Genomic DNA, 42,427 nt, shown 5'->3' with positions numbered 1-42,427 from the left:
CACGGTGCTGGACCCGAAGCCGATCGCCGCGACCGGCAACTACCTCGGCTTCCGCTGGAACTTCACCAGCGAGCAGGAGCGCGAGGCCTGGACCACCGCCCGCAAGGCGACCGCCACCGCCTACGGGAACCCGGTGACCAACACGGTCGCGATCGCCACCAAGGGCGTCTTCGCCGAGGCTGTCCTGGGCCGGGCCAACTCGGCCGAGAAGATCGACCTGACCCGGTTCTGGAACTGGAAGGACTCACCCATCCAGATCACCCCGGCCGACATCGCCCCCGTCTCCACCGCCTCGCGCGCGCAGAACCTGGACACCAAGGTCGTCCCGCTGGGCGCCTCCGAGGCCAGGTTCACGCCGATGGTGGCGATGCCCGACCCGGCCGCCCTGCAGACGGCGCAGGCCATCGCCACCGCGAACCTGTTCCGCGACATGAGCGGCATCAACACCGTCACCCAGGTGCTCACCAAGGGCATCGAAGCCGCCGCGAGCAACGACAAGGCCGCCGGCGAACGCGGCCAGGAGGCCCTGAAGACCGCCACCGAACACATGCAGAAGATGGCCCAGATGACGCTCGACGCCGCCGCCAAGGGGGCCGCGTCCGTGGCCACCGGCGGCGCCAGCAACCTCAGCGCCCTCGGCGGCATGATGAACCAGGGCGGCAAGGACGGCGCGGACAAGAAGTAGTCCAGCCGCACCACCCGGCCGCGGGGGCCGCGGCGACCCCCCGGCCGCGGCCCCCAGCACCCGAGGAACTGCACCCGCGGCCCGCCCCGACCGATTCGGGCGCGGGCCGCGGGCCGCGGGCCGTGGGTGCGGGGCAGGGGCGGTCGGCGGTCAGCGGTCGGCGGTCGGCGGTCGGCGTCGTGCGCGAGGCCGCAGACTGCCGGACGCGGTCAGCCGCGTAGTCGCACGTGAGAAACCCGGCGACGTCGGCGAACATCCCCGGGATACTGATCGCCCATGGATGAGATCGAAGTCGTCGTCGCCCATTCCGAGCGTGCGACTCTGCGCGTCGGCGATGTGTTCCTGAAGGTGGACGCCGATCAGGCGCGCATCGACGTCGAGGTCGAGGCGATGTCCCTGGCGCCGGTCCCGACCCCGGAGGTCCTGTGGCGCAAGCCGCCCGTGCTCGCGATCGCCGCACTTCCGGGGAGGACGCTTGGGCGCCTCGGTGGGCCGTCGACCGGGTCGCCGGCGGCGTGGGCCGCGGCGGGCGCCGCCATCCGGAGGCTGCACGACGCGCCGCTGCCGCCTCGGCCGGGCCGGGCCGGCCGGAGCGTCGTCGCGCTGGCGGCGGAACTCGACGACGAGTGCGGGTTGCTCGTGACGAACGGCGTCCTGCCCGCCGACCTGGTCGCCCGCAACCGCCGGGTCGCCGAGGCGGCACTCCGACCGTGGACTCCGGCGTTCACGCACGGCGACCTGCAGATCGCGCACGTCTTCGTCGACGGCGACGAGGTCACGGGCATCATCGACTGGTCCGAGGCGGGCCGGGGTGATGCCCTGTACGACCTCGCCACCTTCACGCTCGGACACGAGGAGCACCTCGACGACGTCATGGCCGGCTATGGCACCGACATCGACCTCGACCTCGACGTGATCCACGCGTGGTGGTCGTTGCGAAGCCTGCTGGCGGTTCGCTGGCTGATCGAGCACGGCTTCGACCCCTTCGCACCGGGCTGTGAGGTCGACGTGCTGAGATCCCGGATGTGAGGCTGCGCGCGCCTGACTGGCTCTCAGCGCCTGACTGGCTCTCAGGGAGTACCGGAGCGCGGTTCCGGCGTCCGCGGTAGGCGAGAACGAGCGGCGGGGTTCCGGGCGGCGTGGGTGCGGTCGTCGCCGGAGGGCCGCGGGCGCTGGGAGTCCTGCCCCGTTTGATTTGCGGCATCGGGCCGGGAGGCCGCCGGGCGCACGAGGCGGACCCGGATGTGACCCAGATCACATATGTCACGACACATGTGTCGTGTAATTTGTCCGATATGAACACTTCAGAGGAGATTTCGACCCTGGTCTTCGTCCCCTGCTTCTCCGGCGCTCCGTGGAGCGCCGAACAGCTCGCCCCCTACGGCCAGGCTCCCCAGCGCACGCTGCGCCTGCCCGAGGGCGTCGACGACATCGAGCGCTACGCCGACTACGTCCAAGACGCGGTCGCCGACCTCGACGACTACGTGCTGGTCGGCGACTCGTTCGGCGCGAACATCGCGCTCGCGCTCGCCACCCGTCGTCCGCAGGGCCTGCGAGCCCTGGTCCTGTCCGGCGGTTTCGCGGCCAACCCGGTCGACTCGAAGCCGTGGAAGGCCCTGATGCGGGTGATCGGCAAGGCGCGCGGCCCGCTCTACACGCAGCTGACACTGCGAGCCCACGCCCACCGCCTCGCCTCCCCGTTCGACGGCGAGGGACAGGTGCCCTGGAGCGAGGCGCGCAGCCGCGAACTGTTCCTCGTCAACACCCCGGCCGCCTCCTTCGGCGCGCGCGTGCAGGCCAGTCTCACCGCCGACTATGTCGACGTGCTCGGCCGGGTCCGGGTCCCGACCCTGATCCTGTCCCCCTCGCACGACGTGCTGATCGGCGAGAACGCCTCCAGGATCATGCTCGCGGGCATCCCCGACGCCCGGGAGGTCGTTCTGCCGCGCACCGGCCACATGTTCCGCTTCTCCCACCCCGCCACCTACGCCGCCGCGGTCGAGGACTTCCTCGCCGCCGCTCTGCCGGGATCCCGGGCGGGCGCGGGTGCGTAAGGCCGAACACCTGCGGTTCGCGATCCTGGCTGCCCAGCGCGAGGGCAACCGGCTGCTGATCCAGGCCCTCAAACCCCACGGCATCACCCCGTCGCAGGCCGAGGTGCTGCGTCTGCTCCAGCAGCACGGCACCTTGAGCCTGAGCGGGCTCGGACAGCTCCTGGTGTGCGAGAGCGGCACCAACCCCAGCCGGCTGGTCGACCGCGTCGTCGCGGCCGGGCTGGTCGAGCGCCGCACCGACGCCGAGGACCGCCGCTACCTCCATCTCAGCCTCACTCCCGAGGGCGAACGCCTGGCCACCGAGGTAGCCGGCATCGAAGAGTTCCTCTACACCTCGATGGACGCCGCCTGCGAGGGCCTGGACACCGACGCGATGCTCGCGTTCCTGCACAACTTCATCGACCCCCTGCCCTCGGGCAAGGCCCTCAACAAACGCCTCGACCTCGACTGACGCAACGACCGCACGGGCCTGCCGACCGCGCGCCCAGCGAGGAGCGACCATGCAGTTCGACAACACCCTGACCATCAACGCGCCCATCAGCGAGGTCTTCGCCTACCTCGCGCGGCCCGAGAACCTCCCACGCTGGAACTACGCGCTCGACCGCACCGAGCAGACCTCCCCCCTGCCCTCCTGACCTGGATGCACCCCTGCACTCCTGACTGTCCGCTCACAGACGTCCGGCAGCGAAGGGGATGGTGTCGAAAAACGACTATCCGTCTACCGTCACCGGGAGCGTACGGCGGCCTCCAGGGCCTCGTGGACGGTCCTCGAGGGGTGGCCGATGGTGGCTTCCAGGGTGGGGTCGGTGACGTCGAACTCGCCGTTGCGCGATGCGGCGAACATCGTCAAGGCGAACTCCGCGGCCGGCCGCGGCATCCCGCCGGCGACTGCCGCGGACGTCCACTCGTCGTCGTCCAGGAAGACTCGGGTGATGGTCCGGCCGGTGATGCGGCTGAGGATGTCGGCGATGTCGGCGAAGTCCAGCGTGCGGGGGGCGGTCAGCGGCGGGGTGATCCCTTCGAGTGCTCCCTTGCCGGTCTCTTCGGTCAGGGCGGCGGCCGCGGCTTCGGCCAGGTCCTCGTGGGCCGTCCAGGACACCCGGCCGTCCTGCGGCACGGCGAGCGTGCCCGTCTCCAGCGCCGCGCCGATGTAGGGGCCCAGGGCGGAGGCGTAGAAGCCGTTGCGCAGGGCGGTGTAGGGCACTCCTTGCTGCTTGAGGTGCTCCTCGGTGGCCGCGTGGACCTTCTGCGGGGGGAAGCGCGATGTGGGGGAGGCGGCCTGGTGGCTGGTGTACAGGATGCGCCGGGCGCCGGCTTCCCGCGCCGCGTCGATGGCGGCGGTGTTGGCGGTCAGCGCGCCGGCGCCCCGGATGGCCGCGGAGACGACCAGGACGCGCTCGGCGCCGTCGAAGGCGTGCTGCAGGCTGGCGGGTTCGGTGAAGTCTCCCGCCCGGACTCGGACGCCGCGCTCGGCGAGGTGGGCGGCCTTGTTCACGTCGCGCACACTGACGCCGATCCGGTCGGCCGGTACCCGCTCCAGTAGGCGGTCGACGATCAGTGCTCCGAGGTGGCCGGTGGCTCCCGTGACGATCAGCATCGGTGGCTCCCATCTGTGTTTCCAACGGAACGGAAATTACGATAACACTGGTACTGCCGTTGGGTGCAAGCACAGGCGTTCATCCGGCGGGCGATCCCATGCTCCGTTGGTGTCATGGGGGTGGGTCGTATACAGCCGAGTGTGCCGATACCGGTGATATCAGCGATAACATCGCCGGTCATGCGTGCGCGATACCATCGCCCCCATGGCACAGAACACGCAGCGGCGAGACATCACCCGGGACCGCATCGTGAAGGCCGCGGCCGGCCTGCTGCGCGACCAAGGGCCGGCCGCGGTGACCACGCGCCGGGTGGCCCAGGAGGCCGGGCTGCAGCCCCCGGCCCTCTACCGCCTCTTCCAGGACAAGGACGAGCTGCTCGACGCCGCCGCGGACCACGTCTTCGCCGAACACGTCGCCGGCAAACAGACCACCGCGCCCTCGGACGACCCGGTGGAAGACCTCCGCGCCGGCTGGAACACGCAGATCGGCTTCGGCCTGGCCAACCCGTACGTCTACGGCCTGCTGCTCGACCCGGCCCGCGCACGCGACACCCCGGCCCAGGCCGAGGGCGTGCGGATCCTCGCCGAGCGCGTGCACAGAATCGCCGCCGCCGGACGGCTCCGGGTGAGCGAGGAACGGGCCGTCAACCTCATCCGCTCGGCGGGCATCGGCACCGTCCACACCCTGCTGACCCTGCCACCAGGGCAGAGCGACCCGCACCTGGCCGACGCCGCCTTCGACGCGATCGCCCGCGCCATCCTCGTGGACCGGCCCGCCGTCCCCACCCAGGACCCGGCGGCCGTCGTCGCGGCCTTCCGCACCCTCCTGCCCGAACTGCCCACCCTCAGCACAGCCGAAGCCGCGCTGCTCGACGAGTGGCTGCAACGCTGACCCGGCACCGCGCCACGGGCCCGGCCGCGACGACGAGCGGCCACGACGGCCGACGGCACTCGTGATCACGGCCGAGCGGGAGGAGGAACCGTTCACCCCGTCCGCCCGTCATCTCCACGGGGACTGCACGTACTTGACGCCCCGACAGCTCGTCATCGCCGAGGTCCGAGGAGATCCATGGTCGACACCGTCAACTCACTGGCCACCCGTCTTCACGACGTGCTGGTGGAACTCCTGACCAAGGGAGCCGCCGTGGCGGGCACCAGGGGCCTCCACGACGTCATCGCCCGTGCCGCGGCGCTCGGCCGCGACGGTGCGTGGCTCGCCGCCGCGGGCCACGCGAGTCTCGGTGGGCTGGCGTGCGCACAGGGGCAGGCGGAACCGGCCATCCTCCACCTCGAGGCCGCGGTGTCGGGCGGCTTCAACGACTGCGTGGTGCTCCACATGGCCCCCATGCTCCCGCTGCACCGGGACCCCCGATTCCAGGCCCTGTACCAGCGGATGCGCATCACCCCGGCCGACCTCGACGAGCTCTTCTGGCTGCACCGGGAAGCGCAGATCATGATGAGGGACGCCCAGCGAGCCGGCGTCGACAACATAGGCCGCCTCGACACCGGGGTGTCCCTGCTCCCGCAGGCCCCCATGCCGACCCGCGAACCGAACACCCTCGGCGTCCTGATCACCCGCATCGACGTCGCCGCGACCCAGACCGCACTCCAGCAAGCCGCCGTGAAGGCGGACCTCCAGCGCAGCTCGGGCAATGTCAGCCTCAGCCTCATCGACGACACGTGGGACTACTCCCGGGCCAGGCGCGACGCCTGGCACGCCGACGACCTGGAATCCCACCGCCTGCAGGCCGGCGCGGCCCGGGCCTTCGTCGAACGCCCCGGCGTCGGCACTTTTCTCATCCCCTGCCCGCCGCTGGGCTCGATCACCTACCCGGGCTGAGGGCGGCCGCACGCACTGGGCGAGACCGCGACGCCCCCGCCGGCCCGGCCGGCGGGGGCCTCGGCGGACACTCAGGCCTTGGTCAGCCAGTCCTCTTCCAGACCGTCGAGGACGAACCCGTTCTCGAAGCGCACCCGGTATCTGATCCGAGCGCCGACTGCGCCGTCGAACGCTCCGTGCCGGATGACCTGCTGACGGAGGTCCTCGACCAGGTGGGCCGCGAAGCCGTCGAGCCGGGTGCCGCGGATCTGCTGATCGAAGCTCGCGAGGTGGTCCTGGGCCACGCCGCCGGCTTCCTTCGTCACGCCCGTGACGACGCCCCCCAAGCCCTCGGCCAGGAACAGCGGACCGGGGACGCCGGTCCTGGCCGCTGGGTCGCCTGAGGTGACCTGCGTGTCCCTGGTCAGCTTCACCTTCGCGCCGGTCTCGTACGGCATGGGTGTACCCCCCTCGGTCGATCTTGGCCATGACGACGGTGAGCGTAGTCGAGATGCCTTGGAGGGAAAGGGTGTTCGGCAGGACCAGGAGCCCACGGCTTGTTTTGCCCGGGCGGGCGCCCGGTTCGGCGCCCGCCCGGGGTGGTGTCAGGACTGCTTGCTGCTGCAGCGGCGCAGGCTCAGCACGCCGAAGGCGGTCCCGGCCACGCCGACGACGATGCCCACGATGCCCAGTGTCCGGGCGGTGCTGTCGGACGAGGACGAGGACCCGCCCGCCGCCGGCGCCGCCTGCGAACCGGCCGCCGCCGCGTGGTCGCCGTCGCCGCCCGCGGCGGCCTTGGTGAGCGCCAGGACCGGGGCCGGGTGCTGCGGCTCGGCCTGGCCCGGGGTGCTCTCGTCGATCCACCGCACGACGTTGCCGTCGTCGTAGGTCTGCAGGGCCTTGAAGACCAGCTTGTCGGTGTCCGTGGGCAACGGGCCGAGCGAGATCCGGAAGTCCTGGAACTGGCCGGGGGCGATCTTCGTCCCGGCGCCCGCGGTCCAGGTGATCTTGGAGACGGCTTCGGTGATCTCGTCGCCGTCGTCGGTCTTGATCGGGCTGGCGAGCTTGGTCTTCTCCGTCGTGTCCGTCCAGCCGGGGATCGGCTCGGTGGCGACCGAGGCCACCGGGTGATCGGTCGGCAGCGCGACTTCGAGCTTGGTCGTGGAGGCGGTGTCGCTCTCGTCGGGCACGCGACCAGGCATACCTGGATCGGTAAGCCCAGGCTGTTCGACTCTGCGAGGCCCAGGGGTGCTGCCGAAACTGGTGAACATCTGCTGTCGGAACTCGCGAACACAGCCGTCGAGGCAGATGCGCTCCACGAAGGCACCCCCGAAGATGTACCGCAGATGTACCGCTTGACGATGTTGCCGGCGTAGTCGGTCAGTCCGGTGGTCAGGGTCTTGAGGCGTCCCTCGCGTCCCGCGATCGCGTCGTCGGTCCAGCGGTCGCGGGGTGGGCGTCGTCAGCGCCGTCCTACCCGGCGCAGGGAGGGCAATGAGCCGGAACCGGCCATCCCGCCCCACAGCCGCGGCCATCACCACCCGCCCCGACGGGCCGTCATGCCGGGTCGAGCGCCGCCTCGATCTTGCGGGGGACATCCGCGGCGGCGGACTCGGCAGCGCGGCGACGGCGGTAGTAGTGCACGGTGAGGATGCCGAGCAGCGGCCCCCAGGCGGCCAGCGGCCAGTACGACGCGTAGAAGACGAACGCCTGCCAGCCGTGTGAGCCCACCCCGGGGTCGACGCCGCCGTCGATCCTGCGACCGAAGGAGATCATGGTCATCGCGTACGGCCAGAGCAGGGTGTTGAACGTCGCGCCGAGGCCGGCCGGGATGACCGCGGCGAGGATCGGCACCCGGCGGCCGCCCAGCCAGGGGATCCACCGGGGCCACACCTCGCCCCACCCGCTCACCAGACCGACCGCCAGGAACGCCAGCGCCTCACTGACCGCGCTCAGCCCGATGACGTACCACCATTCGAAGCCGAACCAGTCCGGCGGCGGGCGGCCGTCGCTCGGGGCATCCATCAGCGGGATCCGGAGGTCGACGCTCAGGACCCGCCAGAGCCCGGCGGGCAGTACGGTCAGCGTGATCGCGTAGGCGACCCGCACCGCCCAACGGGGCACTCCAGCCGCTGTCCGGCCGTGCAGCCCTGCCAGAAACGAGCGAGCGGTCATGAGGGGTCCTCCCGGTCCGGACGCCCGGTCGGCGCGGACGGTCTCTTCGTCCGCCGATCCCGTCAGCGCACCTTGCTGAATCGAAGATCGCAGCGAGGGGAAGGACGGCACATCCGCCCTGAGCACGGAGCGGCTCACCCTCGCGGGGGAGGCCGACCCCTGAGGAGTAGGAGGCCGAAGAGGCGTCAGCCGGCGTCAGTCGATGTGCCAGGCCACGGCGTAGGGCTGGGTGAACTTGGTGATGCGGTGGGCGCGGACGACGATCTCGGCGTCGCCGGCCGGGATGCCGTCCCAGTGGACCTGTTCGACGTTGTTCGCGCGGTCGAAGCCGGGGTCGGTGCCCATGTTTCCGTGGCGTTCCGTGCCGCCGGCGCGGACGATCAGGTCGAGGTCGTTCTGCAGGGCGGCGCCGGGCGGGTCGGTCCAGACCAGGGTGATCTTCAGGGTGTGGCCGGCGTCGGGGACGGGGACGTGGAAACTGCGTTCCTTGTCCTGCTCCAGCTCCGCCTCGTCGACGAAGCCCGCCCGGCTGCCCGCCGGGTTGCCCGCCTGGCCGCCGGCCCCCTCGCCGTTGCCCGGGAGGGCTGAGAACCGAGCCCGCCACGTGGGTGCCGTGGCCCTTCGGGTCGCCCGTCCGGTCGGGGCCGGTCCGGCCGAGGGCGGTCAGGCGCTTCACCCGGCCGATCGGGTACGGCGTGTAGCAGGCGAGGCCGCATCGGTTCGTGTGCGGCGCCGGGGGAGGTGCGGTGGTTCGGGTGTCGGCACCGGGATCCCGGCCCGGGCGGCCGTGCAGCCGCAGGTATCCGGCGGCGGCCGGGTTCAGACCGCCGGGGTCAGGCCGCCGGCGTCGGACCGGCGGGTTCAGGCGGAGTGCAGGGTGATCAGGCGGACGGCCGGGGCCGAGACGACCTGCACCGTTTCGGTGCCCGGCAGGCGCAGCTTGGCGAAGCCGCCCTGGAGGGAAACCAGTGCCTGCGGTACCGAGGAGGTCGGCTTGCCGTCCGCGTTCACCACCGTGTAGCCGGCGACCAGTTCGACGGACGCCTCGTTCCAGTCGTCACTCATGCCTTCACCTCGGGGAAGTCCAGTTCCGGACGCGCCAGGTGGTTGTAGTAGTTGGAGAGCGTGTTGAGCGCCACGTGCGCGACCACCTCGCCGGCTTCCGCGTCCGTGACGCCGGCCGCGCTGATCAGGGCGCGGGTCTCGTCGCTGATCTGTCCGCGGGTGCGGATGAGTTCGCGGGCGAGCGTCAGCAGGGCCCGGGTGTGCGGGTCGGTGTCCGTGGCGTCGCGGGTGGCGAGCAGTTCCTCGTCGCTCAGCCCCAGTTTGCTGCCGCGCAGGGAGTGCGCGCTGACGCAGTAGGTGCAGTCGTTCTCCTGGGCGACCAGGAGGGCGAGCTGCTCGCGGACCCTGGCCCGCAGCACGCCGCGGGTGAGCTGGTCGCGCATCGCCAGGTAGCCCTCCAGGGCGGCCGGCGCCTCGGCCATGGAGGCGTAGAGGTTGGGCACGCGTCCCAGCTGTCGCTGGACCCGATCGAGCAACTCGTCCTTGTCCACGGATCCTTGCATGACGTCCCCCGGTGTGTTTCGACCCCTCGAAGACGGTACCGATCGGTACCGACAGCAAGACGGTACCGATCGGTACCGTTTGGCGTCAAGAGTGGTTGGGGGGTCGGATCGGTTCCAAGGCGGCCAACGCAAGGGCGCGCCCACCCGATCGCGCAGACCCGGCCGGCCGACGGTGAGCGCCAGAGCCCATGTGATGTGCGTCATGGGAACCGGCTTGAACTGTCGCACCAGATAGTGGGCGTGGACTATTCGGATCCAGAGATACGGACTCGGGTGCGTGCCGGTGACCGGGACGCGTTCGGGCAGCTCTTCGACGCGTACGCGCGCTCGGTGTACAACCACGCGTTCCGGCTGACCGGGGAATGGTCGGCGGCGGAGGACGTGATGTCGCTGACCTTCCTGGAAGCATGGCGTCAGCACGGCCGGGTCAGCGCCGAGGGCGGGTCCCTGCGGCCCTGGCTGCTGGGCATCGCCACCAAGCTGGTCAGCAACCAGCGCCGGGCCGCCCGGCGGCACTGGCAAGTGATGGCCCAATTGCCGCCCGTGCCCGAGGGCCTCCCCGACTTCGCGGAGGAGGTGGCTGGGCGGATCGACGACGCGGCGCGGATCGCCGCCCTGCAGGAAGCGTTTGCGCGGCTGCGGCGGCCGGACCGTGAGGTGCTGGCCCTGTGCGTGTGGGCGGGCCTGGACTATCTGGAGGCCGCCGAGGCCCTCGGCGTACCGGTGGGCACGGTCCGTTCCCGGCTCTCCCGTGCCCGGGCCAAGCTGCATCGCCTCACCGAGGCGGCCGCCCGCAAGACTCCGCGGAAAAAGAGGGAACCCGACTTCGCCCCGCACCAGATGAAGAGTGGGCCCGCGACCGCGGGTCTGTCCCCCCAGGAGGCACACCAGTGAACGCCGACCAGCGGCCGGATCCGGTCGAGCGCGCCGAACTGCTCGGGCGACTGCCCGTGCCGGCCGAGCGCGACCTCCCGCCAGGACGCCACGCCCTACATCGGGAGCGCCTGATGAGCCGGATCGAACTCGACACCCCCGCCACCTCGCCCACCAGGCAGCCCGCCAGGCCGCGCTTGCGACGACGGCTGGCCTTCACGCTCGCCGGTGCCCTCGCCGTGGGCACGGCTGTGGCGGGCGTGACGCTGTACGACCGGGCGAACAGCGGGCCGCTGAGCTCCGTCGAGCTCTCCAGCTGGACCAGCACCCCGACCCCCGTGGACACCTCCACCGGCCGGGGCGCCTCCACCCTGAAGTGGTGCCTGGAGGGGATGCCGGGCGCCGGCGAGCCCGTCACGATCACCAACGCGGACCTCCGCGGCAAGGTCACCTCCATGGTGGTCGCCCGCGGTGGCACCGTGATGCTCTGCTACGTCGCCTCGAAGAACAGTGGGCTGTCGATGGCGGTCGGTGCCGTGAAGCCCGTTGCGCGCGATGTGATCACCTATGACACGGGCGGCTCCCACGGCAGCGGTTCGGCGACGTTCAACTACGCAGAGGGTTTCGTCGGAGCCGACGTCAAGGCGGTAACCATGAAGGACGCCGGGCGAACCTTCGAGGTCACCGTGCAGGACGGCCGCTGGACCGCATGGTGGCCCGGCTCCGACCACAACAACGGTGGCGTGCCGGAGTCGGTGACCCTCACCCTCGCCGACGGCACCACCCGCACGGTCACCGGGGACTCGCTGTTCCCCAAGTAGGCCAAGTAGGCCAGGTCGGCCGGTGGCTCACCGCGCGAGGCCAAGCAGGGCGGTGGTAGTCGCTCGGCAACGGTGATCACGTGGCAGGGCTGTCCGGGGCCCCGGCCCCGCAGTGGCGGCCTCGATGACGAAGACCTCGGACGACCTGGCCGGGCGGTCGAGGGCGTGCTCCGCTTCGCCGTTTACCGCGTCGCCCGCGCCGTGGTCGACGTCCGCCAGGGGGCAGGCCCTCGACAGCTCCCAGGAAACTCCCAGAAAACGGCAACCGAACGGCCGTTCCATGCTGTCTCCCATGCGACCGGGCACACGGGCCCGGGCGGCACAGAAACCGGGCACGAACGCGATGAACCTGACTGGCAGTCCCTTCCTCGTCCTCACCGTCGTGCTGTTTGCGGCCTCCATAGCGCTGGCCATGGCGCAATGGCTGGGCAGAGGACCCCTCTTGGGGGCGGGACGTACGGCGCAACGACGGCGCACGCCGCTGCGCGCGCTCTCCTACCTCGGCACCGTGCTGCTCTGCCAGTTCACCGCCGTGGCCATGGTCTTCGTGATCGTCAACGACGAGAACCAGCTCTACGACAGCTGGGGCGACCTGCTGGGCACCGCCAGCCACGTCCGGGCCGTGCCCGTGCCTCCGAAGGACGAGGGCCTGGCCGGCGAGGGTGCCGCCGGCGGCCCGTCCGGCTCCCACGCGCCGAAGGTGGCGCAGGCCTTCCACGCGCCCGACTCGGACGCGGTACCCCGCAACGTGAAGCAGGCCGACCTCAAGGGCAGGCTCTCCGGCGTCGACGGCGAGGTGCTGGTCTGGACGCCGCCGCAGTACGACGACCCGGCCTACAAGGACAAGACCTTCCCGGTGGTCGAACTGCTCGTCGGATACCCCGGATCCTCCAGCGCCTGGTTCGGCGACACCATGGACGCGACCAAGCAGCTCGAACCCCTCATGAAGTCCGGTCAGGTGACGCCGTTCATCCTGGTCTCACCACGCGTCACCCTCCTCGGCGGCACCGACACCGGGTGCGCCGACATCCCGGGCAAGGTCAACGCCGACACCTGGCTCTCACGGGACGTCCCGCAGATGATCGTGGACAACTTCCGCGCTGACACCACCGCGGACCGCTGGGCCCTGTCCGGCTACTCGGCCGGCGCCCACTGCGCCCTGCGCCTCGCGCTCTCCCACCCCAACCGGTACCGCGCCGCGATCAGCATGTCCGGCTACAACGACCCGGCCGGCGAGCCCGACTCACTGACCGCCAAGGACCCGAAGCTGCGCGACAGCGCCAACCCGCTCCACATCCTCACCCATGCCGCGACCCCCCCGAACGTCGCGCTCTACGTGACCGGCAAGCGGGGCGACGGACTGGAGGACGCGACCGCCCTCCAGCAGGCCGCGAAGAGCCCGACCACCGTCACCCCGTTCGAGACCACCGGCGCGCACCTGACATCGACCTGGAAGCCGCTGGTCGTCCCGACCTTCAAGTGGCTGACCGGGATCATCCCGCCCCGCTGACGACGGCCCGGCCGCGGGGCGCGCTCGCTTGCGCGCGCTCGGTGCACCCCACTGGAGCGGACGGCCCTCAAGGCCGGCAACCGGCTTCCCGCCGCGCGCGGCAGACCGCGACGCCTGGGTGCGGGGTGAGCCCGCCCGCCAGGATGTCGGCGGACCGCGGCGGGCGGGACGTCTTCGCCGTTGGGCTCCTGGCCTTGGACCGCGGACGCCCGTGCCCACACCCAATCGTCCTGAGGTCGGGCGGACCCGGGACCACTGCTCGGTACCGGCAACGGCCGGGCCTGATATCGATCGGAGAGCTTTCACCATGCAGCAGCCCCAGTCACACCCCACCCGCGCCCGTGCGGTCCTGGCCGGTATCACCGCGCTCGCACTGTGCTCCGCCCTGGCGGCCTGCAGCGGTGGCGGCAAGCAGGCTGCCGATCCCAGGGCGGGTGACAACGCGGCGGCGGGCACCCCGTCCACGCCCTCCGCCGCGGCGAGCAGCACGCCGCCGAAGGACTCCAAGGTCATGATGCCGACCGGCCCGGCCACCGACCTGAAGAAGGCCCGCGACACCAAGGCCGGCCCGATCATGATGACCACCCTGGCGGGCAAGAAGTCCGGCGTCTCCGCCCAGGTCTGGGTCTGGCTGCCGCCGCAGTACAGCGACCCGGGGTATGCCAAGTTCGGCTTCCCCGTGCTCACCCTCTACGCGGGCGGTCAGAGCAACGGCTACAACACCTGGACTGACAACCAGCTGCCGATCCAGGAGATCGACGCCCAGCTCGTCCAGGAACAGAAGGCGCACCCCTTCATCATGATCATGCCGGTGCAGAACCTGACGGCTGACGAGCACCGGTCCCTGGACTGCTCCGACATACCCGGCCAGCCCAAGATGGGCACCTGGCTGTCCCAGGACATCCCGGACTTCGTTCGCGCCAACTTCCGTACCCTCAAAGGTCCCGACAGCTGGGGCCTGATGGGCGCCTCCAGCGGCGCGGACTGCAGCGCCAAGCTGGCCCTGCAGCACCCCGACCTCTACAAGGCCGCCGTACCGATCGACGGCGACTTCAAGGCGGACTCCTTGCTCTGGAAGGGCCACGAGGCCGAGCAGGTCGCCAACGGTCCCGACAAGCTGATCGCCACCAGCAAAGCCGCCGTCAAGATGCTCGCCACTGCCGGCGGCGGTACCCCCTACGAGGTCAACCTGGTCAAGGCCTGGGTCGCCAAGGCTGTCCCCCCGACCACCGTCGAGTACTACGAGCAGCCCGGCGGCAACCACAAAACCACGGACTTCGAGAAGCTGGTCCCGATGTCCCTGGAATGGCTCACCAAGAACCTCACCGGTCCACAGAGCGACAGTTGACGACTCGCGACAATGCCGGTCGAGGTTGTTGCGCCTGAGACTGTGGGGCCCACTTCACCTCCCAGGGCAGCATGCCCGGCCTACGACGGGCTGTGGCAAAGCTCTACAGCTGCGCCGACCGGTACGAGCGTGACCTCCCCGGCCGCCCGCAGCCCAACCGAAAACAGTTGACCCCGGCAGCGCGCCAACGCTCCGGGGTCCGGCAACAGGAGCCACACGCCCGATGCGCGTCCCTCGGAGCGTCCACGTGCGCAACTTCACCTAGTGCCCAACATCTTCCTGTAGGACCGGCGGCTGACCTACACCGCCCGCGGCCTCCTCGGTGACCTCCTCTCCCGCCCCGACGGCTGGCGCGAGGACGGCCGGCACATGGCGGACTCCAGCCCGCAGGGGCGCGGGACGATCCGCAAGGCCCTCAAGGAGCTGACCCAGACCGGGGTACTACCGGCGTGCGTAACCGGTACTCGGTTTTGTGACCGTACGCTGTCCTGTCTCCTTCGACCTTGCTGCCGGGAGATGTCCTGACCTGCGCAGACACAACCTGCGCAGACACAAGGCCAGGTGTGACACCGGAACCTTGCCGTCGCACGTGAAGTCGTCGGCAGGGCGGGAGCGGCGGTCTCCCTGTGGCGCGAGGCTTGTGTTGGAATGTCCCGACATGATCCGTGCACGACGATGGGGTGAATGCGATGCCTCTTGAGGGCGAGTACGAGCCGAGTCCGGCGCAGTGGGTGCGCGAACAGGTCGAGCTGTACGAGAGTTCGGGTGGCGCACAGGGCGCAACGCTCTGGGACACGGGCCTGCCGGTCGTCATCGTCACGATGCGCGGCGCGAGGAGCGGCAGGATCCGCAAGATTCCGCTGATGCGCGTGGAGCACGAGGGGCGGTACGCGGCGGTGGCCTCGAAGGGCGGCTTCCCACGCCACCCGGCCTGGTACTTCAACCTCAAGGCCGACCCGCAGGTGGATCTCCAGGACGGCTCCGAACGCCGGGGCATGAGGGCCCGTGAGCTCACCGGGGACGAGCGGGCCCGGTGGTGGCAGCGCGCGGTCGCCGCGTATCCGCCGTACGCCGAGTACCAGGAGAGGACCCACCGCGTGATCCCGGTCTTCGTACTCGAACCCGAGCACCTCGCCGGGCCGGCGAAGGACCCGGCGCCGACGGGGAACTGAGCTTCGGCCCGGCCCGGCCCCGCTCGGCCCAGCCCGGCTCGGCCCTGCTTGCTCGGCACGGTTCGTCGATGCGTGCTCGGGCGCCGAGTTCAGCTGCCGGGAGTCGTCCCGGTCGCCGTCGGGCGGGAGAGCCTGTGGGTGGTGTTCCGGATGAAGCGGCCCGCATGGTGGAGGGCGTCGGCGGCTTCGGGCAGGAACGACCAGAAGATGTGGAAGTCATGGGTGGCCACCGGGTACAGCTCCAGGCGGACATCGACACCGTCTTCGCGTGCACGGTCCACCAGTTGGCGCGCGTCCGCGAGAAGGGGGTCGCCGGTGCCCGCCTGGACGAGCATCGGCGGCAGGCCGCTCAGGTCGGCCGTCAGCGGGCGGACGACGGGATCGTCCGTCGGGTGGCCGGCAAGGTAGTCGGTGATGAATCGTCGCCGCAGCGCTTCCGCCGTCAGGGCCGCGGGCTGGGGTTCCTGCGGTTCGTCGTCCAGGACGCGGCCTGCGAGGTCGACGCCCGGGCAGAGCAGCACCACGCGGCCGGGCAGCGGCAGTTGCCGCTGCCTGAGGGTGAGGAGGACGGACAGGGTCAGGTGCGCGCCGGCGGAGTCCCCGACGACGGTGATCTCCCCTGGCGTGGTCCCGCGCTCCACGAGCCAGAGATAGGCACTCAGCGCGTCCTCGACCGCCGCCGGATACGGATGCTCGGGCGCAAGACGGTAGTCGGGCAGCAGGATGCCGGCCTGGCACTCGGTGGCGAGGGCACCGGCCAACGGCCGGTAGCCGAAGGCGGATCCGCTGACGTACGCGCCGCCGTGCAGGAACAGAACCGTGGCGCTCGCCTCGTTCGGCGGCGTCAGCAGGAGGGACGGGACGCCGTCGGAGTTGACGGGCCGCACGGTCACCTCGGGCGGCGGCGCGAACTGTGCGTGCAGCGCCTCGTACGCGGTGCGCAGCGCCAGCAGCTCCCGGTCCGTCGCGTCACCGACCGGCTCCCAGTACTGGGCCATGCGGGCGGCGAGTTCACCGCCGATCCGCCTGGTTGCCGAGACCGCCTCGTCGACATCGTCGAGGACCCGGCGGGCGCGGTCGAGCAGCGCTGCTCCGGCCAGGGTGAGCTCCACCTGGTGGGTGGAACGGCGCAGCAGGTCGCAGCCGACGAGGCGTTCGAGTGAGCGGATCTGCCGGCTCAGTGCGGGCTGCGACACGTACAGCTGTGCGGCGGCCCGGCCGAAGTGCAGTTCGGTGGCGACCGCGACGAACGCCCGCAGATGACGCAGTTCGATCGCGTCGGGTGCTTGGGGGAGCTGTACCAGCCTCCCCGGCGGTCGTTCCTGGTCCGCGTTCGCCGTGGTCATGAGGGCGAGTATCTCCCGGACGTGCGGCACGTGGTGATGCGATCCGTGCATCACCGCATTGCGCATTCGGCCTTTCCCCCGGCGGATCCGGGAGTGCGAGCGTAAGCGTCGGTCCGCAGCACTCCGACGAACCGAAAGCACACCATGCGTACATCTCGCACCATGCTCCGCGCCTTCGCCCTCGCGACCGTCATCGGCGCTGTCGCCACGGCCGCCGCGCCCCTCGCCGCGGCGGCACCGGAGGACCGGCGTCCCCCTGCCGCCCATCGCCCGACGGTGTGGGCCATCCCGGGAACCGACGCGGGTCCGGAGGGGATCGCCCGGGACCCGTACCAGCCGTACTTCTACACCGGGAGCACCGGTGACGGTGCCGTCTACCGGGGTGACCTGCGCACCGGGGCCGTCGAGCCGTTCCTGGCGCCGGGCGCCGACGGGCGTGCCACCGCGGTCGGGATGAAGGTCGACGCGCACGGACGCCTGATCATCGCGGGCGGCTCCACCGGGAAGGTGTGGGTGTACGACACGCACACCCGCAAGCTGCTGCACACCTTCGACACCGGCCTGACCTCCCACGCCGGCCTGACCTCCGACGCCGGCCCGACCGCGGGCTTCCTCAACGATCTGACCGTCGCCGACGACGGCGACGTCTACGTCACCGACTCGGTGCAGCCGCGCCTGTACCGGATCGCCGCCGACCAACTCGGCGGTCACGCCCCGGCCACCTCCCGGCTGCCGGTGTTCGAGGAGTTCGCCGGCACCCCGATCGTCTTCCGCGGCGGCTTCAACCTCAACGGCATCGTCGTCACGCCGGACCAGCGGTACGTCATCGTCGCGCATGACAACGACAGCGCCCTGTACCGCATCGACCGCCGCACCAAGGACATCCGCAGGATCGACCTCGGTGGCGCGGGCGTCACCGGCGACGGCCTGCTGATGCGCGGGCACACGCTGTACGCGCTCAGCAGCGTCGACCACATCGGCGACAACCACAGCATCGTCGACGTCGTCCGGCTCGACGCCGGGTACGCCTCCGGCGCCCTCGAACGGCGCGCGACGAACCCACTGCTCGACCGGCCCTCCACCGGGGCCTTCGACGGCGACGCGATCCTCGCCGTCAACTTCCAGTGGGCCGTCACCGATCCGCACCTGCCCTACTCCGTCGTCCGCGTCCCGCTGCGCGATCTGACGTGACGTCCGACCAGGCACGTTCCCGTTCGGCAGCAGCAGCAGCAGCCGCAGCAGCAGCAGCAGCGGCGGGGACCACGAGCAGAACACCGAATGCAAGGACCCAAAGGACCGAGGAGCACACCGGCATGACGCATGACAGCCTGCCCACCCGACGCCTGGGCACCACGGACATGGACATCACCCGGCTCGGCTTCGGGTCGTGGGCGGTGTCCGGCTCCGGCTGGGCGTTCGGCTGGGGCGCGAGCGATGACGCCGAGTCCGTCGCCGCGATCCGCCACGCCCTGAAGCGGGGAGTCAACTGGATCGACACCGCCGCGGTCTACGGCCTCGGGCACTCCGAGGAGCTCGTCGGCAAGGCCATCGCCGATCTCCCCGAAGCGGACCGGCCCTTCGTGTTCACCAAGGCCGGGCTGGTCTGGGACCCGGCCGACCCCACCGCGTCCCCGCGCCGGATCATGAAGGCCGCCAGCGTGCGCCGCGAGGTCGAGGACTCCCTGCGCCGCCTGGGCGTCGAGCGCATCGACCTGTACCAGGTGCACTACCCCGACACCGGCGAGTCCCTCGAGTACACCGGCCACGGCACGGGGGCGGTGTCCCCGAACGCGACGCCGTTGGCCGAGTACTGGCAGACCATGGCCGGCCTGAAAGCCGAGGGCAAGGTCCGCGCGATCGGCCTGTCCAACCACGCCGTCGCGGAACTCGACGCCGCCGAAGGCATCGCGCACGTGGACGCCATCCAGCCGCCGTTCTCCGCGATCAACCGCACCGCCGCCCTCGACATCGCCTGGGCCGAAACCCACGGCGCCGGCGTCATCGCCTACTCCCCGCTCCAATCCGGGCTCCTGACCGGCGCGTTCACCGCCGGGCGCGCCGCGAACCTGCCCGCCGACGACTGGCGCTCCGCGCACGCGGACTTCACCACCGGACTCACCGCGAACCTCCGGCTCGCCGACGCGCTGCGCCCGATCGCCGAGCGCCACGACGTCACCCTCGCCGAGACCGCCGTCGCCTGGGCCCTGGCCTGGCCCGGCATCACCGGCACCATCGTGGGTGCCCGCACCCCCGCCCAGGTCGACGGCTGGATTGGGGCAGCCCACGTCAACCTCACCCCGGCCGACCTCGACGAGATCGCCGCGGCCATCACGACCACCGGGGCAGGAGCGGGCCCCTCCCGGGCCTGACCGGGCCTGACCGAACCTGACCGGGGGGCAGGACGGCGTCGGCGCGGACCTGCCACGGCAGGTCCGCGCCGCCCGCCCGAACGGCGGGATCGATGGGTCGGGCTGCCCCGACGCCCCGACTACGCCCCGATCTCGAACGCGGGCGGCTGGAGGCCTGCGAGGCATCCCGTGTCGGGGGCGGTCGGGGTGTCGAAGAACGAACGGGTGATCGACTGCGCGCACGGCGAGTCGGCGAAGACCACGTGGGCGACGTAGGGGACCGTGACCTCGGTGGACCGGCTCAGCGTGCTTGCGGCGTACGGCCCGCTGCTCGGTGCGGTCTGGGCGTCGAACCCGCCGGACAGGACGAGGGACGGAATGTCACTGTGTGTCACGTCCCGGATCGAGGCCGGCGCCGCGGGAACGTCCCAGGCCCGGCAGTCCGCGTGGAGGAAGGCGAGCAGCGGCGCGTTGGCGAGCACCGAGTCGGGGAACGACGGGAACTCGCGCCGCCCGCCCTCGATCACGTCGGCCTGGCTCTCGAACGGCGTCCACTCGCTGCAGAAGATGCCGTACGCGAGCCCGTGGGAGGTCCTGCCGATGGCCTGCGGGCTGAGCTTGCCCCCGGCCCACTGTTCGGCGATCCGCTGCGGGTTGCCGTGGGCCAGCTCGTCGATGGAGCGGGGCACTCCGGCCGCCACGTGGGTGGCGGAGACCAGCCAGTTCACCAGGACTCCGCCGTCCAGCACGACCTCCACCGGGCCGGGTTGGCCCGGGACGGTGACGGTGGTGGTGACCGGCTGCGCTTCGAGTTCGCCGACGAGGCGCTCGAAGGTGGCCTTCAGGCCGGGGTAGCGGTCGTTGCAGGCGGCCTGTTGCTCGCAGGCCTTGAACAGGCCGTCGGTGCCTTCCCGGGCGGCTTTCCAGGTGACGGCCCCGCCCGCCAGGGACGGCGGCAGGACGCCGTCGATGCCGACCGACCGGATGCCTTCCGGGTGCAGGCGCATGTAGAGCAGGGCCAGGTCGGTGCCGTAGGAGATGCCGAACACGTTCCACTGGTCGATGCACAGCGCTTCGCGCAGGTCGGCGTAGTCGGCGGCGCTCTCGGTGCCGTTGTAGGCGCTGAGGTCGGCCCCGCGGCCCACCAGTTCGTCGCGGCAGGCCTGTGTCGCCTCGACGTGCAGGCGCCCGGTGGACGGCGCGCCGTAGACGAGGTTGAGGGCGCGCGCGTTGAACTCGTCGATGTTCGGGCAGGTGAGCTGCGGGGCGGCGGAGTAGGTCCCCCGCTGGGACATGAAGATCACGTCCCGGTCGCGGTTCAGGTTGCCGTTGAGCGCCAGCTGGATCTCGGAGACCGCGTCGTCGCCCGGCCCGCCGGCGAGCCACACGATCGGGTCGGGCGCCGGTCTCTTCGCGGCCGCGGGCACGATCTCGACGGCGAGGGTGATCGTCCGCCCGTCGTGCCGGGAGCGGTTCTCGGGCACCGTGAGCGTTCCGCAGCGGGGCCGCTTGACCGGGGGAGCCGGGTCCGCCGTCCGTGGGCAGGGGCCCGGCTGGAAGTGGGCGTGGCCCACCGTCCGGGCGACCGTGCCGAGGCGCTCCGTGGCGCCGGTGTCGGCCTGGGCGGGCACGACGGCGAGGCCGGTGACGAGGACGCCGGCCGTGGCGCCGGCCAGCGTGGCCAGGAGCCGTCGCGCGGTGCGCCGGTGGTGAGGTGGGCGGATGGACATCATGCGGTCTCCGGGTCGGGGGTGATGGTGAACGGTTTGGGGGAGAGCCCGGCCACGCAGCCGGTGTCGGGCGCGGTCGGATGCGTGAGGAAGGAGGCCAGGACGCTCTGCGCGCAGGGCGATTGGGGGACCACCCAGTGGCCGATGCCGGGGATCCGTACGGTGGTCGAGCGGGACAGCGTCCGGGCCGTGAACGGCCCCCAGCTCGCGCCGGTCTTCGAGTCGAAGGTTCCGGAGACGACGAGCGTCGGCACGTCGCTGACGGTGGCCACCCGCTGGATCGCGGTGCGGTCCGGGACGTCCCAGGCGCGGCACAGGTGGTGTTCGAAGGGAAGCTGCGGTGCCTGGGCCAGCACCCGGTCCGGCCACCCGGGGAAGGCCTGGCGCCCGGTCTCCAGCAGGTCGGACTCCGAGAAGCCGGGGACCCACTCGCTGCAGGCCACCGACTGCGTCAGGCCGTGGCCGAACTCGCCGATGGCGCCCACCGCGTCGGCGGCGCGGGCCCGCGCGAACCGCTCCGGGTTGCCGCGGGCGAGTTCGTCGAGCGCGGCGGGGACGTCGACGGCCTTGACGGTGTTGGCGACCAGCAGGTTCACCATCGCGCCGCCGTCGAGGACGACCTCCACCGGGTCGCCCCCGCTCGGCGGCTGGGCCGTCAGCTTCAGGGGGTGCGCCTCCAGTCGCCGGACCTGCTCCGTCAGGGTGTCCGGGAGGTTCGGGTAGCGGCGCTCGCAGTCGGGCTGGGCCGCGCACGCCGCGAGGATCGCGCCGATCCCCTCCCGGGCGCTGTCCCAGGTCCACGGCAGGCTCACGATCTGCGGGGGCACGACCGAGTCGATCGCCACCGAGCGGATCCCCTCGGGGTGGAGGCGCAGGTAGGTGAGGGCCAGCTCGGTGCCGTAGGAGTACCCGTAGACGTTCCACCGGTCGATGCCCAGGGCCCTGCGCAGATCGGCGAAGTCCGCGGCGTTCTCGGTGGTGTTGTAGGCGCTGAGGTCGACGCCGTCGGCCGTCAGCCGGTCCCGGCACTCCTTCGCCGCGCCCACCAGGCGCCGCCCGGTCGACGGGGCGTCGTAGCGCAGCGCGACGGCTTCCACGGAGAACCGGTCGATCTCCGGGCAGGTGAGGGCCGGCTGCGCGTGGAGCGTCCCGCGCTGGGCCATGACGATCAGATCGCGGTCCCGGTTCACCCCGGCATCGATCAGGAAGGGGACGCTCCCGAACGCGTCGCCGCCGGGACCCCCCTCCATGAACACCACCGGGTCCTGGGCCGGCGTCGCCGACGTGGCCGGGATGATCGCCACGGCCAGCCGGATCGTCCGCCCGTGGTGACGGTGGTGGGTGCGGCTCTCCGGCACCTCCAGCAACCCGCACCGCCCGGGGACCGGCTCGGGTGTCTCCGGGCAGGGCCCGGACACGAAGTGCGCCCGAGCTCCCGGCCAGGGCTCACCGACGGGCGCCGACAGGGCACTGCTCGGCATCGGCCCGACTGCACCCAGGAAGGCCAGACCGGCGGCGACCAGCGCCGCCCCCGTGCGCGCGCCCCGGGAGCGGCGCCCTGCGCACCGGTACCGCGTCCGCCACCGGTACCGCGTCCGCCTTCGTACGAACCCGCCGATCCCGCGAACGGACGGCAGGCAACCCGGACCGGTGTCCTGATGAACCATGAGATCCCGTCTCTCTGACGCACCCGGCCGCCCCGTCCGGGACGCCGCCGCGGTGCCGCGCCCGCCGCCGCACGGTCCGGGCGGACACCGCACGGCCAGCCTGCGTTCGCGGACGGACGTCCACCACCCGTCGGCGCCACTCGGAGCAGCCCGGTCTCACCCCCGGCGCGGGCAGTGGGGTTCTGGTCGGCCGGAGGGGGCGGAACGGCCGCTATGCTGTCCGGCGATCTTCGGGCTGCATGACGGGATATCGGGGGAGATTCTCATGGGCGACCCCGTGAGGACGCGGTGGCGCCGAGTCCCGCTGACGGTGGCCGTGGGCCTGGCTGCCTGCCACCCTGGGCGCGGTGGCCATCCACCGGACGACCACCGGCAGACTCGACCACGGCACCGTATTCACCCAGGGCTCGGGACAACTCGCCGTCAAGCCCGGCGAGTTGTTCTCGATCGAGGTATTCGCCTACCAGGGCGCGGGCGACATCTTGACCGGTCCCGGCAGGCCGGTGGCTATTCGCCGGTGACGCCGTCGACGAGTTCTCGGACGATGTCCAGGTGGCCCGCGTGACGGGCGTACTCCTGCAGGACATGGAACAGGATCCAGCCCAGGGTGGGCCGCGCGGTGCCGTCGTCCGGGAAACGGCCGCCGGCTGCGGCGACGGTGGACAGCGGCGTACCCGACACGACGGCCCGGGTGTACTCGCCGCCCGAGTGCAGCGCGGCCATCAGGTCGGCGGCCGTCTCCTCCGGCCCGACGTACCAGCGGTCCGCCGGCCCGCGGTCGCCCCAGGGCGCCGCGACCTGCTCGCCCCGGAAGCCCCAGCGCAGCCAGCGCTGTTCCATGTGCACGAGGTGCTTCAGCAACTCGATCAGGGTCCACCCGGAAGGGAGCCGACTGACGCGCAGTTCCGCGTCGGACATGCCCTCGACCTTGGCGCCGACCACGGACCGGTAGTAGTCGAGATAGTCCAGCAGCAGCTCGCTGGGGTCGGAGAGTTGCTGGTCCGGCTCGGGCAGGGAGGAAGTCATGCGGCCGAGTCTGCCACGGCACGGACCGGCACCCGCAGGGCGTTCCGCTGACCGGTTCTCGCTGTTCTTCGAGGACCGGTCAGCAGCCGATGACCCCACGGCACTTACGCAAGGTCACACTGACACGCCCCCGGCGGGGGCCGGCCGATCCCGTGGTGGTCAGCGGCCCGTCGGGGCCTCGCCGCAGAGCAGGGGTTGCAGGAGGGGGACGTACAGGTCGGCGACGTCGTCGGGGTCCAGTCGGGTGAGCCGGTCGGCTTGGACGGTCGCGTAGAGGGCGCCGAGGCCGAGCAGCACGCCGACGGCCATCTCCGCTCGCAGCGGGGCGTCCGGGCCGGGGAGGCGGGCGGCGAGGGCGTCGATGACCTGCGTGCGGAAGTTGGCTCGTGCCTGGCCGCCGAGCTCCAGGTGGTGGCGGGAGAAGGCGATGCGCAGGATCGGGTCGCGTGTCTGGCCGCGCTGGGTGGCGAGCAGGTGCAGGACCATGTGCCGGGCGAGGCGGTCCAGGGGGGCGTCGAAGAGGGCGGTGGCGTCGGCGTCGAAGGTGAAGACCTGGGTGAACAGGTGTTCCTTGGTGCCGTAGTACTTCATCACGAGCGCCGGGCTGACGCCCGCGTCGTCGGCGATGGCGGCGATGGTGGTGTCGGCGTAGGCGTGGCGTGCGAAGGCGCGCCGGGCCGCGGCGAGGATGTCCGCGCGGCGGGCGTCGGCGTCACGCGGTCGTGCCGGCCGGTCCGGGGCGGGCGTCGGCGGCGGTGTCGGCGGGTTCTTGGAGGTCGTTCGCGGACGGGCGCTGCGCGGGGAGGCGGAGCTCGGGTCGGGCATCTTGTTCAGTCTCCTGGAGGGGGGACGGCGCGGGGCGCGGACGGCGCGGGATGAGGCAGGCGGCCGCGCAGGCCAGCAGCGCAACCGCGCCTGCCGCGGCGAACGCCAGGCGGTACCCGGACAGGGTCGGCGCCGCCACGGCCACGCCCGCCGTGTCGGCGAACAGGCGGGTGTGCTGGGCCAGCACGGTGGCGACCACCGCACTGCACAGGGCCTGCCCGATGGTGCGCATGAGGACGTTGAGGCCGTTCGCCGCGGCGGTCTGCTCCAGCGGCACCGCCCGCATGATCAGCATGGGCAGGGCGGAGTAGGCGAGCGCCGTGCCGACCGAGACCACGGCCGCGCCCGTGATGACCGCCCACAGCTCCCGGCTGTCGGCGAAGCGCAGACCATAGCCGGCCGCGATGACCACCGTGCCCAGGGCGAGGGTGGCCTTGGCCCCGCGGGCGGCGGACAGGCGGGCGGACAGCGAAGCACACAGCACCATGATCACACCGCTGGGCAGCAGACATGCACCCGCCGCCATCACCGAGAGCCCCAGGCCGTATCCGGTGGCCCGGGGCGCCTGGACCAGTTGCGCGGTGACGAGGGAGTTGGCGTAGAAGGAGAACCCGGCCAGCAACGCGGCCAGGTGCGGCAGCAGAACCGCCGGACGCATCGCGAGCCGCACGTCCACCAGTGGCCGCGACGCGCGGCGCTGCTGGACGGTCCAGCCCGTCAGGATCAGCAGCGCCGCCCCCGACAGACCGAGCATCCGCCGACTGCCCCAGCCCCACTCACCCGCCTTCGACAACGCCAGCAGCAGAAACACCAGCCCCGTGCTCAGCCCGCACGCCCCGAGCAGGTCGAAGCGCCCCGGTGACCGGACGGGCTCCTCCCGCAGCAGCCGCCACGCCAGGGCGAGCACTCCCGTCGAGAGCAGGGTCATGGCCCAGAACATCGCGTGCCAGTCCGCGTACTGCACCAGCAGCGCGGCCAGCGGCAGGCCGAGAGCCGCGCCGATGCCCACCGTCGAACTCATCAGCGCCACCGAGGAACCCGTCCGCTGCGGCGGCAGCACACCCCGCAGGAAACTGATCGACAGTGGCACCACCGCCGCGCCCACACCCTGCAGCGCCCGCCCCACCAACAGCCACGGGAGGGTGGAGGCGAACGCGCACACCAGCGACCCGGTGGCGAGCGCCCCGAGCGCGAGCAGCAGCATCCGTCGCTTGCCGTACATGTCCCCGGCACGCCCCAGCAGGGGGGTGGCGACCGCGCCGGTCAGCAGCGTGAGCGTGACCACCCACCCGACATCGACCGGCGCCGCGCCGGTCAGCCGGGGCAGCTGCGGCAGCAGCGGCACGACCGCGGTCTGCACCAGCGTGGTGACGATGCCGCCGGCCGCCAGAACGGCCATGACGCCACGGTCGGCGGTCGGAGACGTCGACGGATGCGAATCAGTGGGCACGGCAGGACTCCCGGGAAGGTGAATGGCGTTCACCACCCTAGGTGAACGCCATTCACCTCGCAAGAGAGGTCGGCCGTCGCCACCTGCCACAGCGGCCCGCAGGCACCGAGCCGGCCGTCGACTGCTGCGCCCGTCGCGCTTCCGACGACGACACCGCCGCCAGGCCCGAGCCCGCCGGTCCCACCACAGACGCCGAGGTCGAATCCCCGGAAGCGATGGCCGTTCCGACCCGGCGATCGCAGACCGTGTCCCGGTTTCGGAGGCCGAACACAGAGGCCGAACACGGAGGCCGAACACAGCGGCCTGCTGTCGCAGTTCTGTATCAGGGACGACCCGTTCGGTCAGGCCGGGTGGATCCGGGCTACCTTCTGGTGGAACGCGCTGACCAGGGGGATTGCGTGAAGAGATCGATCTGGGTGCGAACAGCGCTCGGCATGTTGCTGTTCGCCTGCCGGGCGTTCGCCTGCCTCGGGATCGTCGGGGTTCTTCTGTGGTGCGCCGTCCGGGCACTGTTCGACTGGAGCGGCCCGCAGCCGGCGGACGCCGCCGGGTTCGACCTGTACGTCGATGTCGCGCTGGCCTGGGCGGTTGGCATGGCGGTCGCCGGCCTCGTCGGGCCGACCGTCCGGCCGGGTCGCGGGAAGGCCAACTCCCTCGTCTGGCTGGTCTGGTGCGATCTGGGCATGCTGCTCGCGTTCCTGTGGCCGCTCCAGGCGCTGATCGTCGCCTTCCGCTTCGCGGTGACGGCGCGCGGACGGGCGCGGTGGCAGCGCGGCGGCGCTGTACTCGCCGGGTCCGCCCTCCTGGCCACCGGGGCGACCTGGGGCCTCGCCTGCTACCAGGCCGGTCAGCGCTGGGCGCCGCCCGACCCCTCCGACCAAGCCCTCGTCGGGACGTGGAGCGGCGCCGGTGGCAGGGTGTTGGAGCTGCTACCGGACGGCCGGTACCGCACCAATTTCATCGGCGAAGCCCCCTACCGGATCTCGGAGACACGACCGCCCGTCTACCTGTCAGGGCACTGGACGCGCACCGGGACAGCGGGCCATGGCCAGGAGCAGAGCATCGTCCTGAACGGCTCCGAGACGATGGACGTGTACGGGGCCTCGTCCCCGAGCATGCTGTGCGAGCCCGAGGAACAGGACCCCTGCTACCTGTCCATGCAGCGGAGGTAGTCGCAGCGACCTCACCGAGCAGCCGCCACCAGCCCCGTCTCGTCGGCGATGAAACCAGCCGGACCGGGTCACCGGCGCCGCGCCCGGCGTAGCGGCATGCTGCACCACGCCGGGCGTTCCGTCTGGCTGCGCAGCGCCTGCCTGGCTACCCAGCTCCTGCCTGGTTTCCTCGGCCGACGAGCTGTTGCCGCCGAGGCGGGCCTGGTCGCAACCCGGGTTCGGCCGTACGGAGTATCCGGCGCCCCCGGTTGTGTGAGCGCCGAGGCGAATCCGATTGATAGGGAGTGTCTCCGGCCCGGTCGGCGGGACACTCCTTGAGGCCTTGAGGTTTCCCACCCGTAGCGACGTTCATCCAGGGGGACGTGTTGTCAGCTTGCCCGGCCGCAGTGGTCATCGGGACGGGATCGCACTTGCCGTCACGGGTCGTCCGCAACACCGATGCGCCGTTGTCCCTTCTGGAGACCAGCGACGAGTGGATCCGGTCGAGGACCGGGATCGAGACCCGCCGTTGGGCCGAGCCGGGGGAGAGCACGGGAGATCTGGCGGTGCGGGCCGGTCAGCGGGCGCTGCGCAGCGCCGGTGTGGAGCGGGTGGACCTGGTGGTGGTGTCCACGACCACCCCCGATCACCATTCCCCGGCGACGGCGCCGTGGGTCGCGGCGCAGCTGGGCCTCGGTACGGTGCCGGCGTTCGACATCGCGGCGGCCTGTTCGGGTTTCGTCTACGCCGTCGCGGCCGGTGACGCGTGGATCAGGGCGGGCGCCGCGGAGACCGTGCTGCTGATCGGCGCGGAGACTCTGTCGACGATCACGGACATGTCGGACCGGGGGACGGCCGTCGTGTTCGCCGACGGGGCGGGGGCTGTCGTCCTGCGTCGCGGTACCGCCGACGAGGCCGGTGCGGTGCTGGCCACGCAGTTGGGCAGCGACGGCACGCAGAAGGATCTGGCGGTGATCGCCGCCGGCGGCTCCCGCCGGCCGGATGCCGGACCGGATGCCCGGCCGGATGCAGGGCAGGCAGCGGTGCAGGCAGCGGGGCACGACGCGCGGTGTCTGCGGATGCAGGGCCCGCAGATGTTCGCGCATGCGACGCGGCGCATGACGGAGGTGTCCCGGTCCCTGCTGGGGGCGGTCGGCTGGGAAGCGGAGGACGTCGAGGCGTTCATCGGGCACCAGGCGAACCAGCGCATCCTCGACAAGGTGGCCGACCTCGTCGGGATCCGCCCGCCCGGCCGGCTGGGGAACATCCGGGAGGTGGGAAACACCTCCTCCGCCTCGATCCCGCTCGTCATGGACGGCGTCGTGCGCGAGAAGGCCGTCGGGGCCGGGGCCCGCACGCTGCTGACCGCCTTCGGAGGCGGCGCGGTGTGGGGCGCGGTGGCGATGACCTGGCCTGACATCCAACCGGTGTTCTGACACGGAATCCGACACAGAATCTGGCACAGAAGGAGAAGAGAACCATGGACATGCTCGATCAGCGACCGCTGGACTTCATCACCTCCTACCTGGCGCAGGCCTTCGGTGTGCCGCAGCAGGAACTGACCCCCGAGGCCAGCTTCTCCTGCCTCGCCCTGGACTCCATCGCCCAGGTGGAACTGTTCGTCACCCTCTCCGACCACTACGGCGTCCACCTGGACGACGCTCACGCCACCGGCAGCCTGACGCTGCAGGAGACCGCCGACCTGGTCGAAGCCGCGATCGCCGACTCGGGAGCCGCGACCGAGCGGACGGCCGCGGTCCCCGGCCCGGGAGCCGCCACGGAGCGGATGGCCGCGCGCGGCTGACCGGCTCGGGCAGGGCCGTCGCGGCCATCACCGGTTCGCGGCCATCACCGGTTCGCGTCCATTGCTGGTCCGTGTCCTGCACCGGTTCGCGTCCGTCACCGGTTGGAGAAACCATGAGCGAAGTGACCATCCGCAGGCTCACCCACGAAGGGCTGTCGTTCTCGTACCAGTTGCTGCGGGCCGCCGACCCGTCGATCGCTCCGGTCCTCGCGATCGGGGGCGTGCTGCAGGGCATGAACGGCTGGTCCGTCCTGCGGCAGCACGTCCTTCCCTTCGCCGACCTGGTCTCCGTGGACCTCCCCGGCGCCGGCGACTCGACCCCGCTGCGCCCGGAGCAGGGGATGGAGACGATGTGCGAGGTCGTGGAGGCCCTGCTCGACGACCTCGGAGTGGCCCGCGTCAACCTCCTCGGCTACTCCTTCGGCGCCGCGGTCGCCCACCGCTGCGCACAGCGTCGCCCGGACCGGGTCGTCAGGCTCGCACTCGGAGGGGTGCCCGTGCGCATCAGCGACGAACTGACCGCCCTGTGGCGGCGCGGCGCGGAGCGGATGGCCGCCGACGACGCCGAGGGCCTGGTGGACGTCCTCATGGAGATGTTCCTGTGCCCGCAGGGGCGGGCGCCCATCCGTCAGCGGGACATCGTCCACCGGCTGGTGCGGCGGATGACGTTGCGGGCCGTGAACAGCACGGCCCACGGATTCGCCACGATGGAGCGGTCGGTGCTGGAGAACCTCGACCCGACGGGCAGGCTGGACGGCGTCTCCACCCTCGTCTTCTGCGGGGAGCACGACACCATCAGCTCCGCCGCCGAGCAGCGCGACTTCGCGGCCACCATCGGCGACTGCCGGTTCGCCGTCATCCCCGAGGCCGACCACTGGGTCTTCATGGAACGGCGGTGGGAAGCGTCGGATCTGGTGATGCGCCACTTCACCGGCCGTCCCACCACGGCGCTGCCCTACCTGCTCGAAGACGCGTCCCTGCTGCCCGCCCCGCAGGAGCGCGTGGCCCCGCTGCCCGCCCCGCAGGAGCGCGCGGCGGCGACGGCCGGCTGACCGGCGGCTTGTGACGACAGCGGCCCCGGCCGCCCAAGAAGGCTCTCCAGGAGGGGACTTGACGCACACCGTGCTGTGTGGACTCGGCAGCTGGCTCCCGCCGACGGTAGTGGACAACAGCCAGGTCATGGCACCGCAGACGGCCGCCTTCGTGCACCGGCGCATCGGCATCGCCCAGCGCCGCCGGGTCACTCCGGGCACCGCCACCGTCCACCTCGCGGCGCAGGCGGGCCGCCGTGCCCTCGACTCGGCCGGCACGTCCGAGGTCGACGCGCTGATCCTCGCGACCACCACACCCGACCGGCTCTGCCCCGCCGGCGCCCCCGAGGTGGCGAGCCTGCTCGGCATGACCGGCATCGCGGCATTCGACCTCAACGCCGGCTGCTCCGGATTCCTGTACGCGTGCGAACTCGCCCGGGGCCTTATCAGCTCGGCGACCGCGCGCAGCGTGCTTGTCATCGGCGCGGAGAGCGCCTCGGCCATGGTCGACCCCGACGACCTCAACACCGCACCCCTGTTCGGCGACGGTGCGGGAGCCGCCGTCCTGCGCGCCGCTCGACCGGGGGAGTCACCGACCTTCGGCCCGACGGTGTGGGGCAGCGACGGCACCTTGGCGGACATCATCGCCATCCCCGCGGGCGGTGCCCGGCAACGCCTCCCCCTCGACGCCGGCGGCGAGCTCTACCTGCGCATGAGCGGAAGCCATGTGCTGAAACAGGCCGTGCGCCGCATGAGCGACGCGGTCCGCGCGGCGACCGCGGCCGCCGGATGGACCCTGGACGACATCGACGTCCTCGTCGCCCACCAGGCGAACGCCACCATCACCCACGCGGTCGCCGCCGACCTCGGCCTCCCCGCCGAGCGGATGCCGACCAACATCGAAACGGTCGGCAACACCGCCGCCGCGTCGGTGCCCCTGCTGCTGGCCCACGCGGCCGAGCAGGGCACGCTGAAACCGGACCAGCGCACCGTCCTGGTGTCCTTCGGTAGCGGCCTGACCTGGGCCGCCACCACCGCCACCTGGCCCCAGAACCTCACTCTTCACCCATGACAGGCCACCATGACACTCCACCCGGAAGGGCCCGGTCCCATGCAGGACATGCTCACCACCGTCATCCACGTCCTCACCCACAAGGCCGCCCTGCCTCCGGGGCCCGTCACCCCCGAGGCGACCCTCGCCGACGCGGGCGTCGACTCCATGGCCGTCGCCATCCTCGCCATGGTCCTGGAGGAGGACCACGGTCTGGTCATCACCGAATCCGACCTGTCCGCCACCTCCACCATCACCGAGCTGGCCGACTTCGTCGAACGCCACCAGAGGGCCACCGCATGACAGCCCCGCCCCGCACCGTCACCGTTCAGGACCATGCCATCGCGTGGCGCGGCACGACCTACCCCTGCCGGCTCGTCACCCCCTGCACCGCCGACCACGCGGTCCCGGTGCTGGTTCTCGGCGGCGGCCTTCAGGACCGTCACTCATGGGCCCGCCTGGAACGCCACCTCGCCGACCGCCACCCCCTACTGATCCCCGACCTGCCGTCCGCCGGTCCGCCCGGCGGTGGGGCCGTCGGCCCGGACGGACGGCGACACCCCGACCTCAGCTGGGACGACCTGACCGACGCCGCCCTCCGAGCCCCGGACCACCTCGGGATCGAGCGCTTCGCCACCCTCGGCGTCTCCTCCGGCTACCCCATCGCCTACCGGCTCGCCCAGGACCACCCGGCCCGCGTCACCCACCTGATGATCTTCGGGGCCGCCCCGCGCCCCGGAGCCCGCCTCACCGCCCTGATCCATGAAGGCCTGCGCCGGGAAGCCGACTCCCGCCAAGGCCACCGCGACCGACACGTCGACCGACACGTCGACCAAGCGGCGCTGCAAGGCCCGTGCGCCGGCCGGACGGCCCGCCCCCGGACCCTCGCGGCCCCCGCCTCCCACCGGGAAGCAGCCGAACAACTGGTCGGCCTTCTGACGAACCCCCGGGCCGGTCGCCGCGTCCTCATGATCCGCGCGGCCGCCCGGGTCCTGCTCAACCAGCTGACCTCGTCCGCGCAGGACCCCCTCGTCCGCTACGTCCGCGACCGCGGCCACCTCCTCCTCGACGGCCTGCTCCCGCCCGGCGGAATCCGGCGCACACCCGCGCTGGTCGGCGTCGGCGAACACGACACCATCACCACCGTCGCGGACAACCGCGCCGTCGCCGGCACCATCACGGACGTGACCTTCGCCGTCATGGAGGACGCCGACCACCTCCTCCACATGGAACGCGACCGTGACTTCGCCGACCTCATCGGCCGGTTCCTCCACCAGCAGCCGCTCACCACCCCGGGCACCACCGCCCTGCGCCTGTGACCACCCGCCCCGCCCCGCCCCGTCCCGCCAGCCCCGCCTCCCGGAAGCACCAAGCCACCTTGAACCCCGCACCGGACAGCGCGCCGCGCGTCCTCCTCGCCACCTGGGGCACGACCGGCGACATCGCCCCCTACACCGGCCTGGCCCTCGGGCTCAGGGACGCCGGCCACCACGTCACCGTCGCCACCTCCCGCCGCCACGCGCCCCGCTTCGCCGACCACGGCCTGCCCGTCCATACCATGCCGCTGGACCGTCAAGAAGCGCTGATGGCCCAGCGCAAGCCGTGGCGCGAACGGCTGCGCAACGGCCAGGACATCGCCACCACGGCGGCACGCACACTGCTGGAAGCCGCCGGCAACGGGACCGACGTCCTCCTGGCGCACCCGCTGATGCACCCCCTGTGCGCGGTCATCGCCGACGCACTGCGGCTGCCGTGCCTCGGCGTCTACACCGTCTCGCACGCCATGATCCTTCCGCGACTGATGACCGCCCTGCCCTGGAGGCAGCACGCCGTCGCCGACACCGCCGTGAAGACGCTGCTCCACCCCATGTACGCGCCCGCCCTCACCCACCTGGCCGACAGCCTCGGGACCCCGTCACGGCAGGCGAAGAGCGTCCTGCGAACCCTGCGCCACCGGCCGGTCCTCTACGGGATCAGCGACGCCCTCCTGCCGCGGGGCTTCCGCCTGCCCCCGGGACACGCCACCACCGGATACTGGCCGGCGGCACGCCCGCCCGGCTGGCAGCCCGACGCCCGGCTCCAGGACTTCCTCGACAGCGGGTCGGCCCCCGTCTACTTCGGCTTCGGCAGCATGAGCCGGATCGACAGCGAGCACCTCAGCCGCACCATCGTCAGCGCCACCAAGCGGCTGCGGACCCGTGCCGTCATCCAGTCCGGCTGGGCAGGGCTCCACGGAGACACGGACGACGTCCTCACCATCGGCGAATGCCCGCACGACTGGCTCTTCCCCCGGGTGCGCGCCGCCGTCCACCACGCCGGCCCCGGAACCACCCACGCCTCGCTCAACGCGGGCACCCTCACCCTGCCCGTCCCCGTCGGGCTGGACCAGCCCTACTGGGCCGCGCGCCTGACCGCCCTCGGCGCGGCACCCGCCGCCCTCCCCCTGCGCCACCTCACTACCGACCGCCTCACCGGCCTCCTGCAGCGATCCCTCCACCACCCCGGGTACCGCCATGCCACCGACCGGGTCGCGACCGGGATCCGACGTCACGACGGCATCCACAACGTGGTGACACACCTCCGGACGCTCAGGCGATGGTCATGACACGCCACCGCCGCTAAACGCTCAACCGCCGCCAGAGCGGCAGCTCCAGGACACCAAGGTCATCCCAGACGCAGACCTCGAGGGTCGAAAGGTACCCACCGAACGCGAAGACCATTGCCTCCCCGAGGTAGCCACCGTCGACGGTCCGGATACTTCCGTCAGCAATGACCGGACTCTGCTCCGCCACCGGCCCGGCCGCCACGGCGTCCTCGTCCACGTGCAGATCCACCGTCGGACACCCGCACGTACATCCGGGCCTCATCCGCACGTGGGGTAGCTGTGCCCGGTACGCCCGGGCCACCTCGGTGTCCCCGGCCAACAGTAGGTCCAGGCTCCGACGCACATCATCGCTGAGCGGTCCCCACACCTCTGGTGCCTCTTCTCCTGGCCGCCGGCCATCGGCCGTGCGGTGCCCCGTGGTTCCCCGCAATCCCCCCGTGGTTCCCCGCCCCCGTGGTCCCCCTGCCCCATGGTCCCCCGCGTGCTGCGCGGGCCCGGTCCGTCCTGCGAACCGGGCCCGGCGGGTGCTACGCGGTGGGGGAGACGCGCCTGGGCGCCCGACGGCGGCCGGCGGAGCCCTGGCTGTCGCGGCCGGAGGCGGCCCGGGTGTCGCCGCTGGTGTGGGCGGGGCGGCCGCGGCGGCCGCGGCTCGCGGACGCGCTGCGGCGCGGCCGCTCGACGACGGGGTCGGCGATCACGGTGGGGATGCCGGTGGGCACGCGGGCGCCGGTGATGCGGGCCAGCTCCTCGTCGCCGGCGCTGACCCTGGTGGTGACGGGGGTGATGGCGGCCGTCGTCATCATGCGGGTCATCGCGCGGCGCTGGTTGGGCAGCACCAGGGTGACGACGGTGCCGGACTCGCCGGCCCGGGCGGTGCGGCCGCCCCGGTGGAGGTAGTCCTTGTGGTCGCTCGGCGGGTCCAGGTTGACGACCAGGTCGAGCCCGTCGACGTGGATGCCCCGGGCGGCGACGTTGGTCGCGATCAGGGCCGTGACCTGGCCGCTGTGGAACTGCTCCAGGGTGCGGGTGCGCTGGGGCTGGGACTTGCCGCCGTGCAGGGCCGCGGCCTTCACCCCGTTCGCGAGCAGGTCGTGCACCAGGCGGTCCGCGCCGTCCTTGGTGTCGGTGAACATGATCACCCGGCCGTCACGGGACGCGATGTGGGCGATGGTGGCGTTCTTGTCGAAGTTCTGCACGTGGAGCACGTGGTGCTCCATGGTGCTGACCGCTCCCGCGGACGGGTCCACCGAGTGCGTGACCGGGTCCTTGAGGAAGCGCCGCACCAGGCGGTCGACGTTGCGGTCCAGGGTGGCCGAGAACAGCATCGTCTGGCAGCCTTCGGCGACCTGCTCGAGGAGCTCGGTGACCTGCGGCAGGAAGCCCATGTCGGCCATCTGGTCGGCCTCGTCGAGCACCGTGATACCGACCCCGTCCAGCTGGCAGTCGCCGCGCTGGATCAGGTCCTTGAGCCGGCCGGGGGTGGCCACCACGACCTCCGCCCCGCGGTTCAGCGCCTGTGCCTGGCGTCCGATGGACATCCCGCCGACCACGGTCGTCATCCGCAGGCGCACCGCGTGGGCGAAGGGGGTGAGGGCGGTGGTGACCTGCTGCGCGAGCTCGCGGGTGGGGACCAGCACCAGGGCCAGCGGGCGGCGCGGCTCGGCCTTCTGCCCGGCGGTGCGGGCCAGTACGGCGAGGCCGAACGCGATGGTCTTGCCGGAGCCGGTCCGGCCCCGTCCGAGGACGTCGCGGCCGGACAGCGAGTTCGGCAGCGTCGCGGCCTGGATCGGGAACGGCGTGGTGACGCCCTGACGGGTCAGCACCGACAGCAGCGCCTTCGGCATGTCCAGTTCCTCGAAGGACTCGACGGCCGGCAGTGCCGGGGTGGTGCTCACCGGCATCTCGAACTCGCCCTGCAGGGAAGAGTCCTGACGGGTGCCGCGACCGAAGGAGCGTCGGCCGCCGGAAGGCCGGTCGCCGTAGAACGAGCTGCCGCCGGAGCGGGAGCCCGAGGAGAAGCGGGAGCCGGCGCCGGAGCGGGAGTCGGCGTTCCGGTACGGGGAGCGACTGGAGCGATTCATGCGGGAAACCTTCCTCGGGGCGGCACGTCACGAGGAAGGCTCTGCGGCGCGGGGCGCCGGCGGAGACCGCAAGGGAACGGGCCGGAAATGTGACGGTCGGAGCGTGGACGGCAGAACCGTGCGGCACGTCACCTACGGTCGGCGCTCACCGCGGAGGGCGGGAGCAAGGGACCTCGAACCGTGAGATGTCACGGCAGGGCGCCGATCCGGACGCGGCGCTGTGCGTCTCGCGTGGGGATGGCCGCCGGTGGCGAAGCCAGAGGGCCTGAGCGGCCGGGGAATGCGCCGTGGCGCCATGCCGAGGGGCCCGCACCGGGCATTGCGCGGTGCGGGCCCCTCGCTGCTAGGCGGGTGCCATGGCAGAAAAATTACAGCGGACGAATGTTCTCCGCCTGCGGGCCCTTCTGGCCCTGCGTGACGTCGAACTCGACCTTCTGGCCCTCGAGCAGCTCACGGAAGCCATTGGCGTTGATGTTCGAGTAGTGGGCGAAGACGTCCGGGCCGCCACCCTCCTGCTCGATGAAGCCGAAGCCCTTTTCCGAGTTGAACCACTTCACGGTGCCATTAGCCATTAAAAATTCTCCTTCAGAGGCTGTCCGAAGCACGCACAGTGCGAACCTCGAGTCGCCGCGATGAGCACCCACCCGGCAAAAGCCGGGAAAGAAAAATGCGCCTGCAATATCAGCAGGCGCACACAAAGTTCATGGGAACCACTACTGCAACTGATTCGACTCTAGCAGGCCGCGGCCCGCCGTGGCGGACTATTTCATCCCTGGTTTCGCGGGGGCCGCCCCCGGGGTGCCGGCCCCGCGTCGGCGGGATCGCCAACAAGCCTGAAGGGCAAGCCAGTTGAGCGTCAAGACGCACCCCGTCGGGGTCGACGGCTCCCGGGTAATTCCCGCAGGCCCGCAGCGCCCGCCCGCCCGCGCGAGCCCCCGGGAGGCGACGCACCACCCCCACCGGCGCCTCCACGGGGCGTACCGGGCGGCGTACGCGGCGTTCCACCCCCGACCCGAACGTCCGGTCCGCTCCGCCCCGATTTTTCCGGTCCCCACCCGAGTCGTTATACGCCGGAGGGGCCCAGGCCCCGCCTTCCGGCGCATACTGGGGGCAATGTCGAAATCTGCAGCAGTCCGCCGCCCCCTGCCCACCAGCCCCTTCAAGCCCAAGGTGGAGGCACCGCGCAAGCACTTCGCCGTCGGCGACCGGGTCACCCACGACCGGCACGGCCTCGGCCGGGTCATCGCCGTCGAAGACGACAGCGACATCGCGGTACTCGTCGACTTCGGATCACGGCAGGAGCGCATCACCCCGCCGTACAGCGAGATGTTCAAGCTCTGAGCCCGGGCACCCCCGGGGCCGGAGGCCGCGGGGGTCCACCAAGAGTCGCCAGGGGCCGTCCCGGTTCAGCCCGGCGCCGCCCCGGGCCGGTGTGCCATGAGGCGATCACCCACGTCGGGGACCCCGCCCCGGCGCCCAGCGTTTCGTTGGCGATCAGGGCCAGGGTGATGACGCCCATGGTCTTCTGCGCGTCGTTGGTGCCGTGGGCGAGCGAGACCATGCAGGCGAACCGATCTGACCGGTCCTGAAGCCCCGCGTGCGCGGGCCTTCGGCGACATCGCGGGTGAGGCGGTAGACCAGATAGGTGCCGAGCGCGGCGACCGAGCCGGCGATCACCGGTGACAGGGCGGCCGGCACGATCACCTTGGCGACCAGGCCCTGCCGCTTGACGGCGGAGGCGCCGGCCGCCGCCATGGTCGCCCCGACCACGCCGCCGATCAGCGCGTGCGAGGAACTCGAGGGAATCCCGACGTACCAGGTCGTCAGGTTCCACAGGATGCTGCCCGTCAGGCCCGCCATGACCACGGTCAGCGTCACGTCGTCGCTCTGCACCAGGCCGCCGGCGATCGTCGCGGCGACCGCGGTCGACAGGAACGCACCCACCAGGTTCAGCGCCGCCGAGACGCCGACAGCGACACGCGGCGGGAGGGCACCGGTGACGATCGAGGTCGCCATGGCGTTTCCGGTGTCGTGGAACCCGTTGGTGAAGTCGAAACCCCGCGCGGTGGCCACCACCAGCGCCAGAACCACGTCATTGCCGGTCACGGGAACGAACCTAGCCCGCCGACCGCCGCCGACCCGCCCCCCGACCACCCGGACGGGCCGGGAACCGCAGGGCACCATCCGATCGGACCAACGCACCCGCGAGCCGGGCGCGCGCCCCCGCCCGAAGTCGAGCCTCGCCCGGGCCACGTCCGCGGATCCGGCGCAGCTTGTAGGAGATGTACGGCATGTACCGCGAGGGCGAGCCGATCGGTCCAGCCTCGCACTCATCCTTGTCCACCAGGCGGGCCTGCGGCGTGCACCGCGTCCACCTGATCCGGGAACAGGCCGGCAACGCCAACCACGGCGTGACGCCCGCCCGCAGGCACGGGATGCCGTCCGACGGAGCCGGGCGCGCCGGGGCGCCCGGCGGGGTGGAGGATGGCGCTGTGCGCACCACTCGTTCCGAGGGAGCCGGCGGCTTCGACCGGACCGGTGCTCCGTACGCCGGCCGCGACCTCTACGGCACGAAGGCCCCGTACGTGCCGCAGGAGAAGGCGGGCCGGTACCAGGAGCCGCCCAGGGGCTTCCGCCCGGTGTTCACCGAGAACGTCGCCCGGCACGGCTCCCGGGCCATGACGGACGGCACGGACGGCGAGGCGGTGCTCGCCCTGCTGCGGAGGGCGGGGCAACGGGGCGCCCTCTCCGGTCTCGGCGCGGAACTGGGCCCGCAGGTGCGCTCACTCCTCGACGCCGCCACGGCCCTCGGCTACGGCAACCTCTCCGCGCGCGGGGCGCAGGAGCACCGCCGGACCGCGCTGCGCATGGAGCAGCGCCTGCCGGCACTGTTCGAGAGGATCGCCGACGAGCGCGAGCCCATCGTCGTCGAGACGTCGGGCGTGGCACGCGCCGTGGCCAGTGCCCAGGCCTTCGCCGGCGGTCTGGCCTCCGGTGCTCCGGCGCTGGCGGGCCTGATCGGGGCCCCGGTCACCGCCAAGGACCTGCTGTACTTCCACCGGCAGCCGCAGAACGCCGACTACCAGGCCTACTTGGCGGGCGACCCGGACCTGGCCGCGGTCCTCGCGCGGATCGACGCCGACCCGCGCACCGCCGAAGCAGCGCACCACGTCGTCGCGTGCCTGTTCCGCGCCGACTTCACAGCCGCTCTGCCGGCCGCCGCGCAGGTCTCCTTCGCCCGCTCGCTGTACCAGCTCTACGCCACGGCGCCCGACCTGAGCGTCGAGGCGCCGGACGTCGACCTCGCCCGGTTCCTCGCCCCGCGCGACGCCCGGTGGTTCGCCTATCTGGACGACGCCGAGGAGTTCTACCGGAAGGGCCCGGCCTTCCGCGGCCGCGCGATCACCTACACGATGGCCGGCGTCCTCCTCGACGACCTCCTCGCCCAGGCCGGGGCGAAGGCGGACGGCTCCAGCGAAAAGGGCGCCGTCCTGCGCTTCACCCACGCCGAGGAGATCGAGCCCCTCGCCGTCCTCCTGGGCCTGCCCGGCAGCACCTGTCCCGCCGGGCCCGGGGAGCCGTACTCCTACCGGGACAACCCGTGGCGCGGCACCCGGGTCGCGCCGATGGCCGCGAACATCCAGTGGGACCTGTACGCGAACGCGCCCTCCGACGGCGGGCGGGCCACCCACCTCGTCCGGATGCTCTACAACGAGCAGGAGACCGCCTTCAAACCCTCCTGCAAGCCCGTCAGCCGGGGCAGCCACTTCTACGACCTCGATGAGCTCGAGCGCCGCCTCGGCCACGGCTGACCGCGCTGCGGCGCACCGGTCGCGAGGCGCTGCGCGTCAGGCCTGGTCCAGCTTGGACAGGGCGTCGGCGATCAGCTGGGTGGCGAAGGTGTGGTCGTCCTTGCCGGAGATCCGGTTGATGTGCTCCGCGAGCAGGACGGTCACGGCTTCGAGGGGGTTCATCTCGGCAGCGGTCCACGGGCCGTACTGGGCGCGCCACAGGTTGGGGCTCAGGCCGGTGCCCGCGGCGAGGAGTAGCCCGGCCATGGTGGGGATGACCTCGGGGCGGAAGGTCCTGGGCATCATGCGCATCGTGGCCACCAGGGTGGGCACCGTGTACTCGACGATGTCCTCGTCGTGGTTCTCGAGGCTCCCCCGCAGCCAGTTCATGAACAGGTAGATGAGGGTGCACGTGCCGTCGAGGAGCTCGTTGAGCCCATCGGGGCCGAAGGACGCGGCGAACCGGTCGATCATCCGCTCCTGTTCGGCATCCGTCCCGGCCTTGCCGTCGTGGACGGCCTTGAGCCGGGAGTCGATCACCATGAGCGCGGCGCTCACGTCGCCGACGGAGGCGTATCGGGGGTCACAGGGCGAGGGCATGGGACTCCTTCTGGTGCGGCTACGGCACGTAGCGTGGCGCGTTCGCAGGGTAGTCCTTCGGGCTGCCCGGGGTCCGGCGAATCCTGAGAGCGGGTGATCCGGCGCCTGCGCGGGCAGTTCCCCACGGGGGCGGCCCGCAATCGGTACCGCCCGGGAGTTCAGGTGTCGAGGGTGTGTCCGATCGTCGCGTCCACGTGGGCGGGGATCTCGTCGTGGCGGTCGCCCACGGTCGGTGTGCCGGTCGGCTCGAACATGAGGATCGCGGCGCCGGACGGGGCGGACGGCTTGTGCTCCGTACCTCGGGGGACGGTGAAGACCGCCCCCTGCGGCAGCACGACCGTGCGCTCGCCGTCGGGCTCACGCAAGGCGATGTGCAGTTCCCCGTCGAGGACCAGGAAGAACTCGTCGGTGGCGTCGTGGGCGTGCCAGACGTGCTCGCCTTCGACCTTGGCGATCCGGACGTCGTAGTCGTTGACGCGCGTGACGATGCGAGGGCTCCACAGGGCGTCGAAGGAGGCCAAGGCCGTGCGCAGGGGGATGGGCTGGTTGCTCATGGGCCCATCCTGGGCCACTCCGCCCGAGCGCCGTGAGTGCTAGGAATTGCACATGGCGAAAGAATCCTCGCATCGCGAACCCTCGCATCGCGAACCCTCGCGTCGCGCTCACACGACGGGCGTCCACCGGGTGGTCGTGATCGTGGACGAGAACTCCAACCCCTTCGAACTCGGGTGCGCGACCGAGGTCTTCGGACTGCGCCGACCGGAGATCGGGCGCGACCTGTACGACTTCAGGCTGTGTTCCCCCGAGCCCCGCACCCTGATGCGCGACGGGTTCTTCACCCTCACGGGAGTCGCGGGACTGGAAGCGGCCGATACCGCGGACACCCTGATCGTCCCCAACCGTCCCGACCCCGAAGTGCCCCGCCGCCACGCGGTGCTGGAGGCCGTCCGACGGGCGCACGCACGCGGCGCACGCCTGCTCGGCTTCTGCAGCGGGGCCTTCACCCTGGCCGAGGCCGGAGTCCTCGACGGGCGCCGGGCCACCGCGCACTGGCAGTGGGCGGACTCCTTCCGGGCCCGATTCCCCTCCGTCCACCTCGAAACCGACGTGCTGTTCGTGGACGACGGCGACATCCTCACCGCCGCGGGGAGCACGGCCGCACTCGACCTCGGGCTGCACGTGGTCCGCCGCGACCACGGCGCGGAAGTCGCCAACTCCGTGAGCCGGCGGCTGGTCTTCGCGGCCCACCGGGACGGCGGACAGCGGCAGTTCGTGGAGCGGCCGATGCCCGACCTGCCGGACGAATCCCTCGCACCCGTCCTGGCCTGGGCGCAGGAACGGCTGGACGCGCCCCTCACGGTGTCGGACCTGGCGGGTCGCGCGGCCGTCAGCCCGGCGACCCTGCACCGCCGCTTCCGGACACAGCTGGGAACGACCCCGTTGACGTGGCTCACCGGGGAACGGCTCACCCTGGCATGCCGGCTGATCGAACGGGGCGAGAACCGCTTCGAGATCGTCGCCCGGCGCAGCGGCCTCGGCACCGCCGCCAACCTGCGCGCGCTGATGCGCCGCGAGACCGGCATCACCCCGTCGGCGTACAAGCGCCGGTTCGGGCCCGAGGCCGATTGACGGCCGGCCGGCTGCGTCGGCGCCGTCGGCTCCGGTCACCGGGCTGGCCTCGGCCCGCTCCAGGTCGAGACCGACGGCCCGCAGAGGTCGGCGTGCAGGGACATCGGGAAGTGGGCGTCCAGCACCACCCTGGCCATCCGGCCCAGACTACGGTGGTGCTACGTCCGCCCACGCAGTCGCAGTCGACAGGTCGGCGGGGGTGGACGCCCGACCACGCCGACGAGGGGGTAGCGTGACCGAACCTACGCTGCGGACGACTCGCACTTCCAACCCGAGGATCCACCGGCCTGTGCAGCCTGGGTCCAGGTCCGCTCGGAGTCGCTCTGCCCGGAGGCACTGCTCACGGCACTCAAGGCAGGCCACTACTACTCGAGCACCGGGCCCGAGCTGTACGACATCCAGCTGAGCAACGACCAGATCGCGGTGGCATCCTCGCCGGTACGCAAGGTGCTGATCACCGGGAGCACGCCTGGCAAGCAAGTTCTCGAAGGCACGGACCTCACGGACTGCTTGCTGCCTGTATCGATGTTCGCGGGCGGGTACTGCCGGGTCACTGTCGAGGACGTGGCCGGGCGACGGGCCTGGAGCAACCCGATCCACCTGGGACCGCGAACGTAAATCAGCACCCAGCTGGAGTTCAAAGGCGCCACGCGGATCAGCGACGACAAGG

At 71.8% G+C, this 42,427-nt stretch carries 44 protein-coding genes and 2 pseudogenes; 26 read left to right on the top strand and 20 right to left on the bottom strand.

Annotated features, from left to right (window positions below; all coding sequences use genetic code 11):
- From ACIBEC_RS38145 to ACIBEC_RS38125, 5 genes and pseudogenes are all read left to right on the top strand, one after another.
- Positions 1–685 (top strand): annotated as a pseudogene (locus tag ACIBEC_RS38145) (hypothetical protein); the annotation flags it as partial.
- A gap of 276 nt (positions 686–961) precedes the next feature.
- Positions 962–1,714: a phosphotransferase gene (locus ACIBEC_RS38140; RefSeq protein ID WP_360509686.1), complete on the top strand. Its 753-nt coding sequence runs from the start codon at positions 962–964 to the stop codon at positions 1,712–1,714.
- Positions 1,715–1,980: 266 nt separating this feature from the next.
- Complete coding sequence (locus tag ACIBEC_RS38135) at positions 1,981–2,739, top strand: alpha/beta hydrolase (RefSeq protein WP_360509688.1); 759 nt, start codon at positions 1,981–1,983, stop codon at positions 2,737–2,739.
- On the top strand, positions 2,732–3,190 hold the full coding sequence (locus ACIBEC_RS38130; RefSeq protein ID WP_360509690.1) for a winged helix DNA-binding protein: 459 nt from the start codon (positions 2,732–2,734) through the stop codon (positions 3,188–3,190). The genes ACIBEC_RS38135 and ACIBEC_RS38130 overlap by 8 nt, the downstream gene beginning before the upstream one ends.
- A gap of 49 nt (positions 3,191–3,239) precedes the next feature.
- Positions 3,240–3,374 carry an SRPBCC family protein gene (locus ACIBEC_RS38125; RefSeq protein WP_360509691.1) on the top strand — a complete coding sequence of 45 codons (135 nt, stop codon included), beginning with the start codon at positions 3,240–3,242 and terminating at the stop codon, positions 3,372–3,374.
- An 89-nt stretch (positions 3,375–3,463) separates the two neighbouring features.
- Here ACIBEC_RS38125 and ACIBEC_RS38120 read toward each other — a convergent pair whose 3' ends face one another.
- Entirely contained in the window at positions 3,464–4,336 is an 873-nt protein-coding gene (locus ACIBEC_RS38120) for an NmrA family NAD(P)-binding protein (protein ID WP_360509693.1), read from the bottom strand.
- A gap of 205 nt (positions 4,337–4,541) precedes the next feature.
- Here ACIBEC_RS38120 and ACIBEC_RS38115 point away from each other — a divergent pair, with 205 nt between their 5' ends.
- Complete coding sequence (locus tag ACIBEC_RS38115) at positions 4,542–5,228, top strand: TetR/AcrR family transcriptional regulator (RefSeq protein WP_360509695.1); 687 nt, start codon at positions 4,542–4,544, stop codon at positions 5,226–5,228.
- A gap of 177 nt (positions 5,229–5,405) precedes the next feature.
- Positions 5,406–6,176: a hypothetical protein gene (locus ACIBEC_RS38110; protein ID WP_360509697.1), complete on the top strand. Its 771-nt coding sequence runs from the start codon at positions 5,406–5,408 to the stop codon at positions 6,174–6,176.
- A 71-nt stretch (positions 6,177–6,247) separates the two neighbouring features.
- Here the strand turns inward: ACIBEC_RS38110 and ACIBEC_RS38105 are convergent, their stop codons facing one another.
- From ACIBEC_RS38105 to ACIBEC_RS38080, 6 genes are all read right to left on the bottom strand, one after another.
- Entirely contained in the window at positions 6,248–6,613 is a 366-nt protein-coding gene (locus ACIBEC_RS38105; RefSeq protein ID WP_360509699.1) for a hypothetical protein, read from the bottom strand.
- A 147-nt stretch (positions 6,614–6,760) separates the two neighbouring features.
- Entirely contained in the window at positions 6,761–7,357 is a 597-nt protein-coding gene (locus tag ACIBEC_RS38100) for a YcnI family protein (protein WP_396289995.1), read from the bottom strand.
- Between the two features lie 355 nt (positions 7,358–7,712).
- Complete coding sequence (locus ACIBEC_RS38095) at positions 7,713–8,330, bottom strand: hypothetical protein (RefSeq protein WP_360509703.1); 618 nt, start codon at positions 8,328–8,330, stop codon at positions 7,713–7,715.
- 195 nt (positions 8,331–8,525) lie between these two features.
- On the bottom strand, positions 8,526–8,675 hold the full coding sequence (locus ACIBEC_RS38090; protein ID WP_360509705.1) for a hypothetical protein: 150 nt from the start codon (positions 8,673–8,675) through the stop codon (positions 8,526–8,528).
- A 516-nt stretch (positions 8,676–9,191) separates the two neighbouring features.
- The gene (locus tag ACIBEC_RS38085; protein WP_360509708.1) at positions 9,192–9,395 is read right to left on the bottom strand and encodes a hypothetical protein; all 204 of its coding nucleotides are present in this window, start codon (positions 9,393–9,395) and stop codon (positions 9,192–9,194) included.
- Complete coding sequence (locus ACIBEC_RS38080) at positions 9,392–9,898, bottom strand: carboxymuconolactone decarboxylase family protein (protein ID WP_360509710.1); 507 nt, start codon at positions 9,896–9,898, stop codon at positions 9,392–9,394. The genes ACIBEC_RS38085 and ACIBEC_RS38080 overlap by 4 nt, the downstream gene beginning before the upstream one ends.
- A 261-nt stretch (positions 9,899–10,159) precedes the next feature.
- Here ACIBEC_RS38080 and ACIBEC_RS38075 point away from each other — a divergent pair, with 261 nt between their 5' ends.
- The 5 genes from ACIBEC_RS38075 to ACIBEC_RS38055 all read left to right on the top strand — a co-directional run bounded on the left by ACIBEC_RS38075 (position 10,160) and on the right by ACIBEC_RS38055 (position 15,622).
- Complete coding sequence (locus ACIBEC_RS38075; protein WP_360509725.1) at positions 10,160–10,792, top strand: RNA polymerase sigma factor; 633 nt, start codon at positions 10,160–10,162, stop codon at positions 10,790–10,792.
- A complete protein-coding gene (locus tag ACIBEC_RS38070) occupies positions 10,789–11,592 on the top strand; it encodes a hypothetical protein (RefSeq protein ID WP_360509712.1) in 804 nt (267 codons plus the stop codon). Before ACIBEC_RS38075 ends, ACIBEC_RS38070 begins: the two co-directional genes overlap by 4 nt.
- 442 nt (positions 11,593–12,034) lie before the next feature.
- Positions 12,035–13,102, top strand: coding sequence for an alpha/beta hydrolase-fold protein (locus tag ACIBEC_RS38065; protein ID WP_360509714.1), 1,068 nt, complete (start codon positions 12,035–12,037; stop codon positions 13,100–13,102).
- Between the two features lie 307 nt (positions 13,103–13,409).
- Entirely contained in the window at positions 13,410–14,450 is a 1,041-nt protein-coding gene (locus ACIBEC_RS38060; RefSeq protein WP_360509716.1) for an alpha/beta hydrolase-fold protein, read from the top strand.
- A 689-nt stretch (positions 14,451–15,139) separates the two neighbouring features.
- Entirely contained in the window at positions 15,140–15,622 is a 483-nt protein-coding gene (locus ACIBEC_RS38055) for a nitroreductase family deazaflavin-dependent oxidoreductase (protein ID WP_360509718.1), read from the top strand.
- An 89-nt stretch (positions 15,623–15,711) separates the two neighbouring features.
- Here the strand turns inward: ACIBEC_RS38055 and ACIBEC_RS38050 are convergent, their stop codons facing one another.
- The gene (locus ACIBEC_RS38050) at positions 15,712–16,968 is read right to left on the bottom strand and encodes an alpha/beta hydrolase fold domain-containing protein (RefSeq protein ID WP_360509720.1); all 1,257 of its coding nucleotides are present in this window, start codon (positions 16,966–16,968) and stop codon (positions 15,712–15,714) included.
- A 144-nt stretch (positions 16,969–17,112) separates the two neighbouring features.
- On the opposite strand from ACIBEC_RS38050, the gene ACIBEC_RS38045 reads away from it, so the two are divergent.
- Positions 17,113–18,159 (top strand): superoxide dismutase, encoded by a 1,047-nt coding sequence (locus ACIBEC_RS38045; protein WP_360509722.1) that lies wholly within the window; start codon positions 17,113–17,115, stop codon positions 18,157–18,159.
- A gap of 122 nt (positions 18,160–18,281) precedes the next feature.
- Positions 18,282–19,337 carry an aldo/keto reductase gene (locus ACIBEC_RS38040; RefSeq protein ID WP_360509724.1) on the top strand — a complete coding sequence of 352 codons (1,056 nt, stop codon included), beginning with the start codon at positions 18,282–18,284 and terminating at the stop codon, positions 19,335–19,337.
- Positions 19,338–19,456: 119 nt separating this feature from the next.
- Here ACIBEC_RS38040 and ACIBEC_RS38035 read toward each other — a convergent pair whose 3' ends face one another.
- Both ACIBEC_RS38035 and ACIBEC_RS38030 read right to left on the bottom strand, forming a co-directional pair.
- Positions 19,457–21,049 carry an alpha/beta hydrolase gene (locus ACIBEC_RS38035; protein WP_360504865.1) on the bottom strand — a complete coding sequence of 531 codons (1,593 nt, stop codon included), beginning with the start codon at positions 21,047–21,049 and terminating at the stop codon, positions 19,457–19,459.
- Positions 21,046–22,527, bottom strand: coding sequence for an alpha/beta fold hydrolase (locus ACIBEC_RS38030; RefSeq protein WP_360504863.1), 1,482 nt, complete (start codon positions 22,525–22,527; stop codon positions 21,046–21,048). Before ACIBEC_RS38030 ends, ACIBEC_RS38035 begins: the two co-directional genes overlap by 4 nt.
- Before the next feature lie 533 nt (positions 22,528–23,060).
- Here ACIBEC_RS38030 and ACIBEC_RS38025 point away from each other — a divergent pair.
- Complete coding sequence (locus tag ACIBEC_RS38025) at positions 23,061–23,234, top strand: hypothetical protein (RefSeq protein ID WP_360504862.1); 174 nt, start codon at positions 23,061–23,063, stop codon at positions 23,232–23,234.
- Here ACIBEC_RS38025 and ACIBEC_RS38020 read toward each other — a convergent pair.
- The 3 genes from ACIBEC_RS38020 to ACIBEC_RS38010 all read right to left on the bottom strand — a co-directional run bounded on the left by ACIBEC_RS38020 (position 23,221) and on the right by ACIBEC_RS38010 (position 25,963).
- Complete coding sequence (locus ACIBEC_RS38020) at positions 23,221–23,739, bottom strand: DinB family protein (protein ID WP_360504860.1); 519 nt, start codon at positions 23,737–23,739, stop codon at positions 23,221–23,223. The two genes, ACIBEC_RS38025 and ACIBEC_RS38020, sit on opposite strands and share 14 nt — an antisense overlap.
- Positions 23,740–23,898: 159 nt before the next feature.
- Entirely contained in the window at positions 23,899–24,564 is a 666-nt protein-coding gene (locus ACIBEC_RS38015; RefSeq protein WP_360504858.1) for a TetR family transcriptional regulator, read from the bottom strand.
- Positions 24,452–25,963, bottom strand: coding sequence for an MFS transporter (locus ACIBEC_RS38010; RefSeq protein ID WP_360504856.1), 1,512 nt, complete (start codon positions 25,961–25,963; stop codon positions 24,452–24,454). The genes ACIBEC_RS38015 and ACIBEC_RS38010 overlap by 113 nt, the downstream gene beginning before the upstream one ends.
- 449 nt (positions 25,964–26,412) lie before the next feature.
- Between ACIBEC_RS38010 and ACIBEC_RS38005 the strand changes: the two genes are divergently transcribed.
- The 8 genes from ACIBEC_RS38005 (at position 26,413) to ACIBEC_RS37970 (ending at position 33,656) form a co-directional block, all read left to right on the top strand.
- Positions 26,413–27,186, top strand: coding sequence for a hypothetical protein (locus ACIBEC_RS38005; RefSeq protein WP_360504854.1), 774 nt, complete (start codon positions 26,413–26,415; stop codon positions 27,184–27,186).
- Positions 27,187–27,548: 362 nt separating this feature from the next.
- Positions 27,549–28,601 (top strand): beta-ketoacyl-ACP synthase III, encoded by a 1,053-nt coding sequence (locus ACIBEC_RS38000; RefSeq protein ID WP_360504852.1) that lies wholly within the window; start codon positions 27,549–27,551, stop codon positions 28,599–28,601.
- 44 nt (positions 28,602–28,645) lie between these two features.
- On the top strand, positions 28,646–28,969 hold the full coding sequence (locus ACIBEC_RS37995; protein ID WP_360504850.1) for a phosphopantetheine-binding protein: 324 nt from the start codon (positions 28,646–28,648) through the stop codon (positions 28,967–28,969).
- Between the two features lie 113 nt (positions 28,970–29,082).
- Positions 29,083–30,021: an alpha/beta fold hydrolase gene (locus tag ACIBEC_RS37990; RefSeq protein ID WP_360504848.1), complete on the top strand. Its 939-nt coding sequence runs from the start codon at positions 29,083–29,085 to the stop codon at positions 30,019–30,021.
- Positions 30,022–30,079: 58 nt separating this feature from the next.
- The gene (locus ACIBEC_RS37985; protein ID WP_360504846.1) at positions 30,080–31,072 is read left to right on the top strand and encodes a beta-ketoacyl-ACP synthase 3; all 993 of its coding nucleotides are present in this window, start codon (positions 30,080–30,082) and stop codon (positions 31,070–31,072) included.
- A gap of 39 nt (positions 31,073–31,111) precedes the next feature.
- The gene (locus ACIBEC_RS37980; protein ID WP_360504844.1) at positions 31,112–31,354 is read left to right on the top strand and encodes an acyl carrier protein; all 243 of its coding nucleotides are present in this window, start codon (positions 31,112–31,114) and stop codon (positions 31,352–31,354) included.
- Positions 31,351–32,370 (top strand): alpha/beta hydrolase, encoded by a 1,020-nt coding sequence (locus ACIBEC_RS37975; RefSeq protein ID WP_360504842.1) that lies wholly within the window; start codon positions 31,351–31,353, stop codon positions 32,368–32,370. The genes ACIBEC_RS37980 and ACIBEC_RS37975 overlap by 4 nt, the downstream gene beginning before the upstream one ends.
- Before the next feature lie 59 nt (positions 32,371–32,429).
- On the top strand, positions 32,430–33,656 hold the full coding sequence (locus ACIBEC_RS37970) for a glycosyltransferase (RefSeq protein WP_360504840.1): 1,227 nt from the start codon (positions 32,430–32,432) through the stop codon (positions 33,654–33,656).
- Positions 33,657–33,669: 13 nt separating this feature from the next.
- On the opposite strand, the gene ACIBEC_RS37965 is transcribed toward ACIBEC_RS37970, so the two are convergent.
- From ACIBEC_RS37965 to ACIBEC_RS37955, 3 genes are all read right to left on the bottom strand, one after another.
- A complete protein-coding gene (locus tag ACIBEC_RS37965) occupies positions 33,670–33,873 on the bottom strand; it encodes a hypothetical protein (protein ID WP_360504838.1) in 204 nt (67 codons plus the stop codon).
- 310 nt (positions 33,874–34,183) lie between these two features.
- The gene (locus tag ACIBEC_RS37960; RefSeq protein ID WP_360504836.1) at positions 34,184–35,737 is read right to left on the bottom strand and encodes a DEAD/DEAH box helicase; all 1,554 of its coding nucleotides are present in this window, start codon (positions 35,735–35,737) and stop codon (positions 34,184–34,186) included.
- Between the two features lie 368 nt (positions 35,738–36,105).
- Positions 36,106–36,309: a cold-shock protein gene (locus ACIBEC_RS37955; RefSeq protein WP_045694210.1), complete on the bottom strand. Its 204-nt coding sequence runs from the start codon at positions 36,307–36,309 to the stop codon at positions 36,106–36,108.
- Positions 36,310–36,850: 541 nt separating this feature from the next.
- Here ACIBEC_RS37955 and ACIBEC_RS37950 point away from each other — a divergent pair.
- Complete coding sequence (locus ACIBEC_RS37950; protein WP_360504834.1) at positions 36,851–37,078, top strand: hypothetical protein; 228 nt, start codon at positions 36,851–36,853, stop codon at positions 37,076–37,078.
- A gap of 153 nt (positions 37,079–37,231) precedes the next feature.
- Here the strand turns inward: ACIBEC_RS37950 and ACIBEC_RS37945 are convergent, their stop codons facing one another.
- Positions 37,232–37,843: an inorganic phosphate transporter gene (locus ACIBEC_RS37945; RefSeq protein WP_360504832.1), complete on the bottom strand. Its 612-nt coding sequence runs from the start codon at positions 37,841–37,843 to the stop codon at positions 37,232–37,234.
- Positions 37,844–38,229: 386 nt separating this feature from the next.
- Between ACIBEC_RS37945 and ACIBEC_RS37940 the strand changes: the two genes are divergently transcribed.
- Entirely contained in the window at positions 38,230–39,549 is a 1,320-nt protein-coding gene (locus ACIBEC_RS37940) for a histidine-type phosphatase (RefSeq protein ID WP_360504830.1), read from the top strand.
- Between the two features lie 36 nt (positions 39,550–39,585).
- On the opposite strand, the gene ACIBEC_RS37935 is transcribed toward ACIBEC_RS37940, so the two are convergent.
- Together ACIBEC_RS37935 and ACIBEC_RS37930 are read right to left on the bottom strand one after the other, a co-directional pair.
- Positions 39,586–40,128 (bottom strand): hypothetical protein, encoded by a 543-nt coding sequence (locus ACIBEC_RS37935; protein ID WP_360504828.1) that lies wholly within the window; start codon positions 40,126–40,128, stop codon positions 39,586–39,588.
- Between the two features lie 158 nt (positions 40,129–40,286).
- A complete protein-coding gene (locus ACIBEC_RS37930) occupies positions 40,287–40,682 on the bottom strand; it encodes a cupin domain-containing protein (protein WP_360504826.1) in 396 nt (131 codons plus the stop codon).
- 52 nt (positions 40,683–40,734) lie between these two features.
- Between ACIBEC_RS37930 and ACIBEC_RS37925 the strand changes: the two genes are divergently transcribed.
- Complete coding sequence (locus tag ACIBEC_RS37925) at positions 40,735–41,757, top strand: GlxA family transcriptional regulator (RefSeq protein WP_396289987.1); 1,023 nt, start codon at positions 40,735–40,737, stop codon at positions 41,755–41,757.
- A 27-nt stretch (positions 41,758–41,784) separates the two neighbouring features.
- Here ACIBEC_RS37925 and ACIBEC_RS37920 read toward each other — a convergent pair.
- A pseudogene (locus ACIBEC_RS37920) lies at positions 41,785–41,903 on the bottom strand (restriction endonuclease); the annotation flags it as partial.
- Positions 41,904–42,427: the final 524 nt, after the last annotated feature.

Origin of the sequence: Kitasatospora sp. NPDC051164 (assembly GCF_044455625.1) — a bacterium.
Lineage (GTDB): Bacteria > Actinomycetota > Actinomycetes > Streptomycetales > Streptomycetaceae > Kitasatospora.
The sequence above is the reverse complement of the archived record's forward strand: the minus strand, read 5'-3'. Positions and strand labels throughout refer to the sequence as shown.

What these genes read in the sequence shown, in the direction of transcription:
- ACIBEC_RS37975 (WP_360504842.1), top strand. Translation starts at nt 31,351, where the DNA reads ATGACAGCCCCGCCCCGCACCGTCACCGTTCAGGACCATGCCATCGCG.
- ACIBEC_RS38125 (WP_360509691.1), top strand. Translation starts at nt 3,240, where the DNA reads ATGCAGTTCGACAACACCCTGACCATCAACGCGCCCATCAGCGAGGTC.
- ACIBEC_RS38045 (WP_360509722.1), top strand. Translation starts at nt 17,113, where the DNA reads ATGCGTACATCTCGCACCATGCTCCGCGCCTTCGCCCTCGCGACCGTC.
- ACIBEC_RS38100 (WP_396289995.1), bottom strand. Translation starts at nt 7,357, where the DNA reads ATGCCTGGTCGCGTGCCCGACGAGAGCGACACCGCCTCCACGACCAAG.
- ACIBEC_RS37950 (WP_360504834.1), top strand. Translation starts at nt 36,851, where the DNA reads ATGTCGAAATCTGCAGCAGTCCGCCGCCCCCTGCCCACCAGCCCCTTC.
- ACIBEC_RS37960 (WP_360504836.1), bottom strand. Translation starts at nt 35,737, where the DNA reads ATGAATCGCTCCAGTCGCTCCCCGTACCGGAACGCCGACTCCCGCTCC.
- ACIBEC_RS37930 (WP_360504826.1), bottom strand. Translation starts at nt 40,682, where the DNA reads ATGAGCAACCAGCCCATCCCCCTGCGCACGGCCTTGGCCTCCTTCGAC.
- ACIBEC_RS38020 (WP_360504860.1), bottom strand. Translation starts at nt 23,739, where the DNA reads ATGACTTCCTCCCTGCCCGAGCCGGACCAGCAACTCTCCGACCCCAGC.
- ACIBEC_RS38085 (WP_360509708.1), bottom strand. Translation starts at nt 9,395, where the DNA reads ATGAGTGACGACTGGAACGAGGCGTCCGTCGAACTGGTCGCCGGCTAC.
- ACIBEC_RS38080 (WP_360509710.1), bottom strand. Translation starts at nt 9,898, where the DNA reads ATGCAAGGATCCGTGGACAAGGACGAGTTGCTCGATCGGGTCCAGCGA.
- ACIBEC_RS38090 (WP_360509705.1), bottom strand. Translation starts at nt 8,675, where the DNA reads ATGGGCACCGACCCCGGCTTCGACCGCGCGAACAACGTCGAACAGGTC.
- ACIBEC_RS38060 (WP_360509716.1), top strand. Translation starts at nt 13,410, where the DNA reads ATGCAGCAGCCCCAGTCACACCCCACCCGCGCCCGTGCGGTCCTGGCC.
- ACIBEC_RS38135 (WP_360509688.1), top strand. Translation starts at nt 1,981, where the DNA reads ATGAACACTTCAGAGGAGATTTCGACCCTGGTCTTCGTCCCCTGCTTC.
- ACIBEC_RS38050 (WP_360509720.1), bottom strand. Translation starts at nt 16,968, where the DNA reads ATGACCACGGCGAACGCGGACCAGGAACGACCGCCGGGGAGGCTGGTA.
- ACIBEC_RS38120 (WP_360509693.1), bottom strand. Translation starts at nt 4,336, where the DNA reads ATGCTGATCGTCACGGGAGCCACCGGCCACCTCGGAGCACTGATCGTC.
- ACIBEC_RS37990 (WP_360504848.1), top strand. Translation starts at nt 29,083, where the DNA reads ATGAGCGAAGTGACCATCCGCAGGCTCACCCACGAAGGGCTGTCGTTC.
- ACIBEC_RS38030 (WP_360504863.1), bottom strand. Translation starts at nt 22,527, where the DNA reads ATGCCGAGCAGTGCCCTGTCGGCGCCCGTCGGTGAGCCCTGGCCGGGA.
- ACIBEC_RS38055 (WP_360509718.1), top strand. Translation starts at nt 15,140, where the DNA reads ATGCCTCTTGAGGGCGAGTACGAGCCGAGTCCGGCGCAGTGGGTGCGC.
- ACIBEC_RS37925 (WP_396289987.1), top strand. Translation starts at nt 40,735, where the DNA reads ATGGCGAAAGAATCCTCGCATCGCGAACCCTCGCATCGCGAACCCTCG.
- ACIBEC_RS37955 (WP_045694210.1), bottom strand. Translation starts at nt 36,309, where the DNA reads ATGGCTAATGGCACCGTGAAGTGGTTCAACTCGGAAAAGGGCTTCGGC.
- ACIBEC_RS38095 (WP_360509703.1), bottom strand. Translation starts at nt 8,330, where the DNA reads ATGACCGCTCGCTCGTTTCTGGCAGGGCTGCACGGCCGGACAGCGGCT.
- ACIBEC_RS37935 (WP_360504828.1), bottom strand. Translation starts at nt 40,128, where the DNA reads ATGCCCTCGCCCTGTGACCCCCGATACGCCTCCGTCGGCGACGTGAGC.
- ACIBEC_RS38035 (WP_360504865.1), bottom strand. Translation starts at nt 21,049, where the DNA reads ATGATGTCCATCCGCCCACCTCACCACCGGCGCACCGCGCGACGGCTC.
- ACIBEC_RS38040 (WP_360509724.1), top strand. Translation starts at nt 18,282, where the DNA reads ATGACGCATGACAGCCTGCCCACCCGACGCCTGGGCACCACGGACATG.
- ACIBEC_RS37995 (WP_360504850.1), top strand. Translation starts at nt 28,646, where the DNA reads ATGGACATGCTCGATCAGCGACCGCTGGACTTCATCACCTCCTACCTG.
- ACIBEC_RS38015 (WP_360504858.1), bottom strand. Translation starts at nt 24,564, where the DNA reads ATGCCCGACCCGAGCTCCGCCTCCCCGCGCAGCGCCCGTCCGCGAACG.
- ACIBEC_RS38110 (WP_360509697.1), top strand. Translation starts at nt 5,406, where the DNA reads ATGGTCGACACCGTCAACTCACTGGCCACCCGTCTTCACGACGTGCTG.
- ACIBEC_RS38105 (WP_360509699.1), bottom strand. Translation starts at nt 6,613, where the DNA reads ATGCCGTACGAGACCGGCGCGAAGGTGAAGCTGACCAGGGACACGCAG.
- ACIBEC_RS38140 (WP_360509686.1), top strand. Translation starts at nt 962, where the DNA reads ATGGATGAGATCGAAGTCGTCGTCGCCCATTCCGAGCGTGCGACTCTG.
- ACIBEC_RS37980 (WP_360504844.1), top strand. Translation starts at nt 31,112, where the DNA reads ATGCAGGACATGCTCACCACCGTCATCCACGTCCTCACCCACAAGGCC.
- ACIBEC_RS38010 (WP_360504856.1), bottom strand. Translation starts at nt 25,963, where the DNA reads ATGGCCGTTCTGGCGGCCGGCGGCATCGTCACCACGCTGGTGCAGACC.
- ACIBEC_RS38115 (WP_360509695.1), top strand. Translation starts at nt 4,542, where the DNA reads ATGGCACAGAACACGCAGCGGCGAGACATCACCCGGGACCGCATCGTG.